Source organism: Schinkia azotoformans, assembly GCF_035811335.1.
GTDB lineage: Bacteria > Bacillota > Bacilli > Bacillales > Bacillaceae_J > Schinkia > Schinkia azotoformans.
Genome location: NZ_JARSMD010000054.1, coordinates 1 through 57671, shown reverse-complemented (window position 1 = coordinate 57671; position 57671 = coordinate 1). Strand labels below are relative to the sequence as shown.

The following is a 57671-nucleotide window of genomic DNA, read 5'->3' as shown; positions in this document are numbered from 1 at the left end:
CCATCCGCTGTTTCTAAACGATATTCCTTCAAATCACCTAGCTCATTGTATTCGTAATAAGTGTTATAAGCCTTTGTTCCATCTGATATAAACGACTTTTTCAAGCGCCCTGCTTCGTCGTAAAATTGACCAACTTGCTCCTTATTCGGTCCATTTAAACTAGCCATCATCCCTGCTTGATCATAGTCATAACGATAAATGGCATCTACACCTAACTTTTGGGTAATAGAGGTATGGGCAATGGTTGTGATTTGGCCATTTGCATTGTACGTATAATTCACAGAACGACGGATGCCATTAATCATAGGATACGTTATACTTTTCACTTCATCAATTAAAGCATCCAATATATAGTCCGTTACTTCTTGACCGGAAGTACTCGTTTGAATAACCTGGGTTAGATTATTATTTTTATCATAAGAAAATGCCCAGCTATTATTAAATGTAATGTCTTGTTTTGTTTTAAGTCGATCCAATGAATCGTAAACAAGTTTAAGTTTAGTATTATTCGGAAATGATACAAGTTCCAAATTGCCGTTTGCATCATAATCATAGATGGTTTGATTCCCTTTTTGATCTTCATGTGTCCTGATTTGATTTCGTTCATTGAACGTTTGTTTCATTTGGCTTTTCCAGACCACATTGCCATTTACAAGCTCATAAAATCCGAGGTTGAGAATATTTCCATTTTTGTCGTAAATAATCTGGTAGATTGCATTTGTTGCCTGATTTTCAATATACGTTGGTCGGTCTAAAGTATCATATCCGTATATAATCTTGCCCCCACGGGGCAAAATGACATTTGCTAAGTTACCTTGAGGAGTCCGTGCAAGTGACATTGAATATCCTAAGGGATTCGTGATGGAGGTTACATAATTTTTATTCGCATCATATCCAAGTTGAGTTAGAACAGGCTTTGTCAACCAATTAACAGCATCAAAATAAAGAGTCCCTGCTGTAGGTGCCAAGGTTCCAATCGATAATTTGATACTTGTAGCAGCAGCATTTATCCTCTTAGCCTCATCATAGGTTAAAACGACTAAAACACGCGTCCAATCATCATTCGATTGAGTTATTGTTTTACTCACTTTTTCACCTAAATAATTTCCACTTCCATCATATAAATCAAATTTAATGATTCCTCCGCCACTGGTTACCTTTGCTGCTGTTCGAATCATCGCTGTCGCAACATACGTTTCTCCTGCTTTTAGGGGTTCGTTTTGTTTATTTCCATAGAAAGTCCATCCACCTGTATTTGAAAAACTAACAAAATGTTCGCCAATAAAAGATTTAATATCCCGATTAGAAGTTAGCCATTGAACATTCGCTGTTGTCTTATCTTGGATATATAATTGCCATTGATCTGGAGCACCGGTCTTTTCCAGATCGTATTCAAAGCTATTGTTTTGTGCCAAATTGTATTCACTCATGATCGCATTTGAAACACTGGATGCCCGAACAACAATTTCATCAAACCACACCGTTGCATTTGGTTGGTTTTCTAATTTCACATAGATACCTAGGCTTTTAAAAGCATTTGGTATAACAACGCTTCTTTCTGTATATTCCCATGGGTGATCGTATTTATTAAAATTAGCACCAAACCAATCCGGCTGCCCATTATTGACGGTCGGCTCCTTATAATCAACTCGTAATAATATTTGATAAGCACCACCACTTGAAGATACCCCTTGAGCCATCGACCATCCGGCGAACGTTATTTGAACACCATCTGCACCGGAGACATTGATGTCCTGACCAAGAAATTTATTTTGTGAAGTACCTACAAGTTTTAAGGAGTGGTTTCCTTTTTTCTTATTGACGATATTGATTCCGTCTTTTATGTCATCTAGGGTGCTAGCTTTAATTCCCCAATAATCAGGCCATCCAGAATTATAAATATCTGTTTCAAAGCCTGCGTTAATTACAAAATTCTGGTCTGTAACTTGTGTTCCTTCCTCCATTTGAATGTTATCAAACCAGGCTGTGCCACTCTCCACTAGGAGTGTTATTTTAGCATAAGCTGCACCACCCGGAGATGCTACGCGCCCACCTTTTTTGATCCATTCTTGGACTAAGCCTTTTGTATTAGCTAACCACACACTCGAGCCTATTAAACTTGAGGTTGTTCTGTCCCGATACCAATCAACCTTTACATCAGCTATAGTCGTATTATACGTTTGAATAATCCAACTAACGGTATATTTCATCTTTTCATGAACGGGGATAAAGGATGAAGCCATCATGGCCCGATCATTATATCCTGTAGATCCCATTTTCAATGAGTAGTTGCCGTTTTTACTGGCAGAGCTTTTCTCAATCGTCCCTTGACCGGTTTTCAACCATTGCATAGGTACGTTCGTTGTTGAATTCCATTCTTCAAATCCGCTATTCATCACTAAATTATTCCCAATGGCGATCGGAGTTGAAGCCCAGATTAAATTTCCATGTGTATCATATTCTTTAACGGAGGCTCCTGAAAGAGGATTCAATTGGACGGTTTCGTTATCCTTTTCGTCATAATAGTTCATTTCCGTCGCTCCGCCAAAGTCCGTGGCTTGCTTAAGGGTATCCTTTTCCCACTTAAAAATGGCTGCTTGACTCTTGGAATTAGTCAGACTTGTTAGGTGACCTTCCTCGTAGGTTAAAATGGTTTCCAATAATCTGGGATCCTTTGTACTTGTTAGTTGATTCTCTGAATCCCACTCAAAAAAAGTTTCATAGTTAAGTCCATTTGCATCTTCAGTAATTTTTATTACATTTCCTTGTGCATTTAAAGTGTAGAGGGTCACAATACCTTTAGGATCTGTCACTTTTATGTCAGCTCCATAGTAAAATTGGGTCGTATACGTTTGTTGAACCATATCATTAGTCGTCACATATTCCTTAATTGAAGCTACTTGATGATTTTGTACATACGTAAAACCTTTAGGATGTGTAAGGGTATACTCACCAATATAGCCAATTGAAGTTGGATTTGAGTTTGGATCATAGACAGTAATAAGATTTTCCTGGCTGTCATATTCATAGGAAACCTGCTGCTTAACATTATTTGCTGCATCTAACTTTTGCACCATCCGTAATTGCCCATTCGAATAGTACGTATATTTAACCGTTGGGATCTCTGTCCCTTTGATTGTATCCAGTTTCCCATTTGCACTAAAAGTGAACCTAATTGTTCGTCCTGATGCATCCGTGATGGATTGAAGTGTGCCATCCGAAGTATAGGCAACATCCAAAATATTATCATTAGAATCAAATATCGCTTCCAACTTCCCCGTGCTAAAGTCAAAATAATATTTCGTTTTTGTTTGATCAGTAAGAATATAATAAGCTGGATTTGTCCCTTCAGCAGCTTTATATGTTAATTTATATTGGATTCCCGGCGGTCCCTGCCACATTCCAATTTGACCTTCCGGTTCTGTAAAAATATGTTTCGATCCATCTCCATCAATAAATAGAATGACCTTACTGTTGATTGGATCTTTGTATTTTAACCTCATTTCAAAATTAAAGAGCCATCCACTACCAAGAATACTCTTCATTCCTTCGATTGGAGCTTTTGTGCCGATTTTATTTGGTATCGGAATGGAGCGAGAATTGTAGGAGCGGCTTACCATTATTGGAATGCCTCGACCCGGTAAATAAACATCAATATCAGATAAGAAGAAATTCCCATTTGATAATCCGACATTTCCAACATAACTCCAAAAGTTTTCAACACCAGTTTGATCTGTAACATACGTAATTTCCAACTTAGGAATAGTTCCACCAGACTCTGATGAATTAAACGCTCTTCGATCTGTACTTTCCGTACCATTAGAGCCACGGGCAATTAACGCAATTCCATAATTCGCCACTTCTCCCTCATACCATTGCTGAACTAGATTAGTAATATCAAAGACCCACTCTCCTGTAACGGACCCATTCTTGGTACTATTGGCCGATGCAATCGTTGCTCCATGAGTTGGTTTCGTGCTCCATGTCATCTCATCTCCCCATGGTTGTAAGATAGGGTGAACATCAACAAAGGTTTCAAGCGATGCCGCATTTACGTACTGGTGTAACTTTAATTGGGCATTTAGAATACGGGCACCACTAGTTAACACCGGAGGTTTAAACCATAAATAGGACCGATTAATTCCATTTAGGTTTTCCCCCACAGCCAGATAAGTTTGATCAGAAAGTGCAACTTTACTTGCAACTGTCTTATCCCTTGTTTCGGCAAACTTATTGGTCTTTATTTCTGTCACAATGATGGTAGGATCAATTGTAATTGGATATTTTGTAGCCTTTTGATTGAGCCATTCTTGATTAGCTATGATTGTCAGAACCCATTGCCCGTCTGTCTGCCTCAATCCCAATTCAACCTGATCGGAAATTTCCCCATTTTTGTCTGTCATAATCGCTTTTGGAATTTGAAATATAGCTTCATTTGTGATGGAATCTTTAATGAAAAGTTCCCCATTTATTAATGCTGGCATTAAATTATCCGTCATATCAAGAATAAACGAAAATTCATTTTGAGCTTTTGAATGCTGTAAAATAATATTTTCTTTAATACCTTCAGGTAATACTTGGTACGTAATATCAACAAATGGGAAAATCTTTTTGTAAGTGATCGATTGATTCAATGTTTGAATGATGGGTTTGGAAGCATTTAGGGGTTTCATATTGACTATATAGGGTCCAAGTTCTAATCGATTTAACACTTGATCGTCTTGAAAAAGTGAAAACCAACTCGACCACTTGTTGGATTGGTTTTTATACTTGAAGTTTGGATGCTCCGTGGTTTGGATTAATTGATTTTGAATGTCTTTCCACATACCTTTTTCATTTTTCCAGAAAACAGGGGCTACGAAGGTTTCTGTCGTAATACTGTCATCAGGATTGGCCATCTCAAACTTGCGTCCTTTTCTTCTGCCTGGAACCTCCTCAGACATTTTTGGGGCTTCGGAAAAGATTTTGGAACAGATGGTTTTGGCATTATATCTCCTCCAATAATTTTTCGACTTTATTTTAAGTATATTGTTGAACTATGAAAAATAGAATATCCTTTGGATTAAATTAAGAGGATGACTTCGCTAATAGCCTTACTTTTTATTCATATCCACCCATGTCCTTCATATACTTGTACAAACACCGGGCGAAGGGACGTGTAGTTTTTCATGTCATGTTTTAAAAAAGTGATATTTTTACATATTGTTATTATTTTATCGTTTTCCATTTTTATACCGTATAAGGCTGCTGCTTTTTCGAATGTTTCAGCTGAAACTGCCATCTTAATGGATTTTGAATCCGGGCGTGTTCTTTATGAAAAGGCAGCCCATAAAAAAATGCGAATTGCTAGTATCACCAAAATCATGACCGCGATTTTAGCGATAGAATCCGGAAAATTGGATGAAACAGTAAAAGTGAGTGACAGGGCTGTCCGTACTGAAGGGTCTTCCGTTTATTTAAAACCGGGAGAAAAAATAAAACTTGAGCATCTCGTATATGGCTTAATGCTTCGTTCGGGAAATGATTCTGCCGTAGCGATTGCAGAACATGTTGGTGGTAGTGTGGAAGGCTTCGTCTATTTAATGAACCAAAAAGCTCAAGAAATTGGGATGCGGGATACCGTGTTTTCCAATCCACATGGATTAGATGACCATGAAAATCATTTCTCCACGGCCTATGATATGGCTATCCTTACTAAATATGCAATGGAAAATGAAACCTATCGGGAAATTTCCGGTACAAAGGTTCATAAGGCACCAAACCCGGATGAAAAATGGGATAGAAGCTGGAAAAATAAGAATAAACTGCTAACAGGGCTATATGAATATTCAACTGGAGGGAAAACTGGATTCACGAAACGAGCCAAACGGACATTAGTCTCCACTGCTGAGAAAGATGGGCATGATCTGATTGCGGTTACGTTAAACGGTCCCAATGATTGGAATGACCATATTTCGATGTTTGAATGGGGTTTCGCCCAATACGATCTTGAAAATGTAGTAAAAAAAGGGGTCGTTCATTCAGTTAAAGATGATTTCTATAAAGGGAAAGTGGTCGTCCGCCGCGACTTCTTATACCCGGTTACAGATGAGGAAAAAGACAATTTAAAAGTTGAAGTAAAATTGATAAAGCCTGATTCAAACTGGAAAAAGGTCAATGATATTCCTGCTCCATGCGGAATAATGATTATCAAGCTTGATAATAAAAACATTGGGGAAATACCACTATATTATGATAAGCGCGGAAAAGTAAGTCAAAAAACATGGTTTTCTAACCTTAAAGAAATGTTCTTATCAATGATAGGGGTACACAGTCATGGTTAATATCATCTGGGTAGCTATGACTATTATTGGAATCGTATTTGCTATGATTAACGGGACAATGGATGATGTAAATAAAGCGATTTTTACTGGAGCGAAGGAAGCCGTCGCCATTTGTATCGGTTTAATCAGTATTTTAGTCTTTTGGCTCGGTCTCATGAATATTGCTCAGGAGGCTGGATTACTAACACGACTTTCAAGACTTTTTCAACCGTTAATAACAAGGTTATTTCCAGAGGTACCGAAGGACCATCCGGCGATGGGGTTTATTCTTTCTAATATGATTGCCAATTTATTTGGTTTAGGTAATGCCGCCACACCGATGGGGATAAAAGCGATGGAGCAATTAAAAATATTAAATGATAATAAGAATTCAGCGAGTAGATCGATGATTACCTTTTTGGCGATTAATACTTCAAGCATAACGTTAATACCCACTACTGTTATTGCAATTAGAATGAATTATGGATCCGTCGCTCCAACTGAAATTGTTGGTACAACTCTTGTTGCATCGCTCTTTTCAACAATTGCTGCAATCATGATCGATCGCTATTATCATTATCGCAGGGTAAAAAAAGGAGGGAGTAGAAGATGATGAACGTAATCAATATGATCTCTCTTTGGATGATCCCGGTCATCATCGGATTTATCCTACTTTACGGAACGATAAAAAGAGTGCCAACATATGAAACATTTGTAGAGGGTGGCAAGGAGGGAATACAGATTGCTTTTTCAATTATCCCTTATCTTGTTGGAATGTTAGTGGCAATCACAGTGTTCCGGGAGTCCGGAGCCCTTGATTTCTTTATGAATTTAATTAGGCCCTACTTGATGGCTATAGGTATTCCGGCAGATATCGTTCCGTTGGCCATTATCCGACCAATCTCCGGAAACGCTGCATTGGGAATCACATCAGATTTAATTGCCACCCATGGCCCTGACTCTTTTATTGGCAGATTAGCATCCACTATGCAAGGAAGTACAGATACAACCTTGTATATTTTAACCGTTTATTTTGGTGCCGTGGGCATTAGGAAAATGGGGGATGCCTTGAAGGTTGGCTTATGGGCAGACTTCATCGCGATTATTATGTCAATTATAGTAGTGACTCTAGTATTTGGATAAAAATAAATAAAAAATATGTAAAAGGGGCTATCCAAAAAGTCATGCTAAATGGCTTTTTGAACCCCAACCATTTTCTAAAATGATTTTCTCTTAACTTTTTTAGCTCCCTCATAAAGCCCGCGAGCCTCTTTTTCTAGCTCTAGTATATCGTCTTCCTTTATTTCCGACTTTTCGATTTTTTCTTCAATTTGCTTCATGAGATTTTCCATTTGTTGTTTCCACGCCAAATAGGCCTCTTCATCAACATGTTGTTCCTTTAAAATGGTTTCTACTTGATCAGACCAATCCTTTATATCTAACAAATATTGTTGATAATCCTTGGAATTCACCGTTTGTTCCCCCTACTCCATCTTATTAATTGATTGATTTCAGGGTTATTTTATGTTTATGGAGGATAAACGTGAAAAAGCAAAAAGCATGATGGAGTTTCATGCCACCATGCTTTACTTATTGGTTTATTCCAGGGGTTATAATTCAAAACCACCTTTGGAAATTTGTTCTACAATTCCTGGCAACTTGTCATAGTCAATTCCTTTACAATACTCCTGCAATTCACTTTTCTCATTGATATAAACCCGTTTGCGATTTTTTAATTCAGGGTTTTTCAACATACAAACTAATCCGATAATATCTTTGAAATGTACTTCTTTTCCGCCTGCAGTAAATACCGGATCATTTTCATAAGGGACAAATTCATTGAAAATTTCATCAAAATATCTTACATACAGTAAGTGAAAGGTTTTCTCCGTTCCATTATCTATGAATGTAACCTCAGAGCGGTTAAAGAAGTCCTCAGATGTATTAGGCGCCGCTTTTTCTAATTCATAACCTTTAATTTCTTTAATAAGCATATTCCATCCCACCATTTTATATTTTTATTTTGGTCATCCAAATATGTACATTTATTATTATAGAAGACCATTTAAATACTGTTCAAGTTATTCGGCAAAAGTTTCCTGAAATTTTTCAAAAAACAAGTCTGCTTCTTCTTGTCGGATATCCTCTTCATTTAATTTTTCCGGTAATGGTGGAAGTTCATCTAAAGTCTTAAGACCAAAATACTCTAGAAAATCCTTCGTTGTGCCATACAAATAGGCTCTTCCCGTTCCTTCCGCCCGCCCGACCTCTTTAATCAGAGATTTTGACATTAAAGTAGAAAGAGGACGCTCTGTTTTTACACCTCGTATTTCTTCAATCTCAGCTCTAGTGATCGGTTGTTTATAGGCGATAATCGCTAACGTTTCTAACGCTGCCTGTGACAATGTTGATGTGGTTGGGGACTCCACTAATCGTTTAAAATATTCAGCATGCTCTCTCTTTGTTGTTAATTGATAGACCCCAGCAACCTCTACTAAATCTATGCCACGGGATTTTTTTGTGTAATCTGCTTTTAAATTCTCTATCAATTCTACCGCTACAATTTCACTAATTTGGAGAACATCTGCAATTTGCTTACTATCAATTCCTTCGTCACCAACAATAAATAATAACCCTTCGACGATCGCTTTCATTTTATCAAGCTTCATCTTTGTAAACTCCTTTCATGCTGTAAATATATATATCCTCGAAGTTCTTTTCTTGAACACACGTAATCGCATTGTTTTTCATTAATTCTAAAACGGCTAAAAATGTCACTACAATGTAAGATCTTTCAAAAACCGGAAAAAGCGATGAAAAGCTTTGTCTCCCCTTTACTTTATCGAGCTCTTCCAAAATTTGTTCCATCCTTTGTTGAATTGGAATTTCCTGCCTTTGAACAGTTGTTAGCTTAGGTTCTTTCCATTTTTTTCGCTTCATTAATTGCTGCAGAGCGCTTAACATATCATATAATGATACATCGGAAATCGGATTTTCCCGGTTGTCCGGTATATATTGCGCTAAATTTCCAGGGGGCCTTGTATATAACAGGCTCCGATCTTGTTCAAATTCCTTTAAATGCGTTGCAGCTTCTTTATATTTACGATATTCAAGCAAACGTTTCATTAGCTCATCACGAGGGTCCTCTTCCATTTCATCCCCGTTAAACTCTAGTTCCTCATCAAGAGTTTCTTCGTTTTTCGGTAAGAGCATTTTACTTTTTATTGCTAAGAGTGTTGCCGCCATGACAAGATATTCGCTGGCTACATCCAGTTCAAGTTGCTGCATCGTATGAATAAAGTTTAAATATTGCTTCGTAATTTGTGCCATCGGAATATCATAAATATCAATTTCATATCGATTTATTAAATGTAAAAGAAGGTCAAGTGGACCTTCAAAGGCATCAATTTTAACACTATATTCCATCATTATCCCACCAAAGTATTATAAAAAATAAAACGACTAGATTTATAATAGCAAAATTTTTGTTTTAATTCGCCCATTTTCATGATTTTTTCCGTTACCCTGATAGTCGCCTATACAAATTTCCCCTTTTTTCATATGTTATTACCGTAAGCATCAAATAAACAAAGGAGGAATTTAATAATGAGTGGAGCAGTAGGATTTGGTTACGGTGGCGGATTTGCCTTAATCGTTGTTTTGTTTATTCTTTTAATTATCGTAGGTGCAGCTTGGTTATAAACACCAATTAAAGAGGGGGAGTGCCTATATGGGCACTTCTTTTTTGATTTATGGTAAACTATAGGAATTAGAAAATCCTTATGGAAGGATGGTTAAATGTATCCAGATGCATACATAGATTTTCTCGTCCATTTTCATGGTTCCCGGGATTATTTCGAATGTCATGAGATTCTTGAGGAGTACTGGAAGCAGACGGAAGAAAATGAACGAAAAAAATCGGTTTGGGTAGGACTTATTCAAATTTCAGTTGCCCTGTACCACCAACGTTCCGGAAATATGAAAGGTGCTTATCGTATATTGAGTAAAGGCCTTGGTATCATAGAAAAGAAAAAGGAAGCCATTGTTAAGCTTGGTTTAGACTATGAGCAGCTATTAATTTTGCTGCGAAAGCGGTTGGCAGAAATAAACGAATGTATTTCTTATTATAGTATAAACCTTCCTATACATGATCAAAAATTATTGGAAACCGCCGCTAGCCGCTGTCATTTACTAGGTTATACATGGAACGAAAAAAGCGATTTATCAAATACATCCCTTGTTAAAAAACATACTTTACGCGATCGAAGCAATGTAATCCAAGAAAGAGAAGAACAATTGCAGTTAAGAAAAAGCAAAAGACCCGATTCCTAATGGGAATCAGGGTCTGTTAACTCTTCACGCAAATTCTTTGATTGGTCGCCGGATTTCTCGAAAAACTCTAGTGTATTTTCTGATGGTTTTATTTTTATATTCCCTAATTGATTACGAAGAGCATTTAGCATCGCTTTTCCTTTCCCTTGCCCCCGATAAGAAGGATTAACGCTGATATGACGAAGTTCTGCCTCATTATCTTTGATCTTGACGCCAATAGCCCCAATAATATCATCTTCCTTATAAAGATAGAGTTGCCAGTCTTGATCTTCCTCATATAGCTTAATTGTACCTTGAAGCCGTTTTAAATCTTTTTCGGACGGCATAAAAGAAAGAAGCCCCATAGCTATTTTTTCATAATTTTTCTTATAACGAATTAACATGCTAAATCCCTCTTTGCTTTTATCATTCAATAGCAAGTATTACCTTATTGAAAATAATAACCGATTCGTTCTATGTAATCAATGGGTAAATTAAAGAGGCCGCACCCAAAAATGGTGAGCCTCTCGAGATTTTTTATTTAGTGCCATTATTTGTGTTGTCTACATTTAGATAGCCTTGACGAACAGCTTTCATCATAATCGATGCCATTTGCTCGCGGGTTAAAGTCGTTCCAAGTCCAAATTTATCGTTACCGACACCATTCATCAAGCCAAGATCCCTTGCAGCATGGATATCATTACTATAAGGGTTATTTTCTGGAACATCAGCAAATCTGTTTTTGTTCGCTTGATTTTCACCAGGTGTTTGCGTTTCTGTTTTCTCACCTGTTTCTCCATCAGTTGCCGGTGTTTCATCATTTGTTCCCGGTGTAGTATCTACTCCCGGATCTGTGACTGTACCAGTTCCTGGTGTGTCATTATTAGTATCTGTTCCATCCCCGTCACCATCGGCATTTTCGTTTGGATTAAGTGCTGGATCGGGACTAGCCCCGTCTCCATTATTGTTAGCTCCAACGGTACCACCGTTATTAACATTAGGTGTTTCTACTGTATCCGTAACATTTAATGGTGCATATCTTGTATTATTATCATAACCCACTGGGGTTAAATTAGTTCGACCTCGATCGTTCCCTGCTTCATTATTTGCCATCCCACAGCCAGTCGCAAGCCCCATAATTAGAAAAGACGTTGATAACACATTGATCAATTTTTTGTTCAATGTTAAAACCCCCCTTCAAACTTATCGTTTGTAAGGAGGGCATTTTTTATTTCAGTTATACTTTTCTATTCTTCCCAAACTTTTACTTCCTTCATTACATCACCTTGGCGAATTCTAAGTACCGTATCCATTCCTTCAATTACTTGGCCAAATACTGTATGAACACCATCTAAATGTGGCTGTGATTCATGGACAATGAAGAACTGACTGCCGCCAGTATCTCTACCGGCATGTGCCATTGATAATGCTCCAGGAATATGTTTATGAGGATTACCCACTGTTTCACATTTAATAGTGTAGCCAGGCCCACCCATACCATTTCCATACGGGCAACCTCCTTGTGCGACAAAGCCTTGAATAACACGGTGGAATGTTAAACCATTATAAAACCCTTCATTTGCCAGTTTTTCAAAATTTGCAACTGTCCCAGGTGCTTCATTTGGAAAAAGTTCAATAACAATTTTTTCGCCATTTTCAAATTCAATGGATGCTTTTTTCATGTTATGTATGCCTCCTACTATTTTATTCTTCCTTATTTTACACTATTTGATATAAATTAAGAAATTTAATACCAAACAAAAAAGCAGAACTTAAATAAAATTTAAAGCTCTGCTTTTTATCATTCTATATTATAATACTTTAGCTGCTCCAACGTAACGTTTACCCCAATAATATGGATCATTTAGTTTTGAAATTGATACTCCAATTGATGACGCAGAATGTATAAACTTATTATCACCTATGTATATACCTACATGCGAAATCCCAGACCCTGTGGTGTTAAAAAAGACTAAATCACCTTTTTGTAAATTCTCTTTTTCTACACTTTCTCCATGTTTATATTGCGAGCTGGAAGAACGTGGTAGTTCAATTCCGTTTTCACTAAATACTTTATAAACGTATCCAGAACAATCGAATTCGCCTCCATATGGAGTGCCTATGTATTTTTCCGCACTTTCTATTATGTTTTCAGCAACTGTAGTATCTTCTTCATTGGCAGCAAATACATTCCCTGAAGAAAACGCTAGCAAGATAATCATGGAGAAAAATGCTGTAAGTACCTTCCTCATAATTCACCTCCCACGACATGAATCCAGACATTAATATGTCTTTATCTCTAATTCTACAAACACTAAAAAAATCCTGTCGCATTTTAGAAAAAAATGAATCTTTTTTACTTTTTTCAAATTTTGTTCACATTATTGGAAAATGGTAGGATATTTCTGCTTACAGATACAAATAAAAAAAGCGCCTAGTAATTAGCACCAGACACTTTTTTGTAAATAAATATGAAGTTTATAGTTTAAATGAGCTTTTTAATGACACAATCCGATTAAAAACAGGTTTTTCTGGAGTTGTATGTTTGGAATCGACATTAAAATACCCATGTCTAAAAAATTGAAACTTATCTTGTATTTTAGCGTTTATCATTTCCGGTTCGACAAACCCTTGTAATATTTCTAAAGAATTAGGGTTAACGTAATCCAGAAATGTTTTTCCTTCCTCTTCATTTTCTTCTTGATCTAAAATAAATGGTTCATATAATCTGAATTCAGCTTGTTTTCCGTGACTCGCTTCCACCCAATGTAATGTACCTTTTACTTTGCGACCTGTAAAACCGGTCCCACTTTTTGTTTCAGGGTCATACGTACAATGGAGCTCCACAACATTCCCATCCTCATCCTTAATAAAGTCGTGGCACTTAATAAAATAAGCATGCTTTAAGCGAACCTCATTGCCAGGGAAGAGCCTGAAATATTTGCTTGGAGGGTTTTCCATGAAATCATCTTGTTCAATATAAATTTCCCTTGAAAATGGAATTTTCCGTACACCCATCTCTGGATTTTCAGGGTTATTTTCAGCCTCAAGCCACTCCACTTCGCCTTCAGGGTAGTTTGTTATGACAACTTTTAACGGCCGAATGATCCCCATCGTTCTTGGAGCTTTTAATTTCAGGTCTTCCCTTACAAAATGCTCAAGCATTTGTTCATCGACAACACTATAAGCTTTTGCAACCCCAATCTCTTTACAAAAAGCACGAATCGCTTCTGGTGTATATCCTTTTCTTCGGAGCCCTGAAATAGTTGGCATTCTTGGATCATCCCAGCCATCTGCAAAGCCTTCATCAACTAAAAGCTTTAATTTTCGTTTACTCATAACTGTGTTGGTTATATTTAAACGGGCAAATTCGATTTGCTTCGGCTGTGCTTCCATTTCACACTCTCGTACAACCCAATCATAGAGCGGGCGGTGATCCTCGAATTCCAACGTACAAATCGAATGGGTTATACCTTCAATGGCATCTTCTAGTGGATGTGCAAAGTCATACATTGGATAAATACACCATTTATCTCCAGTATTATGATGCGTGGCATGAGCTATTCGGTAAATAATGGGATCTCTCATATTAATATTTGGCGATGTCATATCAATTTTAGCACGTAAAACCTTCTCGCCGTCCTTAAACTCTCCATCCCTCATTTTGTTAAAGAGGTCCAAGTTTTCCTCAACTGAACGATTTCGGTACGGACTTTCCTTGCCCGGCTCCTTTAAAGTCCCTCTCATTTCACGGATTTCTTCAGGTGTAGAATCATCTACATATGCTTTCCCTTTCTTAATTAAAAGGACTGCACGATTATACATTTCTTCAAAATAATCTGAAGCAAAGAAAAGACTGTCCCAATCATAACCGAGCCATTTAACATCCTCTTTAATTGATTCAACATATTCGGTATCTTCTTTTAATGGATTTGTATCATCAAAACGTAAATTTGTTTTACCGTTGAATTCATCAGCTAAATCAAAATTTAGTATGATGGATTTTGCATGTCCAATATGTAAATAACCATTTGGTTCTGGAGGAAATCTTGTAATTACTTCCTCATATTTTCCTTCCTTTAAATCCTCTATAATAATATTTTTTATAAAATTCGAGGACGTATGTTTAATTTCTTCCATTACAGTCAACCTTTCTATTTCTATCCATTTTTTGATTATGTATATGATGCTTCTAGTTATAACATAAAAATTAAAAAATAAAAAGTGCCCTACATAAGGACACTTTAGCTTAATTTTAATTTGCTTTTTAAAGGAATATCTAAATGAATGATATCCTCATAGCTTTCACGTTTAACAACAAGCTGTGCATCGCCATTTTCAACAAATACAACAGCAGGTCTTGGAATACGATTATAATTATTAGCCATTGAATAGCCATAGGCTCCTGTACAGAAAACTGCTAAAATATCACCTGGATTAGCTTTTGGAAGAGGTAAATCCCAAATTAGCATATCACCGGATTCACAGCATTTACCCGCAATAGAAACCTTTTCTTCAGCGATATCATTAGCGCGATTGGCCAAGATGGCTTCATACTTAGCTTGATATAAAGCAGGTCTTAGGTTATCTCCCATACCCCCATCAACCGCCACATACTTCCTAACATCAGGAATTTCTTTGTTAGAGCCAATGGAATATAGTGTTGTACCAGCATCTCCTACAATAGAGCGACCTGGTTCAATCCAAATTTCAGGCATCTCAATTTGAAGATGTTTTACATGTGATTTTACTTTATCAATAATTTCTACCACGTAGTTCTCAGGTGGTATTGGATTATCTTCTTCAGTGTATCGTATACCGAAGCCACCACCTAAGTTTAACACCTTTGGAACATAGCTTAATTCATTTGACCATTTCTCAATCGCTTCAAATATAGTATCTACAGCCATTAAAAAGCCCGTTGTTTCAAATATTTGTGAGCCGATATGGCTATGAACTCCTAACAGCTCAAGGTTTTCTGAATTTCTTGTAATCTTGATCGCTTTTTCAACCTGTCCACTTTTTAAGTCAAAACCAAATTTTGAATCAATCTGCCCAGTGCTAATATAATCATGTGTATGGGCCTCAACCCCTGGAGAAATACGTAATAATACTGAGACAATAGTGCCTTTTTCTTTTGCAATTTGCTGCAAAATTTGCAACTCATAGAAGTTGTCTGCAACAAAACAACCGATACCGGCTTCAATTCCCATTGTAATTTCTTCTACACTTTTGTTATTGCCATGAAAATGGATGCGTTCAACTGGGAAATTTGCTGCCAATGCCGTATAAAGCTCTCCGGCTGAAACAACATCAAGACTTAGGCCCTCCTCTTCAGCTAAGTTAATCATAGCTATCGTTGAAAAAGCCTTACTTGCATAGGCTACTTGAGCCTTAACTTGATTCTTATCAAAAGTTTCTTTAAATGCTCTTGCTCTTTTTCTCATTAGAGCTACATCATAAACAAATAATGGAGTGCCATATTTTTGTGCTAAATCAACCGTGTCTACTCCGCCAATTTCAAGATGACTTAAAGCGTTAATGCGACTTGTTCCATAAAAAAACATACATTTCCCCCTTGTCTTTATATCAAGAAAAGCTGTCTGAAAAAGTGTCTGGCTTTATAGGTTCCTTTCCTATAATTTGGGCCTGACATTTTCTGTGACAGCTCTAAATTTTGTTCTCTCATTAATAAATTAAACTTTACCATATACATGTTTAAATTGGCAATAATTAAAGTTATACATTTTTTTATTATCAAATGTTTGGGTTTTAATTTAATAAAGGCTTTCTTGTAGGTTGTTTTTTATCATCCCGCGGATTCGTTGCATTAAGTCTTGTTTTAGTTAAAGGAACAGCCACTCGAATAACGATCTGTCCAAACGCTTTTGGATCAAATGGAAGAAACGGCCATAAATAGGGTGTATTTAAAGATCGTTTTGATGCCATGAATAATACGAGAATTGTAAGGCCAACAACCAAACCGGCCACATCAAAGAAAAAGACGGCAAATAATAGAAAGATTTGTGCTAGCTTATTCGCGACGCTTAACTCATAGCTTGGGGTTGCAAATGACCCAATCGCAGCAACAGCAACATAAAGGATAACCTCTGCAGAAAACAATCCCACGTCAATGGCGATTTGTCCAATTAATGCAGCAGCAATTAAACCCATTGCTGTTGATAACGGTGTTGGCGTATGTATAGCTGCCATCCGCAACATATCAATTCCCAAGTTTGCTAGGATTAACTGGACGATTATCGGGATCGTAAACTCCTCTTTTAGTCCAATAAATTCTAGAGAATTCGGAAGGAGTTCTTCATTTTTCACAAATAAGTACCATACTGGAACTAATAAAACAGAGGCGATCATACCAATAAAACGAACCCATCGTAAAAAGGCTCCTACGGAAGGAGTTTGACGATATTCTTCGGCATGCTGAACATGATGGAAAAAAGTTGTCGGTGTAATGATAACGCTTGGTGAGGTGTCAACCATAATGACGACATGACCTTCCAACAAATGGGTCGCTGCTACATCGGGCCTTTCTGTATAGCGAACCATTGGGTAGGGGTTCCATCCCTGTTTTACGATAAATTCCTCAACCGTTTTATCGGCCATAGGAATCCCGTCAATTTCAATTTCCTTTAATTCTTTTTTTATAATTTCAACGAGATTAGGGTCAGCTACATCTTGAAGATAGGCTACACAAATATCCGTTTTCGAGCGTTCACCCACTTGAATGATTTCATGGCGCAAACGTTCATCACGAATTCGTCTTCTTGTTAAAGCCGTATTGACAACAATATTTTCGGTGTACCCGTCCCTCGCTCCACGTACTACCTTTTCTGTATCGGGCTCCTCGGGATTACGCCCTGGATAGCTTCTAACGTCAACTACAAATGCGGTATTTTCTCCATCTATCATTATTATGATGAGTCCAGAAAGAAGTTGATCTACGACCTTGTCCATATCTTTAATTTCTTCAACCTGTTGGTGAATTAGACGGTTGTGGATTACTTCTTTTGTGTTTGTTTTAAAAGATCGTTCATTATCATTGATTTCAACTAATTCCTTTAATAATTCAATTATATAAGCAGAATCACAAAGTCCATTTAAATAATAAAGCTGTATATCCTTTTTCAATACTTTTAGCTTTCGGACACCTAAATCAAAACTTGTCCCAATACCAATTCGCTTCTTCAAGAATTCTTCGTTGGAACCTATGGCAGGGGAAATCGGTATTTTGACTTCATTTTTGTCGTTCACGAAAATCCACTCCTTTCCAAAATCAGTTCAACGGCTTGTAATGTAATCGGGTAGCCATTTTTGACGGAATCATATCTGGCCATTTTTCCGATATCACCAACCCCAACGATATTCGGAACATCTATTTCATCCAAAACATAAACGGTATCTCCATTTATTCTGCCTATTTCAATATCTGGTAAACCATTTTTGTCGACGCCATATTCCGTTAAATTCCCATCACGATCAATCGAAACATCTACTCTTGCCCACTCATTATGCCTTGTCCTTGCAGCAACAGCTATTACTCCTAATACTTCTATGTCAGGATGAGTGGCAATATATTTCAAAGCTTTTTCCCCACTTCCTTCCCCAGTTATCCCGCTATCGTCAAACATTAAAAATACCGGGTCATTCGGTGCGGCATGAACTAATTTAATCATTTCTTCCCCAGACAATCGGGTAGGGTTTCCTGCTGATTGCGAGATGCAGCGACCCCCAACCTTTTTTGCTGCATACTTAATTGCACTATTTGCGTATTCATCACCATCAGTAACCAAAATTACTTTTCGCTTCATAAGAATATCACCTTACCCTTTTGGACGAAAGACTACTGCTACTAAAAATGCAAACAAAATGGCGGAAGAAAGGCCAACCGATGTAAGCTGGAACATCCCCGTTATAATGCCTGTAAAACCATGTTCCTCCGCCCCAGCCATTGCTCCATTAATTAAAGAATGGCCAAAGCTCGAAATCGGTACAGTAGCACCGGCCCCTGCAAAGTCAATTAATTTATCATACAACCCAAAACCCTCAAGAATGGCTCCCGCCACAACGAATGAACTTAATACATGTGCAGGCGTGAGCTTGAATTTATCTAAAAGAACCTGCCCTATCGTACAAATCATGCCACCAACTAGAAATGCAGTCATGTATTCAGTCATCTTTATTCCACCCTTTCAAAAACAACACCATGTGCTATGGTTGGAATGGTCTCCTTCTGCTGGATCATAATCGGACTTAATAATGCACCCGTAGCAACTACAAATATTCTCTTTAAATTACCTACTTTAAGTTCATTGATTAGATGACCATAGGTGACAACGGCAGAGCATGCACAGCCACTTCCACCTGCAAATACAGCTTGTTCAGCATGATATACCATGAGACCACAATCATTAAGACTTGCGCCAACATGATACCCTTCATCTGTCAGCATTTTTCGTAAAATTGGCGTTCCTACACCCGACAGATCTCCAGTCACTATAAGGTCATAATCCTGTGGTGTTTTTCCAAAATCATTAAAGTGGGCCATTATCGTATCTGCTGCTGCCGGAGCCATCGCTGAGCCCATATCAAGAGGATTACCAATTCCATAATCAATGACCCGGCCAATGGTTGCTCCTGTTATTTTAATAAACCCTTTTTCTTTTCCAACTAGAATAGAACCTGCGCCTGTAACTGTAAATGTTGCTGTATCAGGCTTTTGGCCACCAAACTCTGTCGGATTTCGAAACTGGCGCTCAGCTGTAGCGTTATGACTGCTAACAGATGCTAACACTTTATCGGCAAAGCCACCATCTATTAAAGAGGAAGCAACTGCCAGTGTCTCCATTGATGTCGAACAGGCACCAAACATACATAAAAAAGGAATTTGATTTCCTCTAGCCACGTAGTTGGAGGTAACATTTTGATTTAATAAATCTCCCGCCAAAAAGAAATCAATATCTTCATGTTTTAAATTGACTTTATTCAAACAGGCTTCAATTGAATCTTCCATTAATTTTCTTTCAGCCAGTTCCCAAGTCTTTTGACCGCAATAAAGATCTGGATATTTAATATCAAAACTTGAACCTAGCGGACCTTCTGCTTCAGTCGGACCGACAGCAGTACCCGTTGAGTTTACAAAAATTTCATTTTGAAACAACCAGGATTGTTTACCTAATCTTCCCATCAGGATCACCCTTTTATGACAATAAAATTGTTGTTATTGAATAACGGATAAACCCAATAATTGCTGCTGCTACCACTCCGTATACAAGAACAGCTCCCGCAATTTTAAACATATTATTGGCTACTCCTAAAACTAAACCTTCACTTTTATGTTCCAGTGCCGCACTTGCCATCGAATTCGCAAAACCTGTCACTGGTATTAGTGTTCCGGCTCCGGCAAATTGGCCTAGTTTATCAAATACTCCTAACCCGGTAAATAGCGCTGCCAGCAGAATGATTGTCGCAATCGTGGGGTTACTTGCAGTCGTTGCTGTAAAATTAAAAAACGAAATATAAAAGTTTTGTATCCCTTGGCCGACCACACAAATTAAACCACCTATGATAAAAGCTTTCATGCAGCTTACAAAAATGGATTGTTTAGGTTGGAAAGATTGAATCTGTTGTTTGTATTTTTCTTTTGAGAATTTCTCCCCCAATTCACGTCACCTAATTTCATGAATGTTTTAGTAGATCAACAAAATAGATCCAATGGAATAATGATCCGAAAATTTTCCCAAAAAAGATTGCAGATAGTAAAATGATTAATTTCTCTTGGACACCAATCCTTTTTGCTAAAATCGGCCATACATTTAATACTTCCGTCAAAGCAGCGGCCAACATTCCTACAAAGATGCCATTTGCCAATCCAATTGGAATCACAAACAAAGATGAAAATTGGTAGATGGTTTCTCTCAAGCCAATCCACCCGCCCGCCATTGCTCCAAGAACAACACCCCATTCATATAAATGAATACATTTCATCGTTTTCGTTAATTGTGTCAATCTTGGAATTACACCAAGTACAGTAAGAAAAGCCACAAAACCAGCACCAACAGCAAGTCCCCCTGCAAAGCCAATAAATATGGTCAACAGAATTTTAAGGGTCATGGCCCACTCTTTTTACCGTTTCTTTATTTTCTTTAATAATTACATATTGATCTAAATCTTGTTGGTATTTAAACATTTCGACTTCAAGGGGGCTTGGTTCTTCATTTATTCGCTTTTTAAACAAATGATTAAAAAATAGGATCATTCCAATTCCTAATCCTAAAGAATAAGGGATTTGTAATAGTAACGGCTTTATTAGCTCTTCTCCGGTTATAATATAGTAAAGTTTTTGATGTACCTGCTGCATGGACACATCCTCATGGAAGTTCATAATTGTAATCGCAGATCCTATAAATAATAAGAGCCAAACGAGTATTATAAATCCAATGTTCGGCTTTTTAGGTTTATATATTACGTCAATTATGGTTTGCGTTGGTCCAATTGTTTGAATATCAATGGCAGAATTAAAGCTTTGTATCGTATTGATAATATGCATAAGATCAATTACTACAATATTCTTGTCACTTTTGGAGATCTGGTATAACGACAGGCTCTGGATTTGGTTAACTATATTTTCGGGACCGATAACTTGAGTAATATCCCCTATTTTTATGATTGAATCGGGTTTAGTTTGTACTCTAAGCCGCATCCTGAGATATATCGTATCCTCTTTCATCTGGTCCACCTCACTTCGTAAAGCTAAATCCTTGTATATGTAGTATGGATGTGGAATAGTTGCCTCATTCGGAAATCATCCGTCCAATAATTGGTTTCAAAAACAAAAAAAGGATATTTGACAATTAGCGTCAAATATCCATCTGCTCTTTCATTTGTTGAAGAATTTTTTTCTCAAGGCGCGAAACCTGTACTTGTGAAATCCCTAATCTTCCAGCCACTTCTGACTGTGTTTGGTCTTTATAGTATCGCAAATAAACTATTAACCGTTCTCTTTCATCCAAACCCCTTATAGCTTCTTGTAAAGCAATTTTGTCAAACCATTTTGCTTCCGAATGGTCAGCAATCTGATCAAGGAGAGTAATTGGATCACCGTCATTTTCATATACCGTTTCATGAATAGAGGATGGTGTACGGCTTGCTTCCTGAGCAAGAACAACTTCCTCCGGAGTAATTTCAAGCTCTTCCGCAATTTCTGTAATGGTCGGTGCTCTACCAAACCTTTTTGTTAAATCATCTTTTATTTTTCTAATCTTATTTCCAGTTTCTTTTAAAGAACGACTTACCTTAACGGTCCCATCATCTCGAATGAATCTTTGAATTTCCCCAATGATCATGGGAACGGCGTAGGTTGAAAACTTTACATCATACGATAAATCAAACTTATCTACTGATTTAAGTAAACCGATACAACCGATTTGAAACAGATCATCTGGTTCATATCCACGGTTAATAAAGCGTTGAACAACCGACCAAACAAGGCGCATATTTTTTTGGACGATTAAATCTCTAGCCTCCTGATCTCCAACTTGACTACGCTCAATCAATTCCTTCACTTCGTGGTCTTTTAAATACGTTTCACTATTTTGCTTTTTGACCTCCACATCCATAGGCAGATCTCCTTAATTACATAAAGCTTTACTATTAGCTAAGTATTTAGTTAAATGAATCGTTGTTCCTTCATGTAATGACGATTCAATTACCATATCATCCATAAAGTTCTCCATAATCGTGAAGCCCATCCCTGAACGTTCTAACTCAGGTTTTGTTGTGAACAATGGTTGTCTGGCTTCATCTAGGTCAGCAATTCCAATGCCATCGTCTTTAATTGTTATATGAACTGCTCCTTCATCAAGCATGACAGAAATATACACTTCACCATCCGGATTGTTTTCATATCCATGGATTATGGCGTTCGTAACTGCTTCAGATACAACCGTTTTAATTTCAGTTAATTCATCTAAAGTTGGATCTAGCTGTGCAATGAAAGCTGCAACCGTAACGCGAGCAAAAGATTCATTCTGACTGAGTGCTGAAAATTTCAATTCCATTTTATTTTTCACTTAGGCCACCCCCAAAGTTTTTAGGGCATATTGCTCATCATCTACTAGGCGGATGATTTTGAATAACCCAGACATATCAAAAAGTCTTTTTACAGCAGGTGAAATGGAACATACAACCATTTCCCCTCCTTGACTTTGTATCTGTTTATAGCGGCCTAAGATTACACCCAAACCAGAACTATCCATAAAGGCTAGCTCTTCTAAATTTAAAACAATGTGATGAATATTATTTTTTTCAATTTCGTCTGAAACTTTATTACGTAAATTCTCTGCTGTGTGGTGGTCAAGCTCACCTTTTAAACGGATGAGCAGTACATCTTTTTTAGTTTCTAAATTGATGACGAGACTCAACTCAATTTCCTCCTAATCTGAAAGTCTTAAGTGAGTCTTTTCGCTATTCTTTAAAGGAATTCCTGCAACACGACAAAACTAGTGTTTATTAGTGTATATAAGTGTTTATTCGTATTATTTTTACAATGTTAATTTGAATATTTAGCAAAATCGCCAATCGTTCTCTTAAGTAAATTCCACCAAGTAGCGGCCTTTACCTCGGTATTTGCAACTAGAGGGCTTTCAACTAGGATTTTATCACCTTTTTTTAGAATGAGCTTTCCAAGTTCATCTCCTTTGTTGATTGGTGCCTTACTATTTTCATTGATTATAATCTCTTGCTCTACATCATCAACACTTTCGCCTTTTTTTGTTAAAAGCGATATAGGCTCTGATGTAACAGCATTGATCGTAGATTTATCCCCTTTTGACACTTTTACCTTCGATAGCGGTTGATTGCGTTCATACATTGGGTGTGTCCGATACTGACTAAATGCAAAATCTAACATTTTTGTAATCTGTCTGTTTCGGTCCTTCGGTGTTGGAGCTCCCATCACAACAGCAATAACTCTCATGCCGTCTTTCTTCGCTGTTGCCGTTAAGCAATATTTAGCTTCATTGGTAAAGCCTGTTTTAATACCATCAACTCCGGGATAAAATTTTACTAAACGGTTGGTGTTGACTAACCAAAACTTCTTATCGGTGTTCTCGCGCAGATAATCCTCATAAACACCTGTATATTTTGTAATTGAATCATACTTTAATAATTCTTTTGCCATGATGGCCATATCCCGTGCTGTACTATAATGTTCAGCTGCCGGCAACCCTGTAGGATTTTTGAAGCTAGTATTCTGTAAACCAAGTTCCTTCGCTTTGTTGTTCATCATTTCAATAAAACCATCATGGGACCCGGCAATATGTTCAGCCATTGCAACGGACGCATCGTTACCAGATGCAATCGCAATCCCTCTTAACATCTCATCAACCGTCATTTCTTCTCCCGCTTCAAGGAAAATTTGGGAGCCGCCCATTGAAGCTGCCAATTCACTTGTTCTTACCTTATCATTGATTTTTATTTTCCCTTCATCCAATGCCTCCATAATCAGTAACATCGTCATAATTTTTGTCATACTGGCTGGCGGCAGCTTTTTATCTGCTTCCTTTTCAAAGAGGACGGTTCCGGTGTCACGTTCGATTAATATCGCAGATGATGCATCTTCCGCCAAATCGACTTTTGTTTCTTCTGCAAATCCTGTCGGTGCAAATAGTGCCAACAAAAATATAAAGCATATTAAAATCTTTGAACCTCGTTTTTTCATGTTATCTCCCTCCTTTTTTTAGAAAACATACTAACCTTAGGATAAAATCTTCATACACGACATTTTTTCCATAATTTATCATTTTATACCAAAATTTACGTTTATTTATTTTTTGTAATATGGGGACGGTCCTCTTGTTCCAACAAAAGAGAGCATCCCATTGGAATGCCCTTTATTGATTCACTATTATGAAATTTTATCGTAAATTAATGGTGGTGTCTTTGTTTCAGTAGGAGATATTGTAAAACTTTGATATAGCAGTTTTTTTATTTCGTCGACATTTTCAAAGTTGCTATGGAGCGTTGCCACTGATTCTCCTTTTTCTACTTGGTCTCCTACTTTTTTTCGAAGTACGATCCCTACTGCTAAATCAATCTTCGAGTCTTTCGTTGCCCTACCAGCTCCAAGCAACATCGCAGCCTTTCCGACCTCATCAGCAATAATCGATTCAACCCAGCCACTTTCCTTCGCTTCTAATTCGATTTTGTATTTTGCTTTTGGAAGCTTCATTGGATCATCTATAAGCGATGGATCCCCTCCTTGAGCTGCTATGAACGTCTTAAATTTCTCAAGGGCCTTTCCAGATTGGATCGCTTCTTCTAACATTTTATGTGCTTCTTCTAAGGAGTTTGCTTTTTTGGCGAGAAATACCATATAGCTGCCAAGTGTGAGGCAAAGTTCGTATAAATCCTTTGGTCCCTTCCCTTTCAGCGTGTTGATAGCTTCTTCAACCTCTAATACATTGCCGATTGCATATCCTAACGGCTGGCTCATATCCGAGATCACGGCCATTGTCATGCGGCCGACATTGTTTCCGATATCAACCATCGCTTTTGCTAGTTTTTTTGCGTCTTCTATATCTTTCATGAAAGCTCCTGCTCCCGTTTTAACATCCAAAACAATCGCATCAGCACCTGCCGCAATTTTTTTACTCATAATCGAACTTGCGATAAGTGGGATTGAATTAACGGTTGCAGTTACATCACGGAGACCATAGAGCTTCTTATCGGCTGGTGTTAAATTACCGCTTTGACCGATCACGGCTACTTTATTTTTGTTTACTAAATCGATGAATTGTTTGTTGTCGATTTCAACATGAAAGCCCTTAATTGATTCCAATTTGTCAATCGTACCGCCGGTGTGTCCTAAACCGCGTCCCGACATTTTTGCAACCGGGACACCTACTGAGGCTACAAGGGGGGCCAATACAAGTGTCGTTGTATCACCAACACCGCCTGTTGAATGTTTATCAACCTTAATCCCTTCGATCGCAGAAAGGTCTATTTTATCCCCGGAGTCGACCATCGCTAATGTTAATTCCGCCCGCTCTTTCTCTGTCATTCCCTTGAAATAGACAGCCATGGCGAAGGCACTCATTTGATAATCCGGTATCGTTTCATTAGTATAGCCTTCAATCATAAAACGGATTTCTTCTTTTGTTAACTCCTGACCATCCCGTTTTTTTTCAATTAAGTCCACCATTCTCATTTGAAAAACTCCCTAGTTTTTAATCTTTTTATATTACCTGAACCAGTTCTTTAACAAACGTTAGATTAATTATTCACTCTAAAGAATATCGAGAAGGCTATTTCCATACTTTGGCAGTGAAACTCCGAAATTATCGGCAACAGTTGCACCAATATCTGCAAATGTTTTTGAGATCGGCAACTGTTTTCCTTCCGTAATCCCCTTATGGTAGATGAGGAGTGGTACATATTCCCTCGTATGATCTGTACCTGGATGAACTGGATCATTACCATGATCAGCAGTAATCATTAATAAATCATCATCATTCATTAAATCGAAAACTTCGCCTAGTCGTTCGTCAAATTCCTCCAATGCCTTTCCATAGCCAATTGGGTCACGGCGATGCCCAAATTTTGCATCGAAATCGACTAAATTTAGAAAGCTTAAGCCAGTAAAGTCCATTTTAAATGTATCATTTAGACGGTCCATTCCATCAAGGTTTGATTTCGTTCGCAAGCTTTTTGTAACACCCTCGCCATCATAAATATCCGAAATTTTCCCGACGGCAATAACATCAAATTGATTATCCTTCAATTCATTCATGACTGTCCGGTCAAATGGTTTGAGTGCGTAATCATGGCGGTTCGCTGTTCTTTCGAAGTTTCCAGGTATCCCAATAAATGGGCGGGCAATGATGCGTCCAACCATATACTTTTCATTTAAAGTAAGCTCTCGGGCAATTTCACATATTTTATAAAGCTCGTCCAACGGTACCACTTCCTCATGGGCAGCAATTTGTAGGACTGAATCAGCTGATGTGTAGACGATTATACTGCCCGTTTCTATATGCTCTTTCCCTAGTTCAACAAGTATTTCCGTCCCAGAAGCGGGTTTGTTCCCGATTACCTTACGACCGGTACGAGTTTCGATTTCATCAATTAACTCTTTTGGAAACCCTTGTGGGAATGTTTGAAAAGGCGTATCAATATTAAGACCCATAATCTCCCAGTGTCCAGTCATTGTATCCTTCCCAACTGAAGCTTCTTGCATTTTTGTATAATGAGCTAATGGGCGTTCCGCAACGGGTACACCTTTAATTTCTCTAATATTGCTAAGACCGAGCTTCGCTAAATTTGGCATATTTAAGCCATTCATACGCTCGGCAATGTGACCTAGTGTATCTGCGCCTTTGTCACCAAATTTTTCAGCATCGGGGGCTTCTCCGATACCAACTGAATCCATTACAATTAAGAAAACCCGTTTGAATTTCATTTTATTCCCTCCAATCAAATCGCCTTGACGTAACTACTGCTAAATAAAATTAAGACCTTTAATACTATTCCCTTTGATGGAACTAATTACTATGATTATATTTATTATCTGACGTCAGACCTTGATACTCTTGCCTCATTTTGTTTATGCAAAGATTAAGTTTAGGTCTTTGGGTGTTAGAATACTATCCACAAAATTAGGCCCGTGGATGATAGGTCTTATATATATCTGTTAATCTAGCTTTTGAAGCTTGTAAATATATTTGAGTTGTTGAAATATCGGCATGCCCGAGCATTTCTTGAACTGCTTGAAGGTCTGCGCCATTTTCCAAAAGATGAGTAGCAAAGGAATGCCTCAGCGTATGTGGCGTAAGTTCTTTTTCTATATTTGCATCCTTTCCTATGCCCTTAAGAATCTTCCAAAATCCTTGCCTTGACAGCCTTTGGCCATGGTGATTTACAAATAAAGCCTCATTTTCCTTATCTTTAAGTAACTTCCCCCGTGCATTTTCAAGATAATTTACTAATACAGTTGTTGCAATTTTTCCTAATGGAATGACCCTTTCTTTTTTCCCTTTTCCACTGCAACGAACAAATTGTAAGGAAACATTCACATCTTCCAGATTCAAAGAAACTAATTCCGATACTCGAATTCCGGTGGCGTATAGCAACTCCAACATGGCCTTATCGCGAACCCCATATTCATTATCCTCTTTAGGTGTATTCAATAAAGTCTCTACCTCAGCTAGTGTCAGCACCGTAGGCATTCTTTTCTCAAGTTGTGGGGATTGAATATGAAGGGTTGGATCTTCCATCGTAATTTTTTGGCGGAGTAAAAATTGATACAACGCCCGTATTGATGATAACGTTCGGGAAATGGATGAAGATGCCTTGCCGTTTTCTTTTAAAGATGCTAAATAATTGAATATGTGAATTCGACCAACCGCATCGAATGATTGGAGTTTTTCGGCTGTTTCAAGATATTTTATATATTGTTTTATATCCCTGCGATAAGAATCAACCGTATTTTTAGCAGCCCCATGTTCAGTCAATAAATATTGTAAAAATTCTTCTAAGTGGTCATTCATAAAAACTGGAACTCTCCTTTAATGACTTACTCCCCGTTTTGATAAAAATAAATAAGACGATCAACCCATGTAGGTGTAAAATCTTTTGCTTGAGCAGATACCTTTAAAGCCCCGCCCTCCGGCTCATCATAACGGTGATATTGTTCGTACTCTTGATTTATCCAGATAATTCCGAAATAAAAAAGCAATGTACAGCCCGTAAATAATATAAAAACTTTTAATGTATCAAAGGCAATTTTTAAAATTGACATGTCTCATTCCTCCAAAATCAATAAAAATAGTGTCAAGTGTACAACCCTATATTTAAAGATATGTCAACAATGAGAAATTTTATACATTGTGGAAAAAAGAAGAAAGTATTCCTTATTCTAAACTACAGAAAAATCAAGGATTTGTAAATATAAGGAGATATAAAAGAGGATGTCCAAAGCATTTTTGAACACCCTCTTTTTTACATGAAATTAAAATTTGGTTTTTTCTTCAATAAATTTCTTTAAATCTGCGATCGGCATCCGTTGTTGTTCCATTGTGTCACGGTTACGTACGGTTACCATATTGTCTTCTTTAGAATCAAAGTCATACGTAATACAGAATGGTGTCCCGATTTCATCATGGCGGCGGTAACGTTTACCGATGGAGCCAGATTCATCAAAGTCGACCATGAAGTAGTTAGCCAAATCTTCGAAAATGGCACGTGCCTCATCAGACAATTTTTTAGATAAAGGTAGGATCGCTGCTTTGTATGGTGCTAAAGCAGGGTGGAAGTGCATTACAGAACGAGTTGTTCCGTCCTCTAGCTCTTCTTCATCATAAGCATCCACTAAAAATGCTAATGTTACGCGGTCTGCCCCGAGTGACGGCTCAACACAGTATGGAATAAAACGCTCATTCGTTTCTTGATCATGGTAGTTGAAATCCTCGCCAGAGAATTCCATATGCTGCTTTAGGTCATAATCTGTACGAGAAGCAATACCCCAAAGCTCGCCCCAGCCGAATGGGAATTTATATTCAATATCCGTTGTTCCATTACTATAGTGAGAAAGTTCTTCTTCAGAATGTTCACGAAGACGCATATTTACCTTTGTCATTCCTAATGCTAATAGCCAGTTTTCACAGAACTTTTGCCAGTATTCATACCATTTTAATTCTTCACCCGGTTTACAGAAAAATTCCAACTCCATTTGTTCGAATTCTCTTGTACGGAATGTAAAGTTTCCTGGTGTAATCTCATTACGGAAGCTTTTACCGATTTGAGCAATACCAAATGGCAGTTTCTTTCTCATCGTGCGTTGAACGTTTTTAAAGTTAACGAAAATACCTTGTGCTGTTTCAGGACGTAGGAAGATTTGGTTCGCACTTGATTCAGTCACACCTTGATGTGTTTTAAACATAAGGTTGAACTGACGAATAGACGTAAAATCCTTGCTGCCACAATCTGGACATGCAATATCATGCTCTTTAATGAGCTCCTCCATTTTTTCAAATGGCAAACCGTCAACAACCAGTTCAATTCCCTTTTCATCCAGTGCATTTTCAATTATTTTATCAGCTCGGTGTCTGGCTTTACATTGTTTGCAATCGATCATCGGATCATTGAAATTGCCAATATGTCCTGATGCTTCCCATGTTCTTGGGTTCATAAGAATCGCTGCATCTAAGCCGACATTGTAGGGAGATGCTTGCACGAATTTTTGCCACCATGCTTTTTTCACATTATTTTTTAACTCAATTCCTAGTGGACCATAATCCCATGTATTTGCTAAACCACCGTATATTTCAGAGCCTGGAAAAACAAAGCCCCGATGCTTCGACATTGCGACTATTTTGTCCATTGTTTTTTCTACTGCCATTACCATGCACTCCTTAGATTAAATAAATATACATATAAAAAAGCTCCCATCCCTAAGCCAAAAATATCAGCTTAGGGACGAGAGCATTATTCCCGCGGTTCCACCCTAATTAGTACATTGCAAAACGGTATAGCTTTACCAATGCACTCACTTTAAAATAGTTAACTCCAGACTGCCGTTTCACTGAATTTCTTTACAAGGCTTTCACCATCCCTTGCTCGCTAAAAAGAGATTGTTCAGCTACTATTGTCCTTCATAGTTTTAACCAAATATGAATTTGTAAGATATCATACCAATTAGGTAATGAAACGTCAAGACCAAGTTTATTATTGTTGAATATTTTCTGCTTCTGTGTTCGTATTCGCAGTTGTATTTCCGGATGTATCATTCCCTGTCTGTTGATCTTCAGTTGACGGTGTCGCTTCTGATTTCTTCAGTTCAAAATAAGCATCCATTATACGACGGCCAATATATTTATTAATCGGATGTTTATCAGAGCTTACCCATGGAACTACAACGGAGAAAGCGACCTCTGGATTATCGAATGGAGCATAGCCGACTAAGCTCAAATTATACGTACTTGCTCCATAATATTCTCTTTTTGGCCCGTAATATTGACTCTGCGCTGTACCCGTTTTTCCCGCGGGACTGTATGGTGCATTACCAAAGTAGGCATAGGCCGTCCCACCGGACTCTTGATACACTTGACGGAAACCTTCCTGCACACGCTTCACATATTTTTCATCCATATCCACTTTATTTAACACATCTGGTTTAAATTCGTATTGCACATTACCCATTTCTGTATCATTGGTTGGCTTTCTGATTTCTTTCACGATAATCGGCTTCATCCTGTAACCGCCGTTAGCTATTGTTGACACATATTGCGCCATTTGTAGTGGTGTATAGGAATCATACTGCCCAATACTCATAAATAGCAACAAACCCGGCCTAGTTTCTTTTCCGATATAACCACTCGCCTCATTTGGCAAATCAATACCTGTTTTTACTCCTAAGCCAAATTGGCTGAAATAATAGCGCATCATATCAAAATATTTTGGTTGAATATTTAATGGTTCATTGTAACGGTATACAGCATTTGCCATATTGATTGTAGTTTTAAACATATAAACGTTTGAAGATTTCTTTAATGCTGTTAAATCATTGATGGAACCCATTCTTGTATAAGATCCTGTTAATTTCGTTCCCTTAATTTGAAGCGGTTCATCATACAGAAAAGTGCCAGGCTTGATCGCACCTGTTTGGTAGCCCGTTAGGATCGTAGCCCCCTTTACAGCAGAGCCCATTTCGTATTGACTTGTCATTGTTCCGATTGCAAAATCTTGAACTTCGAGTTTCCCGTTATTAGTAACGAGCTGCTTACCCGCTAATGAAAGAATCTCACCAGTTTTCGGATTCATCATGACAACGAAAGCACGGTCCATCAAATAGTTGCCGACCGTCTTTTTCGCTTTCATTAATTCTTCTTCAATAATTTGTTCAACCTTCTTTTGAAGCTCCATATCAAGGGTCAAAATAAGGTCTTGGCCGCGTTCGCCTTCTGACACAACCTCTGTGTCAAGGATATTGCCGCTTTTATCTTTAATGAACTTAACCTTTTCTTTACTTCCTCTTAAAACATCCTCATATTGTTGTTCAATATAACTTGCCCCGATTCTATCATTCCGGCTGTAATCCCGTGCTAAATAATAGTCTATTTTTTCAGCTGGGAGGCCTTGGGTTACATTTCCTAAAATGGTTTGAAAGGTCGTGCCATAATTATATTTCCGATCCCAGTTTGTCATAATATCGATTCCAGGGAGTTCACTTAAATGCTCACTAACAACCGCAAATTCCGTTTGGGAAACATGGTCCTTGACAATATTTAAGGTGAGATCATAGCCACGGTCTAATTCCCGTTTGATTTTGAAAACTTCAAGCTCCTCTGGAGTAAAAACGGATATGTCCTCTTTTGTTATCCGTTTGAGTTGTAATTTATACAGTTCATTATCCTCAAGCTCCTTGAATTCCTTTTCGGTATACTTTTCTTTTGCTTTTTCAGGGAACTTAATCAGCCAATAATCCTTTAAATCACGTTCATCCTTTTCTGAAATATCATTGATAGGCATTTCAATATATTTTGCTAATTGAGTCGCGACTTTCAATCTTTCTTCATGTGAAGTACCGGGCATGCGAGAATATACAATCGCATTTACTGGCTCATTATCAACAATCGTTCTCCACTTACGGTCATAAATTTTCCCGCGCGGAACTGGATTTTCGACAATTATATTCTCTGTTCTTTCAAGCTCTTTTGTATATTCCTCTCCATTAACAATTTGAACAACTCCCAGTCTCAAAATAACTATCGAAAACAGGAGAAAAACTGAGAAAAATAAAAAGTTCAAACGAAACGGGATATGGGATTTCTTTTTTGTATTATCATGATTCGTCATTTATAGTCATCCTTATCTTTTCTAGCCCTTTACGTATATTAATGCATTATACCATAAAAAAATAACCTGCCTTCTATTCAAAGGCAAGGTTTTTGTATTTTTCTTTCGCTTCTTTCCCATGGCAGCGATGACATACACCATGGAAGGTAAGACGGTGATCTTTGATTTTAAAATTCCAATCTTTTTCAATTATTTTTTCAACTTCACCTAATAAATCCTCTTGAACTTCATCCACAGCACCGCATTCCATACATACTAAGTGATGGTGGAAATGGGCAGCACCCTCTTTTCTTAAATCATAACGGGCAACTCCGTCTCCAAAATTAATTTTATCCACTATTTTTAATTCTGTTAGTAACTCCAACGTACGATATACTGTCGCTAATCCTATTTCAGGATATTTTTCTTTCACGAGGAGGTAAACATCTTCAGCACTAAGATGATCTTCTTCATGCTCTAATAAGACCCGGACGGTTGCTTCACGTTGTGGTGTCAATTTATAACTTTGAGAATGCAGCTGCTTTTTTATTCTTTCTATTCTTTTTTCCATAGAAGATTCCATAGAAGACCCCTCCCTCGTTCTCAATTATCATTATAGTCGATATACGAAAAGGGTGTCAAATTAGAATTATACTAAATTCTAAAGGTTAATTTAATTCCCTTATTAAAATTATTCTAAATTGATCAGAAAATCAATCTAATTATAAATGACATCGATCACATTTTTCATTAGAATTGGAGAAACATAGGCTTCAAAAGAGGAGGCTACACTGATGATTAATAAAATGCCGGCCATAACAAAGGAATACCGTACAAAATAAGGGAATATTGGTTCATTTACCTTTTTAACAAACTGCTTCCGGATCATCCTAATTGAAAAGGAAATGGCAGCCGTTGCGATAAAAATAAACCCTGGAACTAAAATCAAATTTTGCGGCATAACCGAAACAAAGGATAATAAAAATCCGTACCAGCCCATTTGATTCACTAAGAAACCAACTGTAAAACCAACGACAATTCCTTTTAAGAACAGTAAAATTAATATGATTGGCAAACCGATAATGGATAAGCCTAAAATCCACATTAACCCAACGTACTTGGCATAGTGAATAAAGCTTTGTTTAAACATTAATGAGGCATTAGCAAATTCACCATGTGATACTTGTCCGAAGAAGCGGCTTAAGTAATAGTATAGGTCCTCCTTTTGTGAATAGCTTAAGCTGTTCACGATGATCGCCCCAAAAATGACTCCTATTAATAATAAGACAGTCGTAAATAAATAGATCGATGAGTTTTCTCGAAAATGATTCATAACGACTGATTTTAATGTGCGGTTCATAAAAAATCCCCCTCAAAAAACAATAAGTAGAGCGAAAACTCTAGTTACATTATCATTTGGCTCTACTGTATTCTATGAGGTTTCCCAAGAATCTATGACTCTATTTTTCGGGAGAATTTTAGTCATTGTCTAGCTCCAACGCCTTGCTCACTTTCCCGTATCGTCCACCACCGCCAGCTGTTACTGATAACTCCCCTTTTCTTGCCTGCAAAATCATCTCAGCAATACATGAGCTTACGATTTTTTGCAGCTCTTCTTTAGGAACAAAATGAATAATATTCATTTCTGTCCCAAAATGGTCGCGCAGTTTTTCCAACGTTTTCGGTCCAAGCTTTGGGATGAAATCCAATGGGACTTGATGGATATAGGGAGGACGTTCTTCTATTTTTATTTTCTCTACCAAATGTCCCGGCTCTTTTTCCTGTGCCATTTTTAGCTCAAGTAAACGTTCGTATACCCCTTTTGTCATTCCTTTATGTCCACAGGCTGGACAGCATTCCCAGTTGTCCTCTAATCGTGTCAAGCATTTCGCACATGTCGTTCGATGATATTTACCGAGCCTTGGGTCCAGTCCGTAGTTCGCAAAAATTTTCCGGTCCTGTTTATTCGCTAGAGCCAGTTTTAATTCAGAAAAAGTAGGGCGATCCATTCGAATGGCTTGGTACTCTCTAGCAATTTTCCCTAATGAATGGGCATCAGAATTAGATAAAAACGTAAACTGATGGAGTTCCATTAATTGATCGGCCATTTCGGTATTGGAACTAAGCCCAAGTTCCACTGCATCTATTAATTTCGGGTCTAATATTTCCGTAAGTGATACGTTTACACCTACACCATATAGACTTTTGAACGGTGTAAAAACATGAGCCGGAATAAACAGACCGCCTAACTGCTTCACTTTTTCTTGAAGATTCCGCCCTGTTTCATAGATGCGCTGTGTACTTAGTGTGATATTTTTCATCCGCTCTTGTAACCAACCACTAAATGTCTCCATAATAGCTAAGGTTGGGAAAAACGCCAACACATGAATGGGTCCATGGCAAGTCTCATCATAAACTTCTATCTCTGAGCCTAAAATTAAAGTAACATTTGAAAAACGAAGGCCGCCTCCTTCTTCTTCAACTACTTTTTCCTCTTCTATTAAGACCTTTAATTCCTGTAGAACCTCCGGAACATGACAATCAATCACCCCGATCATATCCATTCCTTTTATAAAAGAGGCTTCATATAAAATATTTTCAATTGTTAAAGACTTCGCCCCCGTAATTTTTACGGGCCGTCCAGTTTTTGTTCGCCCAATATGGATATGAAGGTCTACGAAAAATTGCTTCATAATAATCCCTGACTTTGCTTCAACTGTAAATATTGAACGGCGTAAACAGTCTTAGCATCATATATTTTATTCTCTTCTATTAATGTCCCGGCCTCATCAAGGGTAACCTCTAGCAAATCTAGGAATTCATCATCGTCCAAACCCGCGGAATTTTCTAGCTTTTCTAACCGATCTGTATAGTAGACATGAACGATTTCATCTGCAAAACCTGGTGAAGTATAGAAAGATTGAATATGCTTAATAGAGTCCGACTTATAACCCGTTTCCTCCTCCAATTCACGCCGGGCGCAGTCAAATGGTTTTTCTCCCGGCTCAAGTTTTCCCGCCGGAATTTCATAAATAATCATATCAAGCGGTTTTCGATATTGGCGAACTAATAGCAGTTTTTTTTCATCTGTTAACGCAATAATCGCAACAGCTCCGGGGTGCCTTACAATTTCTCGTTTACTTGTATGCCCATTAGGGAGCTCGACCTCATCCAAACTAACCTTAATAATATTACCATTGTAAATTTCTGTAGATGATAATGTTTTTTCTCTTAAATGTTCCATATTTTTGCAACTCCTTGTTCTACTTCTCATCAATCTATCATAAAGTCTACCATACCAAAAGAAAAGCAAAAGCGCCCGTTCAGCGCACGACAGGACTGGAGCTAGACCGTGAAAAGGAGACCTATTTATGAAGATCTATGTTCAAAACAACAGCTTTAAAATGGTAGGAAAAGTAAAAGAAATTCGAGCCATGCTAAAAGAATATAGCCAGCATTTTACTTCCGTAAATGAATTGATTGAAAAAAATAATCATACGTATACGATCGTTTCTACTTCTACCAATAAGATGCCAAAACGCTCGCAATATTATTTACTGTTTCCTCAAAAAAATAAAAAACTGCCATAAAGACAGTCTTTTACTCAATTTTCTTTTTAAATTTTAATGTTGCCAGTAAACAGATTAGGAAGGCAAAAACGGAAAGAATCACAGTTTCCTGCCATAAGGAGGCAAGTGTACTTTCTTTTAAGAATATCCCTCGTAATATTTCTAAAAAATAAGTTAACGGGATTATACCTCCAATCCACTGAATGAAAACAGGCATTGTTTCTCGTGGGAACATAAAGCCTGACAACAAAACACTTGGCAATATAAAGGCAAATGACATTTGCATCGCCTGAAGCTGTGTCTTGGCAACAGTAGAAATCAACATTCCAACGGCCAATGTTGTAATCAAAAATAAAAAACTAAGAGCGATCAATAGGGTAATGCTGCCTTTCACCGGCACCCCAAACCAACCGACACCCGTTACTAATACGATTGTAAAAGAAAATATCCCAATAAAGACATAGGGAAGCAGTTTGCCGAGCATTAATTCTACCGGCCGGATTGGTGTTACAACGAGCTGTTCCATCGTTCCTCTTTCTTTTTCACGGACGAGGGCAAAAGCGGTTAAAATAGCCGTCACATTTTGCATGATTAAGCCGATAAGAGCTGGGATATTAAAGATCAAACTCTCCATATTCGGGTTATATAAAACCCGCGGTAATATTTCGATCGGCTGTTCAATATTACTAAGCCCCCTTTTTTCCATAAGTTGTTCTTGAATCGCCAGTGATTCATGCTGGGTTAAGAGCTGGGCATTGCTTAAGGCAATTCTTGCAGCATTTGGATCTGTACCATCGATCAACAATTGAACAGAAGTGGTTTCATGCCGATCTAGCTTGGAACTATAATCCGGTGGAATCACAATCCCTGTCTTGGCTTTGCCATCATCAATTAAAGCTTGGATCTCGTCACCGCTATAGACAATCCAATCTATATCAAAATATTGAGTATTAGCAAAGCTTTGAACTAAATCACGGCTTGCTTCACTATTATCCTGGTCCCAAACGACAGTGGGCAGATGGTCAATATCCGTATTGACCGCGTAGCCAAATAATAAGAGCATCATTAAGGGCATTGCAATCGCAATAGCTAAGCTAGGAGGGTCACGACGAATTTGGATAAACTCTTTTATAAAGATCGAACGAAATCTTAAAAATGAAAAAGTAGTATTCAGCTTACGCTCTTTTCTCTCATCCATCGCTTTCACTTCCCGACTCGGCATTCGTCACAAATTGAATAAAAACATCCTCTAAATTATCTACGTGATAATGATCTTTGAGCTCTTGTGGTGTACCATTTCCGAGTAATCGCCCAAAAAATATAAAGCTAATATAATCACAGGTTTCTGCCTCATCCATATAATGGGTGCTGACTAATATCGTGATTCCTTGTTCTGAAAGCTGATGGATGACATCCCAGAAAATTCGTCTTGAAACAGGATCAACTCCCGCGGTTGGTTCATCTAATATCAACACTTCTGGTTCATGGAGCAAGGCACATGATAAAGCCAAGCGCTGCTTCCAACCTCCCGATAATTTTCCAGCCAGTTGTTTTTCTCTTCCTGTTAAGCCGGCCATTTCGACTAACTCTTTTTTCCGGTGAAGTGCTTTTGATGGGTCCAGTCCGTAAATACCTGCATAAAAATCAAGATTTTCAGATACGGTCAGCTCTTCATATAAACTGAACTTTTGCGACATATAGCCAATATGGTGTTTTATTTTTTCAGAATCCTTCCGGATATCATACCCTAAAACGGTTCCACTTCCAGACGTCGGATCCATCAGGCCACATAGCATTCGAATCGTAGTTGATTTGCCAGAACCATTTGGTCCTAAAAATCCGTAGATCGACCCCTTCGGAATACTCATTGAAATATTATCAACAGCCACCAAATTCCCGAATTTTTTTGTTAAGTTTTCACATGTAATGGCCATTATCATTTTCCCGTCTCCTTGTTAAGGAAGCGTATATCGGCCGGCATGCCTGGTTTTAGTTGCTCATATCCTTCTGTCGGCTCGACAATGACTTCAAACACCATTTTTGTTCGTTCCTCTGGTGTTTGCACATTTTTAGGAGTAAATTCGGCAGAGCTTGAAATATATGTAATTTTCCCGCTAAAAGCTTTATCCGGGTATGCATCGACGAAAATTTCAGTTTTGCCGTTAAGCTCTACTTCATTCAATCTCGTTTCAGGAACATAAACCTTAACTTTAAGTTTATTTTGATCCAGCAATGTGTACATTTGAAAATTAGCCGTGACAACTTCACCTACTGAAATATTTCTTCTTAAGACGACACCATCGATTGGTGCCGTAACGTTTGTTTTATCAAGCTGAATTTGAATTTGCTCTTGTTTTGCTTCCGCTTGGTCGAGTTGGCTGGCCAATTTTAAAATTGTATGGTTTGTCGCCCCTTCCTGTTGAAGACTAAGCTGGGCCTGTTGTAGTTTACTATTAGCTTGCAGTTCTTTAATTTGGTTTTCGTATGTGCTTTGATCTTTTTTAGCCATATCATATAAAGATTCTACTTCCTTAAGCTTTGCTTTAAGTTGATTTACAGATGATGCAGCCTTATTTACCTGTTCTTCCTGCACTTTTAGTTCGTTTTCGGAAGCCGCTCCATTTTTATATAATTTTTCAATTTTTATCAATTGGTCTTTATAAAATAATTCTGTTTCTTCTGCGGATTTAAGCTGTGCTTTTATTTGATCGATATTTGCTTTTCTTTGAATTAACAAATCATTTAATTTTGATAACTGTATATTTACGCTATCAATCTTCACATCATTTTGCTCAAGCAGCGATAATGTTTTTTTAATTTCTTGATTACGAGTACCCGCTTTTACCTCATCAAGAGCCGCTTTTGCCGCTTGAACACCCGCTTTAGCTTCCTTCATTTGCGCTCTTATTAGGCGGTTATCAATTTGAACCAATGATTGTCCTTTTGTTACTGTATCACCCTCATCCGCTAAAAAGGCTTGTACAGGTCCTGTTACTTCAGCTAAAATCGGGATTTCTTCTCCCTCAATTGTACCGGAATACAGCTGTTCCTCATTAGCTGAACAAGCCGTTATTAAAAAAAATAAAGCTATGATTACAATAATCGAAGGTATTTTTCTCATTTGTGCAATGCTCCTTTCAAAAAAAATGCTACCTACCCATATCAGTAGTGTAGCACTTCGTTTTAAAAGGAAACATGATTTTTTTTACATATATAATCCAGCTAAAAAAATTCCGAGCGTTTCTTCATAAATTTCATTAAATTGGGAGAGTGGAAGCGGGTTTACACCGGACCCGAGTTCAACCGTAAAACCTGGCCGACGCCAATCTTGAATAAACCAATCTTTATATCCAGCATAACTGTCAACGGTTCGCACTGGTGTATATCCACTTACTCTGGCAAATTCATTGACAATAGTCTCAGCTTCAGGAGGTTCCAGGTTTTCAAAGCCCCAATAAATAACTTCCCCTTGGGTATGGAAAGCTAATACACGGTTAAAGTTCTTTCTTCGTGTTAATTCTGCCATGGCAATTGATTCCGGCTCTGATAATGGTTTTTCTCCTGGAAAATCCCTTGGTGCAGGCGCTTGCTCCCGTCTTTCTTTTTCAATCTCCCATTTGGCCGGAAATTGATCATTTAAATCGACACCACGAATATTGGCTTTCCATCCGGAAAAGTTACGGCTACCTCTGTTTATCTCTACAACCCTGCTTCTCCAAGGCTCCTCACTTGGTGGACCATTTAACACTAAATTTACACCATCCGGATTCACCATCGGTACAATGGAAAGGGAAACCTGTTGATAATACGGCAACATATATAAACCGCGGATTGGCGTTTGATTTGTCAAGGCTAATAAGTAATCATTTAAAAACGTCATGACTACAGGAGTTGTAATCCATTCATTCGCATGAAAAGAAGCATTATAATGAACCTTTTTATTTCCTCCGCCGATGTTGACTTCAGGAATAGCCCGGTTAAGTACTGTACGACCAATGGATGGGATGGTGATAAAAGGATAAATGCTCTTCAAGCGAACTAGATTTTCCATCATTAAATCATAACTGTAATTTTGCCGCCCTTCGACAACCCGCCAAATAATTCGTAATGGCACTCTTACCGTTTGACCAATCCGAAGTGCCCCGGGGTTTATATTCGGATTGACTAAAAGTAGGCTTTCTAATGATAAATTTCGTCTTTGGGCAATCGCCCATAATGTATCTCCAGCTCTTATTTGATAATTTGTAACGACAAATCCGGGAATTTTTATCGTTTGACCAATGTGAAGTTGATTAGCAGGAATTTCACGGTTGGAATCAAGAATAAGTTGGAGAGGTAGCTGGAACAATTGACTGTATTTCCAATAGGAGTCACCTTGTCTTACAACTATGTCCATCAAAAACACACCCTCTCATTTTTAAATAATCATTCAATATACATTTCTATGAGTGTTTCTAAGACAATATTCGAAAACTATCTTTTAATGGTTTTAAAAAAAATTTACTGGACATAATAAGAAGGCAAGTGTATTTTTGCACTTTTTATTTCTTACAATTTAGGAGGCAACAAAAAAATGGAACATGGTAAAGTAAAATGGTTTAACAGTGAGAAAGGCTTCGGATTTATAGAACGTGAAGGTGGCGAGGATGTATTCGTTCACTTTTCTGCTATACAGGGAGAAGGCTTTAAAACATTGGATGAAGGTCAAGAAGTAACCTTCGAAATTGAAAATGGACAGCGCGGTCCGCAAGCAACAAATGTTCAAAAAGTCTAAGATAAATGGCTGTCTTTTGGGACAGCTTTTTTTTATGAAAGAATAGGACTTTTTATTTTACATTAAAAATTATTTAATTTAAAATACTAATTAATAACAATTATAAATTACTAAAAGGAGGAATTTGAATATGTATGATATTATTGTTGTCGGAGCAGGACCTGCTGGAGGTAGTGCAGCATTATTTGCAGCAAAATCAGGCAAAAAAACATTAATTATTGATAATGACAAAAGTATTACTAAACGTGCTTGGATGGAAAACCACTATGGTGTAAAGGAAATTTCAGGACCAGATCTTGTGGAGGTTGGAAAACAACAGGCAGCTAAATTTGGTGCTGAAATTATCACTGATACAGTTGTAAACATTGTGAAATCTGATTCTGGTGTAACTGTAGAAACAGAAAATCAAAAATATGAAGGTATACATGTAATCTTAGCAACCGGTATGCTTGTAGATGTTGCTGAAAAATCCGGCATCAAGACTGTTCCCGGTACAGAGCCACGTGTTAAATCTATAATTGAAGTCGATGCACAAGGTAAAACAAATGTGGACGGTGTTTGGGCTGCTGGTACGGTTGCGGGCGTGAGCATGCACACAATCATCACTGCTGGTGACGGTGCTAAAGTTGCCATCAACATTATTAGTAAATTGAACGGTGAGCGCTACGTTGACCACGATATTCTTAAATAGAAAAGCGGAAGTGCCCGTTTAGAGAAGTTTACGAGTCGCTGGGCGCTGAAGCTAGACATCTAGAAATAAAAAAGACGGGGCTCCCGTCTTTTTTATTTAAACTTTTTCCAATCTAGGTTACTTTCATTAAAAAGATCTTCAAACGACTTATTTTTTTCGCGTTGTTTCCGCTCTAGCCGTTTTTGCTCTTCCTCTAATTCTTGCTGTTTCTTTGCTTCCATTTTTAATTCTGATTGTTTTTCTTTTAACTTCGCAAATACATTTTGATCTAAATGATCAAGTATACTAATCTTATCTTGTTGTTCATTTTTTTGATTTTTTTGCTTTTGATTTTGCACTTTCTTTTTTGCCATGATTATCACCTCTAGGACAAATTATATCATGGCTTAAGCAGATTATTCTACATTCTCAATGATTGTAGCTACACCTTGGCCGCCGCCGATGCATAATGTTGCTAAGCCGTAACGGTCGCCGCGGCGCTTTAATTCATGAATTAAACTTACTAGAATTCGTGCACCGCTTGCTCCGATTGGGTGTCCAAGAGCAATTGCTCCACCATTTACATTTAAGATATCTTTGTTAAATTGAAGCTCACGGTCAACAGCAAGTGATTGTGCAGCAAACGCTTCATTAGCTTCAATTAAGTTAATGTCGCCTAATCCAAGACCTGTCTTCTCAAGCACTTTTTTAACAGCTTGTACTGGTCCAATTCCCATAATGCTTGGGTCTACACCAGCACTTGCATTACCGCGGATGACTACAAGCGGCTTAATACCAAGGCTTTCAGCTTTTTCACGGCACATTAATACAAATGCAGCTGCCCCGTCATTAATACCTGATGCGTTTCCAGCAGTAACTGATCCATCTTTTTTGAAAGCTGGACGAAGTTTCCCTAATTTTTCAGCTGTTGTACCAGCTTTTACATATTCGTCTGTGTCAAAAATAACAGGCTCACCTTTACGTTGTGGAATTTCAACTGGTACGATCTCGTCTTTAAATTTTCCTGCTTCAATCGCTGCTGCAGCTCTTTGTTGGCTTCTTGCAGAGAATTCATCTTGTTCTTCACGAGTGATTCCATATTTTTCACATAGGTTTTCAGCAGTCACACCCATATGGTAATCATTAAATGCACACCATAATCCGTCATTGATCATGCTGTCGACAACTTTTTGATCGCCCATGCGGTAGCCATCACGGGCATTCTTTAATAAATACGGTGCTTGACTCATATTTTCGAATCCACCAGCGACAACAATATCAGCGTCGCCAACCATAATTGCTTGTGTAGCTAAGTGAACAGCTTTTAATCCTGAGCCGCATACTTTGTTAATTGTCATTGCTGCTGTTTCTTGCGGTAATTCAGCAAAAATCGAAGCTTGTCTCGCTGGATTTTGTCCTAAGCCCGCTTGCAGAACATTTCCCATAATGACCTCATCGACTTGATCAGCTTGTACATCTGCACGCTTTAACGCCTCTTTAATTACGATTGCTCCAAGCTTAGGAGCAGAAATATCCTTCAAGCTTCCCGCAAAACTGCCAATTCCTGTTCTTACTGCACTTACAATTACAACGTCTTTTAATGTCAACCTAATTTCCCCCTTGTCCTTAGTACATCTTATGTATGTACATCTCATCTATATTTTCGCAATCAGGGGGATATTCTCCTTTTTTTTAAAAAGAATTTCTTTCGCAAAATTCCAACAATTATCGTCACTTTTTTTACGCCCTATGTCCACCTACAAGCTTATTACGATGGCGTGATGTTCCCGCTTTTGTATAAGAAACTGCACGCAAAATCGCATTCGGACCATGCTTTTTACGGATGGCATCCATCACATATCCTAGTTCTCGTTCCTTCACTTTGTTTTCTTCAAATAAACTAAGCTGAAGCTGTTCATCATCACAAACATTGGATAATGTTATCGAAATTTGACGTACTGTGCTGTTATTGAAATTTTCGTCGAATAATTGTACGCACGTTCGGTAAATATCCATTGTAATATTCGTTGGTTCAGGTATCGTTCTTGAGCGCTGGAAACCACCGCCGCCTTCATCCTTGCTATTCCCTATACTTAAGCTGATGGTCTTGCCGCATTTTTTGGCATTTCGAGCTCGTCTTGCCACCTCTTCACACATCTCTAATATCACATGCTTTACTTCTTTTGGATCTTCATAGTCCCGCATTAATATTTGACCCTTACCAAAGCTGAGCTGCCCCTGAATAACGGGTGCTCCTAGTTCCGAAAAATCAATGCCATGGGCATGATAATACAGCTGATTTCCCATAATCCCAAACTTTTTTTCAAGCAAGGCCAGAGGATAATTGGCAAGCTGCCCTACAGTCATAATCCCCATTCGATTTAATGTACGCTCTAAGCGGGAGCCGATTCCCCACATTTTACTTAAGGGACTAATATTCCAAAGCTTTGTTTTCACATCCTCATATGTCCATTTTGCAATTCCGGACTTTTTCGCTTCAAGATCTAAACAAAGCTTCGAAAGCAGCATGTTTGGACCAATGCCGATTGCACACGGCAAATTAAATTGTTGTTTAATTGCTTCTCTTATCTTTTCGGCTGTTTCCTGCGTACTTCCCCATAATCGTTCTGTCCCATCTATTTTCAAAAAGCTTTCATCAATGCTGTACATATGGATGCATTCCTTTGGCACAAACTGATTAAAAAGTTTCGTAATCTCAGTTGATGTTTTTAAAAACGTTCCCATCTTGGTATTTACAATTTTTATACGAGGATCATTGGGAATTTCAAACAAGCGGTTCCCTGTTTTAATTCCAAACTCAGATTTCATTTTGGGAGAGGAAGCAAGGACAATGCTTCCTTCCCGGTCCGTATCTCCAATTACCGCTAAATAACATGTTACTGGATCTAATCCAAGCTGCACGGCAGCACAGCTTGCAAAAAAGCTTTTCATATCTATACACAAAATTTCATGGTGCGGAACTGTTGAATAAGAAATCATGCGCATCCCTCCACATAATAAAGAACCTATGTTCTGTTTTATATTATAAAGAATGTATGTTCTTATTTCAACTAAAAAATACCCACTAACCTTTAAACATGGATTAGTGGGTGTTCATAACTTAGGCACTCGCACTTTTTGCGATTGTTTCATTCATTTTATTTTCTATTTCAATTCCCATTTCCGCTGAGCGGGCTGCGGCGCGTTCGATACATTGGATCATCGCTTCTTGATATTTATATTGCTCTAGTACCTTTAAACCGGCTTCTGTTGTTCCCCCTGCACTCATTATTTCTTTTCTAAGTGTTGATGGATGCTTCGGAGATGATTTTAACATTTCAGCTGCGCCAATAATCGTTTGTAGAATCAGCTCTTTGCTCACATCTTTTGCTAAACCTAAATCTACAGCAGCATTTTCCATTGCTTCAACTAGATAATACACATAAGCCGGTCCGCTTCCTGAAAGACCTGTTACCGCATGAAGATCCTCTTCATTAACCTTTGACACCGTTCCAATTGTTAAAAACAAAGTTTCTGCAATCGTTTCATGCAAATCATCAGCATAGGTACCCTTAGATATTGCTGTGGCTGAATAACCAATGGTCGCTGAAGTGTTTGGCATTGCCCGAATGATTGCGATATTCAACCCTAATAATTCTTCCATGCTTTTTGTTGAGACACCAGCAATCACTGAAATTAACATTTGTTTTTCGGAAACGAAAGGCTTAATTCCTTCCAGCGCTGTCGTTACATCCTTTGGCTTCATCGCCAAAATAATCACGCCGGCATTTTTAATCGCTTCCCCTTGATCATGTGTTACGACCACTCCGTATTGCTCTTTGAAATAATCTAATCTTTCTTTATTTGAACGGTTTGTTACGATCAGTTGCTCCTTTTCAAATAGTTCGCTGTTTAACATCCCAGACACCATTGCCTCTGCCATTGAACCTGCACCAATAAAGGCGTAAGTTAATTTTTTATTCATTTATGTTCCCTCCCGTAAAAATTCAATTAAAAAAGACCTTTCTATCCTTTTATAAAAAGGACGGAAAGGTCTTAAATCCGCGGTACCACCTTCATTGACAATAAGAAAAATACGTTTATATCTGCTACACTTTTCTTATTATCCTCTCAATGCTCGTATCGTGAGCAAGACGATTAGGTTTCCCTAATGGCTCAAGGGTAGGTTCAAATTGCATCCTGCTGTGAAGTCTCTCAGCCTTTGAACTTCACTCTCTTTTGCGATTACATACTCTACTGATCCCTGTCAACGCCAGTTCCATTTTTTTATACTTTTTAAAATATTATGCATGTTATAAATACTTATGTCAAGAGCTGTGTTCTGTTTAATTTTTCCACTATTATGATAATATAGTTACAGAACAAGATGTTATGCGGAGGGAATATGGAGAAAAAACTATTAAACAAAAACATTGTCATTACTGGTGCATCTTCCGGTATTGGAGAAAAAGTAGCGATCTTGTCAGCGGAACTTGGAGCTCGGCCAATACTTTTAGCAAGATCTACTGAAAAATTAAAGGAAATCTGTGAAATAATTAAACAAAAAACAGAAAAGGAATGTATTTATTATACACTTGATGTCAGTGATTTTGAACAAGTAAAGGCCGTTTTTAATAAGATATATGAAGAAGTTGGTCAAATCGACATCCTATTGAATAACGCCGGTTTTGGAATATTTGAATCATTACAGGAAGCAAATATCGATGAAATTAGGCGAATGTTCGAAGTGAATGTATTAGGCTTAATTGCCTGTACAAAGGAAGTCATCCCTTCTATGCTCGACAACAATAGTGGTCATATTATCAATATTGCCTCCCAAGCAGGGAAAGTTGGAAGCGCGAAATCAAGTGGGTATTCAGCAACCAAGCATGCGGTCTTAGGGTTTACCAACAGTCTCAGATTAGAGCTGTTTCAAACTAATATTATTATTTCAGCAGTAAATCCCGGACCGATCGAAACTAACTTTTTCAGCATAGCTGACAAATCGGGAAATTATCTTAAAAATGCAAAAAAATTTATGCTGAAATCCGATTTTGTAGCAGAACAAATTGTCAAATTAATGATTCATCCGAAACGGGAACTAAACCTTCCTAAATGGATGAACACTGCCAGTATTTTTTATCATATTTTTCCTGGCTTTCTTGATAAACTGCTTGGCAAGACATTTAATATGAAATAATATTCCGCCATAAGTGCGGTTTTTTTATTAACTTCGCAGATATGTGAATTTTACAGATATATTTTTAATACAGATAAGTATAGACAAAAACATTTTTACTACACTGATAATATAATGGTATTAGAGGTAGTTTTTCGAGCAAGCTCGAAAAACTCTGGGCGCAAACACGCCAAGGCGCACTTGATATTTTACTTCTTAGAGCAGGGGGAGAGATATGTGAGATTAAATGATAAGGTGGCCATTGTAACCGGTGGGGCAAATGGCATTGGCAGAAAAACCGTCCATCGCTTTGCAGCTGAAGGAGCCAAGGTTGTCATTGCAGATTTTAATGAAGAAGAAGGGCAGAAGGTTGTACAGGAGGTTCTTGATCAAAGTGGGACCGCCCTATATGTTAAGGTTGATGTTGCCAACCATGAAAGCACACAAAACATGGTTCAAACAACTTTAAATCGCTTCGGGAAAATTGATATCCTTATAAATAATGCTGGGATTACAAGTGATGGCCTTTTAACGAAGCTTACTGAGGAATCATGGCAAAAGGTTATTAATGTAAATTTAACAGGAGTATTCAACTGTACAAAGGCAGTTATACCATCTATGCTTGAAAACGGCTCAGGAAGGATTATTAATACATCCTCTGTTTCCGGCGTGTACGGGAATTTTGGTCAAACCAATTATGCTGCCGCTAAAGCTGGTGTGCTTGGGATGACAAGAACATGGGCAAAAGAATTAGGTGGAAAAGGGATTACTGTAAACGCTGTTGCTCCAGGATTTTGCGATACAAGTATGACGCAACAAGTCCCGGAAAAAGTAATCCAAAAAATCATTCAACAAATACCACTAAAACGGCTCGGAAAACCGGAGGATATCGCTAACGCTTATTTATACCTAGCCTCAGATGAAGCCTCCTACGTAAATGGTACCGTTCTTCATGTTGATGGAGGAATTGTCATGTAGGAAAAAATCGCCCCAAATTTATTTTTGGGGCGATTTTTTGTTCTTATAGATATGGGTTTTCGTGTCTTGCTTTTAGGCGATTCCAGCGACGATCAATTTCGCGCTCGAATTCTTTATACATGTCAGCATTTTCTGGTTTTAATAAATGCTTTGTTTTACCCATGTATTTTAACCATTCAGAAAGTTCAACTGTTTTACCTTTATCCTCTGGATTGTAAGTGATCGTAGTTTCACCACGTTCCATCTCATAAAGAGGGAAGAAGTTACAGTTAACGGCTGCTTCCATAATTGTACCGCCATAACGGTCTTCTGATTTCCAGTTTAATGGACAAGTAATTAAAATCTTACCGTAAGCCATTCCTTCGTTTTGTGCATACCATTGTGCTTTAGCTGCTTTTTTCACTAAGTCTTGAGGGAATGCCTCAGTACCAGTGAAGATATAAGGAATGTTTGTTGCTGCCATAATTTGAGCAGTATCCTTATGGTGGAACGCTTTACCTTGTTGTGTTTTACCAACGTTTGTTGTACTTGTCATGTGACCGAATGGTGTTGAGTATGACATCTGAGAACCAGTGTTCATGTAACCTTCGTTATCATATTCTAGAATAATAAGCTTATGATTACGGTTAGCAGTACCAATCGCTGAACCCATACCGATATCCATACCGCCGTCACCAGTAATCATAACAAATGTTACATCATCATCAAATTCAATTTCACCACGGCGTCTCATTTCATAGAATGCTTCTACTGTTCCTGATAATGTCGCAGGACCATTTTGGAACAGGTTGTGCATCATTGGCTGTTTGTGTGAAGTATACGGATAGCCTGTTGTTGTAACATAGCCACAGCCAGTTTGGAATAATGTAATAACGTCGCCTTCAATACCTTTGAAGAATAGTTCAAGTCCTGGGAAGATACCGCAACCTGGGCATGCTCCATGACCTGATCCTAGACGCTTAGGCTTAGTTGTCAATTGACGTAATGGCGGAATTTTTACTTTTAATTTATTTGTTTCAGGATCTGGTGTAACTTCGATTAAACCAGTTTTGAAATCATCACCATGCATTGGTTTGATCGCAGGTTTCATCTTATTTTCTGGCTTTCCCGGGTTAACACCAAAATAGTCAAATGGCTTTTCAGCATAGCCTTTTTCCATAGCATCGATTGCTAATTCATACATTTGGATTGCTTCATCTGTAAAGAAGTCTTTACCACCAATACCATATACACGGCTTAGTACAATTGTTTTATTTTCTTTATCATCTTGAAGTGCAGACTTAATTTCATGAGTCATGTTCGCACCATTACCACCATATGAATCAGCGCGTTCACCAACTAGTAACGCCTTCACATTTTTAAGTGCTTTGCGAAGTTCGTCAGCTGGGAATGGACGAATAATATTCGGGCTAACAACACCAGCTTTGATACCTTTAGCACGTAGTCTGTCAACTGCGTCTTTTGCAGTTTCTGCTGCTGAGTTGATAAGGAATAATGCTACTTCTGCATCTTCCATTTTATACGTATTTAATACTTCATATTTACGTCCAGAAAGTGCTGCATATTCTTCAGCCACTTGCTTGTAAACATCATAGGCTCTGTATAAAGCTTCAGACTGCTGATAATTATTGTTCATTAAATCATGGCCGTCCATATGAGCACCAATTGTAACCGGGTTACGTGGGTCAACGACAACAGGATATTCTGTTGGACGCTCACCAACGAATTGTTGAACTACTTTACGATCCGCAAAATAGTCCACTTTACGTTTTTGGTGTGATGTAAAGAAGCCATCATAAGCAACAATAACGGGTAGACGTACATCTGAGTGTTCAGCAATTTTAAGCGCCATGATATTCATATCATAAACTGCTTGTGGTGTAGGAGCTGTTAAAATAACCCAGCCAATATTCAAACCAAAGTATAAGTCTGAATGGTCACCACGGATATCTAATGGACCACTAATTGCACGAGTTACTAGATTCATAACCATTGGAAAACGTGTACCTGATTGAACTGGAAGCTGCTCAAGCATGTACATAAATCCGTTCGCACTAGTCGCGTTAAATACACGGGCACCGGCAACAGCAGCACCGTAACAAATACCAGCTGAACCATGTTCACCATCAGCAGCGATTAATTTAATGTCATGTTCACCGCGCGCCTTCATTTGGTCCAAGAATTGTGCAACCTCTGTTGATGGTGTTATTGGGAAGTAACCCATTAAATGATAATTTATTTGTGCTGCAGCCATCGCAGCCATTTCATTACCAGATTCAAATGTTGTGATTTGTTCGCACTTTTTATTATTTGCATTTTGCAATTCTTTTTCGATCATTGCCATCTTACATCACCCCTTCTAGTACTCTAGGAAAACGTTGCGCTACACGATGATCATCGGCATAGCCAAGTGCTTCACGCATATCAAGTAATGCTTCAGTAGGACAAGCCTCAACACATTTTAGGCAGCCTTTACAATATTGATAATCGATCCCTTTTAAGAACATTTGCTTACGACCACGCTTGTCCTCCTCTTCTTCCCAAACGAAGCAGAAATCAGGACAAACTGTATCACATTGTGCACAGTTAATACATTTTTCCATTTTGAATTCTGGTAAGAATCCTTGACGTGAACCACTTAAATCTTTGAAAATACTATTTGCTTGTGCTGTGATAATACCACCGATTAATTGTGTTTCATACCCCAACATTGGTTCCGGCATTTTATATGCTTTACCTTCAGCACCTTCTGGAACCTTATACTCTTTAAATTGAACACTCTCATATCCACGTTCAAATGTACGGATATTGGGCTCAACTAGATGCGGATATTTCTTTTCAAAAGTTCTACGAATAACGGCTTTCATAGCCTCAGGGTCTAAGAAATCACAAATACGGAATAATGCACCTAACATCGCCGTGTTTACTTTCGTCTTTTCTTCAACGGCTATTCCTAACCCATCTACAATAGCAAGCGTTCCATATTCAAGTTTTAAATCTTTTTTTACATCATCAAAATCACGAGTTGAGTTTACAAGCACAATACCATCCGCATGTAATCCGCTAACTACGTCGATTGTTTTATATAAAGCCTCATGGAACACACCAACAACATGCGGCTGCATGATCGGACTGTGGTCACGAATTTCTGTATCCGCATCGCAATAACGGATGAAGCTTTTTACTGGTGATCCTTTTTTCTCTGAACCATAGGATGAAAAGTTTGATCCATTTAATCCTAATCCAAGGACGCCAGCCTCTGCTAACATTTTTCCAGCTAGGTTTGCACCTAGTCCTCCAATAGATTCTAGTCGTATTTCAAAGAAGCCTAATTCATTCTTCTTAGGTAAAATTGACATTACTATTTCCCCCCTCAGGAAAAATCACTAAAATGATTACTAGATTGATTATATATTTTATTATACATGATTTCCGTGATTAATGTTACACCTTTTTCGAAAAAATGTATGATACACTAATATCATATTCCAAAAATAGCTTAATATGACAGTGTTTTTTGTTATTATTTACATATGTTACAGTGTTTGTTTTGTATTATAACAGAATTAAATAGTTGTTTAAAAATGGTACCTTTTAACAATTAAATTCCGAATTTAATTTTATTACAATAGTAATCGCGCGGATGAACCGCTTACAAAACAATTGGTGATGGCTGGAAAGTGAATCACATTTATTTTTTTACGATTATTTTAATCTGTTTCATTGGTGTGTTAATAATATAGAAAATATTCAATCTTTTGCTGTGCAAAAAAAAAGAGACAAGCTTATAGTTTAAAGCCAGCCTCTGTCATATTGTTTTGGTGCTTCAAGTGGAGCATTTAATTGTTTTGCTGCAACATAAGGCCAATATGGATTTCTTAAAAGTTCCCTTGCCAAAAAAACAAGATCTGCTCTACCACTTTTTAATATTTCTTCAGCATGAAGACTGGATGTAATTAAACCAACAGCACCTGTATAGATCCCTATATTGCTTTTTATTTTATCCGCAAATTGCACTTGATACCCCGGATACACGTCAATTTTTGCATCCGGTATTAAGCCACCGGAACTGCAATCTATTAAATCAACGCCCTGTTTTTTCATTTCCTTCGCATATTCGTAATAGTTTTCAACTGTTAAACCTTCGGGATGATAATCTGAAGCTGAAATTCGAACAAATAAAGGTCCATCCCAAACTTGTTTCACCGCTTCGATTACTTCCTTTAAGAGACGATAACGATTTTCCGGTGATGACCCATATTCATCGTTCCTTTTATTAGTTAACGGTGAAAGGAATTCATGAAGTAAATATCCGTGAGCCGCATGAATTTCGATTGCATCAAAGCCTGCCTGTTTCACACGGCGGGCGGCCGCTTGAAAGGCTGTAATCGTATCTTTAATATCTGCTTCAGTCATTTCCTTTGGTGTTTTTATTTTCTCATTAAAGGGAATAGCTGAAGGAGCCAAAATTTCACCATCCACAGTTGCTTTTCTGCCAGCATGCTGTAATTGGATTCCTACCTTTGCGCCATGTTCATGACAGCGGTCAACAATTGTTTTTAATCCTTCAATCTGTTCATCCTCCCAAATTCCGAGGTCATGCTTTGAAATTCTACCTTGCGCTGTAACTGCCGTTGCCTCAACGATGATTAGCCCCACTTGTCCAATAGCTCGACTAGTATAATGGGTGATGTGAAAGTTTTGCACCTTTCCATCTTCCATATGTGAGGAATACATACACATCGGTGACATGACAATTCTATTTTTGAACGTCGTATTTTTAATTGTAAATGAAGAAAAAAGTGCTGTAGTCATTATAGAAATTCCCCTTCCGTCTGTTTTCTATTAACTTGAAGCTTATAAAAATCATGAGCAATACTAACATTTGAAAATACTTCCTGGGCCTCTTCTAATAAGGCATCTATGTCATTTCCTTGGTACCGGGAACTAATATGAGTTAAAACGAGCGCTTTGGCCTTTGCTTCCTTGGCAACCCGAGCTGCGCCGATCGTCGTTGAATGGAAATAATCATAAGCAATCGCTTCATCCTCTTTCCCAAAGGTAGCTTCATGCACAAGCAAATCCACATCATCTGCAAGCTCTATCGCTTTTTGATTGAAGCGTGTATCCCCTAAAATCGCAAGCTTTCTACCAGGTTTATCCGGACCAACGAAATCCACACCATTGATTTTCGTTCCATCTTCTAATAATATTTCCCCGCCAGCTTTTATCTTTTGATAAATTGGACCAGGTGAAATTCCCAGCTTTTTCAGTTTATCTACTTCGAGTGCTCCTTTTAGATCCTTTTCAACAATACGATAGCCGTAGCTTGTGATTCCGTGTTCCAGCTTTCCTGCTGTAACGATGAATTGATGATCCTCAAAAATAACCCCATCTTCAATCTCAACAATTTCAATTGGATATTTTAAATGGGTAGCACTTATGCGTAGAGATACTTCCACATATTCCTTAATTCCCCTTGGCCCATAAATCGTTAATAAGGATGTCCCATCTTGAAATGATCGACTGCCTAACAGACCAGGTAGACCAAAAACATGATCACCATGTAAATGGGTAATAAATATTTTTTCAATTTTACGTGGTTTAATCGTTGTATGTAAAATTTGGTGCTGGGTTGCTTCCCCACAATCGAACAGCCAGGTTGTTCCTCTTTCCTGCGCGAGGTCGAACGCGATCGCCGATACATTTCGTTCCTTCGCAGGGACACCCGCGCCCGTCCCCAAAAATGTTAACTCCAAATTCATCACTCCTCCTTTCTCCACTTATAATCTTGTAAAAAATCCTTTTGAAAGCTTGTTGTCGGGGTACTAGTTTGAGGTGGTTTTGTTAAACCTTTCACGATAATGTCATCCCCATACTTGTCCTTAAGCTTTTCCATTGTATTAATTAAAGGTTCGTCCTTCGCTTCTTCTTCAAATGTAAAAAGATTAAGTTGCTTTGTTGAATCATTCTTTTCTTCGAGGTCCTGTGCCGTAATCCCCAGCAAGCGAATCGGTTCCTCCGACCAATGCTTTTTAAATAAATACCATGCAGCATTAAAAATATCTTCTTTTGCATGAATCGCATATTTTAGCTTACGACTTCTTGTCACTGTTTCACGGTTATAATAGCGAATTGTAATTTGGATATTCCAGGAAACAACATGATGTCGTTGCATTCTTCGCTCAACAGATCCGGCTAAACGGTTTAAAACCCCTTTGATCTCTTCTTCATCCGTCGTATCAGCCTTTAACGTTGTTGAATTCCCAATACTCTTAAACTCAGAAACCGCATCAGGATCAACCGGGCGGAAGTCCTCTCCGTTCGCTCTTGCTTTTAAACGAATCCCATTAATCCCTAACAGCTGTTTTAATTGATAGTCATTCGCTTTAGCGAGTTCACCAATGGTCGTGATCCCAATTTTGTTCAACTTCTCAGCCGTTCGTCTGCCGATCCCATGCATATTTTCAACCTTTAACGGCCAAAGCTTGGATGGGACGTCTCGTTTTCGTAAAATCGTGATGCCAAGCGGCTTCTTCATATCTGAAGCCGTTTTGGCCAAAAATTTATTCGGTGCAATTCCAATACTGCAAGGCAACTGTAATTCAGTTAAAATTTCTGCTTGGATTTTTTTCGCTATTTCAATCGGCGAACCTAAGTTTATACACTCTGTAATATCCATATACCCTTCATCAATCGATACAGGTTGAATGAGGGAACTATATTTTGCAAGAATTTGAAACATCGAAATAGAAGCTTTTCGATATTTTTCAAAATCAGGCGGCAAAACAATAAGCTCCGGGCATAGCTTTTTTGCTTCCCAAAGCGGCATTGTTGTTTTAACACCTTTCGCCCTTGCTTCATAACTGCAAGTAACGATGATTCCGCGCCGTTCCTCAGGATTACCAGCCACTGCCAGCGGCTTTCCTTTTAACGAGGGATTATAAGCCATTTCAACCGATGCATAAAAGCTGTTCATATCGACATGAAGAATGACCCGGCCTTTTTTGGGATAAAAGTTATCCATTTGCTACTTCTTTAATAATGGACACTACAAGTTCAGCTGTCTTCACTAATTCACCAATTCTCATTTTTTCATTTGTCGTATGAATATCTTCATAGCCAACAGCAAGATTTACGGTAGGAATCCCATGTCCTACAAAGACATTGGCATCACTGCCCCCTCCTGAATGTTCAAGCTTTGGTGTGCGGCCAATATTTGTAATCGCTTTTTTGGCTAATTCAACAACATGGTCACCGTCACCGTATTTAAATCCAGGATACATGACTTCAACGTCGACAATTGCTTCCCCACCCATTTCCTTTGCCGTTGTTTCAAATGCTTCTTTCATTTTGGCAACCTGAGCATGCATTTTTTCATCGATTAAGGAACGTGCTTCTGCTAATATTTCAACATAATCGCAGACGATATTCGTTTGGCTTCCACCCTCAAATCTGCCAATATTAGCAGTAGTCTCTTCATCGATTCTCCCTAAAGGCATTTTAGATATTGCTTTAGCAGCAATCGTGATCGCTGAAACTCCTCTTTCCGGGGCAACACCAGCATGTGCTGTTTTCCCTTTAATAACGGTTTTAATTTTCGCCTGTGTTGGTGCAGCAACAACGATATTGCCAACGTCCCCATCGCTGTCCAATGCATAGCCAAATTTAGCAGTCATTAAAGCGGGATCCAGTGCTTTCGCTCCTACAAGCCCTGATTCTTCACCAACGGTAATGACAAATTCAATTGTTCCATGTTCAATATTTTGTTCTTTTAATACTTTGATTGCTTCAAGCATCGCCGCTAAACCGGCCTTATCATCCGCACCTAAAATGGTCGTCCCATCCGTTACAATACGGTCGCCTTTAATGGAAGGTTTTACACCCTTTCCAGGGACAACAGTATCCATATGGGAAGTAAAATAAATGGTATCAACGTTTTTTGTACCTTGAAGGGTGCATACTAAGTTGCCTGCTCCATGCCCTGTCTGTGCCGTAGTATCTTTTTCAACGACATTTAACCCAAGCTCTTGAAATTTCTTTGTTAATACTTTTGCGATTTCCGCTTCATATTTTGTTTCAGAATCTACTTGAACAAGCTCCATAAATTCTTGGACAATACGGTCTTTATTTATCATGATGAGGTTCCTCCTACTATTAACATTTACCTTATAATTATATAACTATTGAGCGGGATTACCAAATTACCAAATCGAGTAGGAGGGGGTGACTAGCCCCCGACCTCTCACACCACCGTACGTACCGTTCGGTATACGGCGGTTCATTTAGGTGTGACGTAAGTAGTTATATCTATCTAATAGACTTTTTAGCTTTTGATTTCGCCAAAATTCTATGTTAAGCGTTGTGTGTAAGATAGGACTATTGGAGATGCGCCAATATTTCTTACGCGAATTTCCCCACTCATAGGCTTTTTCCTTCGGTACACCAAGGGATATAAGCCTTTTAGTTTTGGTTTTAGGCAATTTCCATTGTTTCCAAAGGCACATGCGTAGTCTTCTTCTAAGTATTTCATCAAGTTGCTTAAAGGGAGTTGGCGTATCCGCCAGCGCAAAATATCCACACCATCCAACAAGGTATTCATTGATCTTTTCAATACGTTTCTCCATGGATATGGCTTTTGATCGTGATGTTAATTCCTTGATTTTGCGTTTCGCCCTCTTTATGCTTTCTTTTGCGATACGAATCTTTGGGGAATGGTGGAAAGTAAAGCTGAATCCAAGAAACTTTCGTTTCCATGGACGGTCTACTGCACTTTTGTCCTCATTAACTTTCAGCTTGAGTTTCTTTTCAATGAAAGTTGTGATGGATTTCTTTACACGGAGACCCGATTTCTTTGTTTTGACATAGATATTACAGTCATCTGCGTACCTCACAAATTTGTGTCCTCGCCTCTCTAATTCCTTATCGAGTTCATCTAACATGATATTAGATAATAGCGGACTTAATGGTCCTCCCTGCGGAACACCTTCTTCACTAATAACTTCCACACCGTTTATCATGATTCCCGATTCCAAGTACTTTCTGATTAATTTTAGAGTCGTTTTATCCTTAATTCTTTTCGCTAGAAGACCCATAAGCATATCGTGATTTACTTTATCGAAGAACTTTTCTAAATCCATATCTATCACCCAGCTATACCCTTTCTCCATGTATGACCTCGCTTTTCGAACTGCGTCATGTGCCCTTCTTCTTGGTCTGAATCCATAACTGAGTTCAGAGAAGGTAGGGTCAAATATGGGAGTTAAGACTTGGGCAATCGCTTGTTGGATGAGGCGGTCGGTCACGGTAGGAATACCTAACAATCTTACGCCACCATTCGGTTTCGGGATTTCGACTCGTCTGACTGGCATAGGTTCATAGGTTCCATCTACTCCGTGTTTACCTTTATTCTTTTCAACTCGATGTAGAGCTGTTAGAAGATTGTCCCGTGACAGCAGTTTCTTCATCATATCGATACTTCTCCTCACGTGAATATACCTTCTATTGGTGCCACTATTTATTCCACCCTCTTAAAGTCCCCCACGGAATTCACCGTTTCCTCCTCTAAGTAAGTCCGTTAGATTGTCTGTATCATCATAAACAGTGAACGGCCTAGTGTATATTCTTCCTAAATGTTCAGTCCTTCCCCAAACAACATAGGCTGATTGGGTACTATGACCTCTGCTGACTTCTGACTGTTCAGCTATCTATCACTAGATAGGTTACCAAGTGTGCTCGGCTTTCCAGTCAGACCTCCCCAGGTAAGAGTGCAGTCTTTCCCTCCATCTATCTGCTTCATTTACTCTGTATCACCTTCGGCAGAAAGGACTTTGTTTTGTGATGCAAACTCATCCAATGATACCTAGCCTTATATAAAGTTCGTGTTCCTCAGACCGGAGGTTTGCCGCCCGCTTCCTTCAGATTCTGCGTTGCCACAGACACCCTTGCGTTAAGCTACTGTTACTTCTGCCTTCACAGTTCGGGACTTTCACCCTATAGACTGCACCCATGCTGGGCGCACATCATAACCACCCTTCCAAAG

At 38.2% G+C, this 57671-nt stretch carries 57 protein-coding genes and 1 other annotated feature (1 of these 58 running past the window's edge); of the genes, 10 read left to right on the top strand and 47 right to left on the bottom strand.

Going from position 1 to position 57671, the window contains the following annotated elements; all coding sequences use genetic code 11:
* Positions 1–4943, bottom strand: the 5' portion of a protein-coding gene (locus P9E47_RS22385) for a DNRLRE domain-containing protein (protein WP_326165059.1). It extends 1483 nt beyond the left edge of the window; 4943 of the gene's 6426 nt are visible here — the first part of the coding sequence; the start codon lies at positions 4941–4943; its stop codon lies beyond the left edge, outside the window.
* A 225-nt stretch (positions 4944–5168) separates the two neighbouring features.
* Here P9E47_RS22385 and P9E47_RS22380 point away from each other — a divergent pair, with 225 nt between their 5' ends.
* Genes P9E47_RS22380 through P9E47_RS22370 form a run of 3 tightly spaced genes read left to right on the top strand, consistent with a single transcriptional unit; the run spans position 5169 to position 7445 of the window.
* Complete coding sequence (locus P9E47_RS22380) at positions 5169–6323, top strand: D-alanyl-D-alanine carboxypeptidase family protein (protein WP_003332994.1); 1155 nt, start codon at positions 5169–5171, stop codon at positions 6321–6323.
* Positions 6316–6915: a nucleoside recognition domain-containing protein gene (locus tag P9E47_RS22375; protein ID WP_003332995.1), complete on the top strand. Its 600-nt coding sequence runs from the start codon at positions 6316–6318 to the stop codon at positions 6913–6915. The genes P9E47_RS22380 and P9E47_RS22375 overlap by 8 nt, the downstream gene beginning before the upstream one ends.
* The gene (locus tag P9E47_RS22370; protein WP_326165062.1) at positions 6915–7445 is read left to right on the top strand and encodes a spore maturation protein; all 531 of its coding nucleotides are present in this window, start codon (positions 6915–6917) and stop codon (positions 7443–7445) included. Before P9E47_RS22375 ends, P9E47_RS22370 begins: the two co-directional genes overlap by 1 nt.
* 74 nt (positions 7446–7519) lie before the next feature.
* Here the strand turns inward: P9E47_RS22370 and P9E47_RS22365 are convergent, their stop codons facing one another.
* The 4 genes from P9E47_RS22365 to P9E47_RS22350 all read right to left on the bottom strand — a co-directional run bounded on the left by P9E47_RS22365 (position 7520) and on the right by P9E47_RS22350 (position 9728).
* Entirely contained in the window at positions 7520–7774 is a 255-nt protein-coding gene (locus P9E47_RS22365; RefSeq protein ID WP_003332998.1) for a hypothetical protein, read from the bottom strand.
* A 138-nt stretch (positions 7775–7912) separates the two neighbouring features.
* Entirely contained in the window at positions 7913–8296 is a 384-nt protein-coding gene (locus P9E47_RS22360; protein WP_003332999.1) for a hypothetical protein, read from the bottom strand.
* An 87-nt stretch (positions 8297–8383) separates the two neighbouring features.
* Positions 8384–8971, bottom strand: a complete 588-nt coding sequence (scpB, locus tag P9E47_RS22355; RefSeq protein WP_003333000.1) for an SMC-Scp complex subunit ScpB — start codon at positions 8969–8971, stop codon at positions 8384–8386.
* The gene (locus P9E47_RS22350) at positions 8961–9728 is read right to left on the bottom strand and encodes a segregation/condensation protein A (RefSeq protein ID WP_326165058.1); all 768 of its coding nucleotides are present in this window, start codon (positions 9726–9728) and stop codon (positions 8961–8963) included. The genes scpB and P9E47_RS22350 overlap by 11 nt, the downstream gene beginning before the upstream one ends.
* Positions 9729–9908: 180 nt before the next feature.
* Here P9E47_RS22350 and P9E47_RS22345 point away from each other — a divergent pair, with 180 nt between their 5' ends.
* On the top strand, positions 9909–10004 hold the full coding sequence (locus tag P9E47_RS22345; protein WP_081585778.1) for a YjcZ family sporulation protein: 96 nt from the start codon (positions 9909–9911) through the stop codon (positions 10002–10004).
* 96 nt (positions 10005–10100) lie between these two features.
* Positions 10101–10634 carry a DUF309 domain-containing protein gene (locus tag P9E47_RS22340; RefSeq protein ID WP_326165056.1) on the top strand — a complete coding sequence of 178 codons (534 nt, stop codon included), beginning with the start codon at positions 10101–10103 and terminating at the stop codon, positions 10632–10634.
* On the opposite strand, the gene P9E47_RS22335 is transcribed toward P9E47_RS22340, so the two are convergent.
* The 27 genes from P9E47_RS22335 to P9E47_RS22205 all read right to left on the bottom strand — a co-directional run bounded on the left by P9E47_RS22335 (position 10631) and on the right by P9E47_RS22205 (position 35703).
* Positions 10631–11017 (bottom strand): GNAT family N-acetyltransferase, encoded by a 387-nt coding sequence (locus tag P9E47_RS22335; protein ID WP_003333003.1) that lies wholly within the window; start codon positions 11015–11017, stop codon positions 10631–10633. The two genes, P9E47_RS22340 and P9E47_RS22335, sit on opposite strands and share 4 nt — an antisense overlap.
* Before the next feature lie 133 nt (positions 11018–11150).
* Positions 11151–11795 (bottom strand): S-layer homology domain-containing protein, encoded by a 645-nt coding sequence (locus P9E47_RS22330; RefSeq protein WP_003333004.1) that lies wholly within the window; start codon positions 11793–11795, stop codon positions 11151–11153.
* Positions 11796–11860: 65 nt separating this feature from the next.
* Positions 11861–12295 carry a peptidylprolyl isomerase gene (locus tag P9E47_RS22325; protein WP_003333006.1) on the bottom strand — a complete coding sequence of 145 codons (435 nt, stop codon included), beginning with the start codon at positions 12293–12295 and terminating at the stop codon, positions 11861–11863.
* Positions 12296–12424: 129 nt separating this feature from the next.
* Positions 12425–12865, bottom strand: a complete 441-nt coding sequence (locus tag P9E47_RS22320; RefSeq protein WP_003333007.1) for a C40 family peptidase — start codon at positions 12863–12865, stop codon at positions 12425–12427.
* 226 nt (positions 12866–13091) lie between these two features.
* Complete coding sequence (locus P9E47_RS22315; RefSeq protein WP_003333008.1) at positions 13092–14753, bottom strand: glutamine--tRNA ligase/YqeY domain fusion protein; 1662 nt, start codon at positions 14751–14753, stop codon at positions 13092–13094.
* A 104-nt stretch (positions 14754–14857) separates the two neighbouring features.
* The gene (lysA, locus tag P9E47_RS22310; RefSeq protein WP_326165054.1) at positions 14858–16180 is read right to left on the bottom strand and encodes a diaminopimelate decarboxylase; all 1323 of its coding nucleotides are present in this window, start codon (positions 16178–16180) and stop codon (positions 14858–14860) included.
* 205 nt (positions 16181–16385) lie between these two features.
* Positions 16386–17882 carry a spore germination protein gene (locus P9E47_RS22305; RefSeq protein ID WP_003333010.1) on the bottom strand — a complete coding sequence of 499 codons (1497 nt, stop codon included), beginning with the start codon at positions 17880–17882 and terminating at the stop codon, positions 16386–16388.
* A complete protein-coding gene (locus tag P9E47_RS22300; RefSeq protein ID WP_003333011.1) occupies positions 17879–18439 on the bottom strand; it encodes a stage V sporulation protein AE in 561 nt (186 codons plus the stop codon). Before P9E47_RS22300 ends, P9E47_RS22305 begins: the two co-directional genes overlap by 4 nt.
* Positions 18440–18451: 12 nt before the next feature.
* Entirely contained in the window at positions 18452–18805 is a 354-nt protein-coding gene (gene spoVAE, locus P9E47_RS22295) for a stage V sporulation protein AE (protein ID WP_003333012.1), read from the bottom strand.
* 2 nt (positions 18806–18807) lie between these two features.
* Complete coding sequence (spoVAD, locus tag P9E47_RS22290; protein WP_003333013.1) at positions 18808–19815, bottom strand: stage V sporulation protein AD; 1008 nt, start codon at positions 19813–19815, stop codon at positions 18808–18810.
* 13 nt (positions 19816–19828) lie between these two features.
* Positions 19829–20290 (bottom strand): stage V sporulation protein AC, encoded by a 462-nt coding sequence (gene spoVAC, locus P9E47_RS22285; protein ID WP_003333014.1) that lies wholly within the window; start codon positions 20288–20290, stop codon positions 19829–19831.
* A gap of 16 nt (positions 20291–20306) precedes the next feature.
* Positions 20307–20741, bottom strand: coding sequence for a stage V sporulation protein AB (locus P9E47_RS22280; protein WP_003333015.1), 435 nt, complete (start codon positions 20739–20741; stop codon positions 20307–20309).
* On the bottom strand, positions 20731–21357 hold the full coding sequence (locus P9E47_RS22275) for a stage V sporulation protein AA (protein WP_326165052.1): 627 nt from the start codon (positions 21355–21357) through the stop codon (positions 20731–20733). Before P9E47_RS22275 ends, P9E47_RS22280 begins: the two co-directional genes overlap by 11 nt.
* A 130-nt stretch (positions 21358–21487) precedes the next feature.
* On the bottom strand, positions 21488–22246 hold the full coding sequence (sigF, locus tag P9E47_RS22270; RefSeq protein ID WP_003333017.1) for an RNA polymerase sporulation sigma factor SigF: 759 nt from the start codon (positions 22244–22246) through the stop codon (positions 21488–21490).
* Positions 22247–22258: 12 nt separating this feature from the next.
* Positions 22259–22699, bottom strand: coding sequence for an anti-sigma F factor (gene spoIIAB / locus P9E47_RS22265; RefSeq protein WP_326165050.1), 441 nt, complete (start codon positions 22697–22699; stop codon positions 22259–22261).
* Entirely contained in the window at positions 22700–23050 is a 351-nt protein-coding gene (spoIIAA, locus tag P9E47_RS22260) for an anti-sigma F factor antagonist (protein ID WP_003333020.1), read from the bottom strand. It abuts the gene before it with no gap.
* Between the two features lie 128 nt (positions 23051–23178).
* On the bottom strand, positions 23179–24348 hold the full coding sequence (locus P9E47_RS22255) for a D-alanyl-D-alanine carboxypeptidase family protein (RefSeq protein ID WP_003333021.1): 1170 nt from the start codon (positions 24346–24348) through the stop codon (positions 23179–23181).
* Positions 24349–24534: 186 nt separating this feature from the next.
* Positions 24535–25836, bottom strand: coding sequence for a pyrimidine-nucleoside phosphorylase (locus P9E47_RS22250; RefSeq protein ID WP_326165048.1), 1302 nt, complete (start codon positions 25834–25836; stop codon positions 24535–24537).
* Between the two features lie 78 nt (positions 25837–25914).
* Positions 25915–27087 (bottom strand): phosphopentomutase, encoded by a 1173-nt coding sequence (gene deoB / locus P9E47_RS22245; protein WP_326165047.1) that lies wholly within the window; start codon positions 27085–27087, stop codon positions 25915–25917.
* Between the two features lie 196 nt (positions 27088–27283).
* The gene (gene xerD, locus P9E47_RS22240) at positions 27284–28174 is read right to left on the bottom strand and encodes a site-specific tyrosine recombinase XerD (RefSeq protein ID WP_003333024.1); all 891 of its coding nucleotides are present in this window, start codon (positions 28172–28174) and stop codon (positions 27284–27286) included.
* A gap of 26 nt (positions 28175–28200) precedes the next feature.
* Entirely contained in the window at positions 28201–28425 is a 225-nt protein-coding gene (locus tag P9E47_RS22235) for a YqzK family protein (RefSeq protein WP_003333025.1), read from the bottom strand.
* Positions 28426–28635: 210 nt separating this feature from the next.
* Entirely contained in the window at positions 28636–30024 is a 1389-nt protein-coding gene (locus P9E47_RS22230; RefSeq protein ID WP_326165046.1) for a glycine--tRNA ligase, read from the bottom strand.
* A 70-nt stretch (positions 30025–30094) separates the two neighbouring features.
* Positions 30095–30290, bottom strand: a binding site (T-box leader).
* A 60-nt stretch (positions 30291–30350) separates the two neighbouring features.
* On the bottom strand, positions 30351–32480 hold the full coding sequence (locus tag P9E47_RS22225; protein WP_003333028.1) for a peptidoglycan D,D-transpeptidase FtsI family protein: 2130 nt from the start codon (positions 32478–32480) through the stop codon (positions 30351–30353).
* A gap of 73 nt (positions 32481–32553) precedes the next feature.
* Positions 32554–33030: a ferric iron uptake transcriptional regulator gene (gene fur / locus P9E47_RS22220; RefSeq protein WP_035197008.1), complete on the bottom strand. Its 477-nt coding sequence runs from the start codon at positions 33028–33030 to the stop codon at positions 32554–32556.
* Between the two features lie 147 nt (positions 33031–33177).
* Positions 33178–33819 (bottom strand): stage II sporulation protein M, encoded by a 642-nt coding sequence (spoIIM, locus tag P9E47_RS22215; protein WP_003333030.1) that lies wholly within the window; start codon positions 33817–33819, stop codon positions 33178–33180.
* A gap of 118 nt (positions 33820–33937) precedes the next feature.
* Positions 33938–35152, bottom strand: a complete 1215-nt coding sequence (locus P9E47_RS22210) for an endonuclease Q family protein (RefSeq protein WP_326165044.1) — start codon at positions 35150–35152, stop codon at positions 33938–33940.
* Positions 35149–35703 (bottom strand): NUDIX hydrolase, encoded by a 555-nt coding sequence (locus tag P9E47_RS22205; protein WP_003333032.1) that lies wholly within the window; start codon positions 35701–35703, stop codon positions 35149–35151. The genes P9E47_RS22210 and P9E47_RS22205 overlap by 4 nt, the downstream gene beginning before the upstream one ends.
* A 127-nt stretch (positions 35704–35830) precedes the next feature.
* Here P9E47_RS22205 and mciZ point away from each other — a divergent pair, with 127 nt between their 5' ends.
* Entirely contained in the window at positions 35831–36049 is a 219-nt protein-coding gene (mciZ, locus tag P9E47_RS22200; RefSeq protein ID WP_003333033.1) for a Z-ring formation inhibitor MciZ, read from the top strand.
* Positions 36050–36059: 10 nt separating this feature from the next.
* Here the strand turns inward: mciZ and P9E47_RS22195 are convergent, their stop codons facing one another.
* From P9E47_RS22195 to P9E47_RS22180, 4 genes are all read right to left on the bottom strand, one after another.
* Positions 36060–37226, bottom strand: coding sequence for an ABC transporter permease (locus P9E47_RS22195; RefSeq protein ID WP_003333034.1), 1167 nt, complete (start codon positions 37224–37226; stop codon positions 36060–36062).
* Entirely contained in the window at positions 37219–37968 is a 750-nt protein-coding gene (locus tag P9E47_RS22190; protein WP_003333035.1) for an ABC transporter ATP-binding protein, read from the bottom strand. The genes P9E47_RS22195 and P9E47_RS22190 overlap by 8 nt, the downstream gene beginning before the upstream one ends.
* On the bottom strand, positions 37965–39149 hold the full coding sequence (locus tag P9E47_RS22185) for an HlyD family secretion protein (protein WP_326165042.1): 1185 nt from the start codon (positions 39147–39149) through the stop codon (positions 37965–37967). Before P9E47_RS22185 ends, P9E47_RS22190 begins: the two co-directional genes overlap by 4 nt.
* Positions 39150–39233: 84 nt before the next feature.
* Positions 39234–40424 carry a M14 family metallopeptidase gene (locus P9E47_RS22180; protein WP_003333037.1) on the bottom strand — a complete coding sequence of 397 codons (1191 nt, stop codon included), beginning with the start codon at positions 40422–40424 and terminating at the stop codon, positions 39234–39236.
* 177 nt (positions 40425–40601) lie between these two features.
* Between P9E47_RS22180 and P9E47_RS22175 the strand changes: the two genes are divergently transcribed.
* Both P9E47_RS22175 and P9E47_RS22170 read left to right on the top strand, forming a co-directional pair.
* Positions 40602–40802 carry a cold-shock protein gene (locus P9E47_RS22175; protein WP_003333038.1) on the top strand — a complete coding sequence of 67 codons (201 nt, stop codon included), beginning with the start codon at positions 40602–40604 and terminating at the stop codon, positions 40800–40802.
* 130 nt (positions 40803–40932) lie between these two features.
* The gene (locus tag P9E47_RS22170; RefSeq protein WP_326165041.1) at positions 40933–41493 is read left to right on the top strand and encodes an FAD-dependent oxidoreductase; all 561 of its coding nucleotides are present in this window, start codon (positions 40933–40935) and stop codon (positions 41491–41493) included.
* Between the two features lie 92 nt (positions 41494–41585).
* On the opposite strand, the gene P9E47_RS22165 is transcribed toward P9E47_RS22170, so the two are convergent.
* The 4 genes from P9E47_RS22165 to proI form a co-directional block, all read right to left on the bottom strand.
* Positions 41586–41846 carry a YqkE family protein gene (locus P9E47_RS22165; protein ID WP_003333040.1) on the bottom strand — a complete coding sequence of 87 codons (261 nt, stop codon included), beginning with the start codon at positions 41844–41846 and terminating at the stop codon, positions 41586–41588.
* Between the two features lie 42 nt (positions 41847–41888).
* On the bottom strand, positions 41889–43127 hold the full coding sequence (locus P9E47_RS22160) for an acetyl-CoA C-acetyltransferase (RefSeq protein ID WP_211208571.1): 1239 nt from the start codon (positions 43125–43127) through the stop codon (positions 41889–41891).
* Positions 43128–43212: 85 nt separating this feature from the next.
* Entirely contained in the window at positions 43213–44472 is a 1260-nt protein-coding gene (locus P9E47_RS22155; protein ID WP_003333042.1) for a Y-family DNA polymerase, read from the bottom strand.
* A gap of 121 nt (positions 44473–44593) precedes the next feature.
* The gene (gene proI / locus P9E47_RS22150; protein WP_326165040.1) at positions 44594–45457 is read right to left on the bottom strand and encodes a pyrroline-5-carboxylate reductase ProI; all 864 of its coding nucleotides are present in this window, start codon (positions 45455–45457) and stop codon (positions 44594–44596) included.
* Between the two features lie 420 nt (positions 45458–45877).
* Between proI and P9E47_RS22145 the strand changes: the two genes are divergently transcribed.
* A complete protein-coding gene (locus tag P9E47_RS22145; RefSeq protein ID WP_326165038.1) occupies positions 45878–46672 on the top strand; it encodes an SDR family NAD(P)-dependent oxidoreductase in 795 nt (264 codons plus the stop codon).
* Between the two features lie 216 nt (positions 46673–46888).
* On the top strand, positions 46889–47629 hold the full coding sequence (fabG, locus tag P9E47_RS22140) for a 3-oxoacyl-ACP reductase FabG (RefSeq protein ID WP_003333046.1): 741 nt from the start codon (positions 46889–46891) through the stop codon (positions 47627–47629).
* 43 nt (positions 47630–47672) lie between these two features.
* Here the strand turns inward: fabG and P9E47_RS22135 are convergent, their stop codons facing one another.
* The 7 genes from P9E47_RS22135 to ltrA form a co-directional block, all read right to left on the bottom strand.
* Positions 47673–49973, bottom strand: coding sequence for a thiamine pyrophosphate-dependent enzyme (locus P9E47_RS22135; protein WP_003333047.1), 2301 nt, complete (start codon positions 49971–49973; stop codon positions 47673–47675).
* A 1-nt stretch (position 49974) separates the two neighbouring features.
* A complete protein-coding gene (locus tag P9E47_RS22130; RefSeq protein ID WP_003333048.1) occupies positions 49975–50988 on the bottom strand; it encodes a 2-oxoacid:acceptor oxidoreductase family protein in 1014 nt (337 codons plus the stop codon).
* Between the two features lie 433 nt (positions 50989–51421).
* Positions 51422–52444: an NADPH dehydrogenase NamA gene (gene namA / locus P9E47_RS22125; RefSeq protein WP_326165036.1), complete on the bottom strand. Its 1023-nt coding sequence runs from the start codon at positions 52442–52444 to the stop codon at positions 51422–51424.
* The gene (gene rnz, locus P9E47_RS22120; RefSeq protein WP_039957776.1) at positions 52444–53388 is read right to left on the bottom strand and encodes a ribonuclease Z; all 945 of its coding nucleotides are present in this window, start codon (positions 53386–53388) and stop codon (positions 52444–52446) included. The genes namA and rnz overlap by 1 nt, the downstream gene beginning before the upstream one ends.
* Positions 53389–53393: 5 nt before the next feature.
* A complete protein-coding gene (locus P9E47_RS22115; protein WP_326165034.1) occupies positions 53394–54656 on the bottom strand; it encodes a DNA polymerase IV in 1263 nt (420 codons plus the stop codon).
* On the bottom strand, positions 54649–55767 hold the full coding sequence (locus tag P9E47_RS22110; protein ID WP_326165033.1) for a M20/M25/M40 family metallo-hydrolase: 1119 nt from the start codon (positions 55765–55767) through the stop codon (positions 54649–54651). The genes P9E47_RS22115 and P9E47_RS22110 overlap by 8 nt, the downstream gene beginning before the upstream one ends.
* A 147-nt stretch (positions 55768–55914) precedes the next feature.
* On the bottom strand, positions 55915–57099 hold the full coding sequence (ltrA, locus tag P9E47_RS22105) for a group II intron reverse transcriptase/maturase (RefSeq protein WP_326165030.1): 1185 nt from the start codon (positions 57097–57099) through the stop codon (positions 55915–55917).
* Between the last annotated feature and the right edge of the window lie 572 nt (positions 57100–57671).

Coding starts and splice junctions, on each gene's coding strand:
- namA (WP_326165036.1), bottom strand. CDS start 52,444: ATGACTACAGCACTTTTTTCTTCATTTACAATTAAAAATACGACGTTC.
- P9E47_RS22375 (WP_003332995.1), top strand. CDS start 6,316: ATGGTTAATATCATCTGGGTAGCTATGACTATTATTGGAATCGTATTT.
- deoB (WP_326165047.1), bottom strand. CDS start 27,087: ATGAAATTCAAACGGGTTTTCTTAATTGTAATGGATTCAGTTGGTATC.
- P9E47_RS22190 (WP_003333035.1), bottom strand. CDS start 37,968: ATGATAATGGCCATTACATGTGAAAACTTAACAAAAAAATTCGGGAAT.
- P9E47_RS22320 (WP_003333007.1), bottom strand. CDS start 12,865: ATGAGGAAGGTACTTACAGCATTTTTCTCCATGATTATCTTGCTAGCG.
- P9E47_RS22195 (WP_003333034.1), bottom strand. CDS start 37,226: ATGGATGAGAGAAAAGAGCGTAAGCTGAATACTACTTTTTCATTTTTA.
- spoVAD (WP_003333013.1), bottom strand. CDS start 19,815: ATGGGAAGATTAGGTAAACAATCCTGGTTGTTTCAAAATGAAATTTTT.
- P9E47_RS22360 (WP_003332999.1), bottom strand. CDS start 8,296: ATGCTTATTAAAGAAATTAAAGGTTATGAATTAGAAAAAGCGGCGCCT.
- fur (WP_035197008.1), bottom strand. CDS start 33,030: ATGGAAAAAAGAATAGAAAGAATAAAAAAGCAGCTGCATTCTCAAAGT.
- P9E47_RS22250 (WP_326165048.1), bottom strand. CDS start 25,836: ATGAGAATGGTGGACTTAATTGAAAAAAAACGGGATGGTCAGGAGTTA.
- P9E47_RS22315 (WP_003333008.1), bottom strand. CDS start 14,753: ATGGAAGAAATTAAACATACGTCCTCGAATTTTATAAAAAATATTATT.
- ltrA (WP_326165030.1), bottom strand. CDS start 57,099: ATGATGAAGAAACTGCTGTCACGGGACAATCTTCTAACAGCTCTACAT.
- P9E47_RS22180 (WP_003333037.1), bottom strand. CDS start 40,424: ATGGACATAGTTGTAAGACAAGGTGACTCCTATTGGAAATACAGTCAA.
- P9E47_RS22275 (WP_326165052.1), bottom strand. CDS start 21,357: ATGAAAGAGGATACGATATATCTCAGGATGCGGCTTAGAGTACAAACT.
- P9E47_RS22300 (WP_003333011.1), bottom strand. CDS start 18,439: ATGAAGCGAAAAGTAATTTTGGTTACTGATGGTGATGAATACGCAAAT.
- P9E47_RS22210 (WP_326165044.1), bottom strand. CDS start 35,152: ATGAAGCAATTTTTCGTAGACCTTCATATCCATATTGGGCGAACAAAA.
- P9E47_RS22110 (WP_326165033.1), bottom strand. CDS start 55,767: ATGATAAATAAAGACCGTATTGTCCAAGAATTTATGGAGCTTGTTCAA.
- P9E47_RS22185 (WP_326165042.1), bottom strand. CDS start 39,149: ATGAGAAAAATACCTTCGATTATTGTAATCATAGCTTTATTTTTTTTA.
- P9E47_RS22335 (WP_003333003.1), bottom strand. CDS start 11,017: ATGTTAATTCGTTATAAGAAAAATTATGAAAAAATAGCTATGGGGCTT.
- mciZ (WP_003333033.1), top strand. CDS start 35,831: ATGAAGATCTATGTTCAAAACAACAGCTTTAAAATGGTAGGAAAAGTA.
- P9E47_RS22340 (WP_326165056.1), top strand. CDS start 10,101: ATGTATCCAGATGCATACATAGATTTTCTCGTCCATTTTCATGGTTCC.
- P9E47_RS22235 (WP_003333025.1), bottom strand. CDS start 28,425: ATGTCAATTTTAAAAATTGCCTTTGATACATTAAAAGTTTTTATATTA.
- P9E47_RS22345 (WP_081585778.1), top strand. CDS start 9,909: ATGAGTGGAGCAGTAGGATTTGGTTACGGTGGCGGATTTGCCTTAATC.
- P9E47_RS22115 (WP_326165034.1), bottom strand. CDS start 54,656: ATGGATAACTTTTATCCCAAAAAAGGCCGGGTCATTCTTCATGTCGAT.
- P9E47_RS22155 (WP_003333042.1), bottom strand. CDS start 44,472: ATGATTTCTTATTCAACAGTTCCGCACCATGAAATTTTGTGTATAGAT.
- P9E47_RS22205 (WP_003333032.1), bottom strand. CDS start 35,703: ATGGAACATTTAAGAGAAAAAACATTATCATCTACAGAAATTTACAAT.
- P9E47_RS22175 (WP_003333038.1), top strand. CDS start 40,602: ATGGAACATGGTAAAGTAAAATGGTTTAACAGTGAGAAAGGCTTCGGA.
- spoVAE (WP_003333012.1), bottom strand. CDS start 18,805: ATGACTGAATACATGACTGCATTTCTAGTTGGTGGCATGATTTGTACG.
- P9E47_RS22280 (WP_003333015.1), bottom strand. CDS start 20,741: ATGACCCTTAAAATTCTGTTGACCATATTTATTGGCTTTGCAGGGGGA.
- P9E47_RS22145 (WP_326165038.1), top strand. CDS start 45,878: ATGGAGAAAAAACTATTAAACAAAAACATTGTCATTACTGGTGCATCT.
- P9E47_RS22325 (WP_003333006.1), bottom strand. CDS start 12,295: ATGAAAAAAGCATCCATTGAATTTGAAAATGGCGAAAAAATTGTTATT.
- P9E47_RS22350 (WP_326165058.1), bottom strand. CDS start 9,728: ATGGAATATAGTGTTAAAATTGATGCCTTTGAAGGTCCACTTGACCTT.
- lysA (WP_326165054.1), bottom strand. CDS start 16,180: ATGTTTTTTTATGGAACAAGTCGCATTAACGCTTTAAGTCATCTTGAA.
- P9E47_RS22225 (WP_003333028.1), bottom strand. CDS start 32,480: ATGACGAATCATGATAATACAAAAAAGAAATCCCATATCCCGTTTCGT.
- P9E47_RS22130 (WP_003333048.1), bottom strand. CDS start 50,988: ATGTCAATTTTACCTAAGAAGAATGAATTAGGCTTCTTTGAAATACGA.
- P9E47_RS22370 (WP_326165062.1), top strand. CDS start 6,915: ATGAACGTAATCAATATGATCTCTCTTTGGATGATCCCGGTCATCATC.
- proI (WP_326165040.1), bottom strand. CDS start 45,457: ATGAATAAAAAATTAACTTACGCCTTTATTGGTGCAGGTTCAATGGCA.
- P9E47_RS22380 (WP_003332994.1), top strand. CDS start 5,169: ATGTCATGTTTTAAAAAAGTGATATTTTTACATATTGTTATTATTTTA.
- P9E47_RS22135 (WP_003333047.1), bottom strand. CDS start 49,973: ATGGCAATGATCGAAAAAGAATTGCAAAATGCAAATAATAAAAAGTGC.
- P9E47_RS22230 (WP_326165046.1), bottom strand. CDS start 30,024: ATGGCAGTAGAAAAAACAATGGACAAAATAGTCGCAATGTCGAAGCAT.
- P9E47_RS22170 (WP_326165041.1), top strand. CDS start 40,933: ATGTATGATATTATTGTTGTCGGAGCAGGACCTGCTGGAGGTAGTGCA.
- spoIIM (WP_003333030.1), bottom strand. CDS start 33,819: ATGAACCGCACATTAAAATCAGTCGTTATGAATCATTTTCGAGAAAAC.
- xerD (WP_003333024.1), bottom strand. CDS start 28,174: ATGAATGACCACTTAGAAGAATTTTTACAATATTTATTGACTGAACAT.
- sigF (WP_003333017.1), bottom strand. CDS start 22,246: ATGGATGTGGAGGTCAAAAAGCAAAATAGTGAAACGTATTTAAAAGAC.
- scpB (WP_003333000.1), bottom strand. CDS start 8,971: ATGAAGCTTGATAAAATGAAAGCGATCGTCGAAGGGTTATTATTTATT.
- P9E47_RS22255 (WP_003333021.1), bottom strand. CDS start 24,348: ATGAAAAAACGAGGTTCAAAGATTTTAATATGCTTTATATTTTTGTTG.
- P9E47_RS22160 (WP_211208571.1), bottom strand. CDS start 43,127: ATGAGATGTACATACATAAGATGTACTAAGGACAAGGGGGAAATTAGG.
- P9E47_RS22165 (WP_003333040.1), bottom strand. CDS start 41,846: ATGGCAAAAAAGAAAGTGCAAAATCAAAAGCAAAAAAATCAAAAAAAT.